Consider the following 57,671-nt stretch of genomic DNA (forward strand, 5'->3'; position numbering starts at 1 on the left):
TGAGATACCGTCTTGGTAGTCAATCAGGTTTTGAGATTATTCGACCAATAAATAATCTCTTTGATAGGCAGTCTGATGTTTTAAAACGCCATAACACAGATGTATAAGCTTGCGCATTGCAGCACCTAAAGCACACATTTTATTTTTACCCTGGCTTAATAATCGTTGATATAAAGCTTCAATGTGTGGATTATATTTAATCGCTGTTAATGCTGACATATACAATACTGAGCGTATTTTACTGTCACCTGCTTTTGATAAGTGACTTTGCTTGTTGACTGAACTGCCAGACAACTGATGTACTGGAACCAAACCTACATATGCAGCAGCTTGACTTGCTTTTTCAAACTTGTGCGAATGAAATAACCCCAACAGTAATAAGCCTGATCGTTCACCGATTGAAGGAATAGTTTGCAGTAATTTCAAATCCTGTTTCAATGTTGGATCTTGATCTATGTGATTATTTATTAACTTATCAATATTTTCAAGTTGCTGATTTAAATACTCAATATTCTCTTCAAGTAATTTAATCACAACAACGGAGGTATGAGTGGACTGCGCCTTTTCAAGTCGATTCTTTTCCTGCAATAGACTACCTAGATAGACATCTCGTCTGCCTAGTAAAGCTTTTAATAATCTGACATTTTCAGGTTCAGGCTGCCATATGATTAACTTTGCGGTGTAACCATAACGTGAAAGAGCTTCACTATCAGCTTTATCCGTTTTATTTAGCATGGACATGCCTTTGGCAAAGGCTCTTACTCGTGAAGGATTAGCCACACAAACCTTTACACCTGCATCATATAGATAATATCCCAAATTCTCATGATAAACCGAAGTCGCTTCCATGATTGCTGTCACTTGATCAGGTTCAATTTTAAGAGTGATGAGCCATTTGAGCAGACTGCCAAAGCCACTTTCTGTATTAGTAAATATTTTATTTTTTCTTTTTCCAGTCAAACCTTGAGGAAAAATGCAACAATCTATTTTGGTTTTACTGACATCAATACCTAGCATAATCATGGTGATATTCCTTGAGTTTAAGCTATGATTTTTATCCCATTAACCATCATCTTACCTTGTGAATACAGCATCAAAGTGCTTAGTTACCGTTCAGAGTTGTATGAGGGATAAGGGCAAATTGTAGGTTTTATCTCAGGTTCAAATTTAAGATTTTAGCAGCACTCCAAACTCTACAATTTGCGTATAGTGGTAGCTAATCACTATATCAATCAAGATACAAGTAGCACTGCTACGCAAGGGAGAGGTTGCTTGAGATAAATAGTCCTAAACCCTGAACGAGGCTTAAGTATTACTTTAAGCTGAAGTGCAAAAAAAAGAGGGCTTAAAAGACTAGGCCAATTCATCATCTTCTGGGCGCGGTGTTTTACCGAGTGGCAATGGCTTTTCACTATGTTTGTCACGGATCACGGATGGATAGGTCCATGAGGCATAGCGCACCACTAATATCGCAAAGGCCAGAATCAGAATCGAACCGGTAATAATCACCAGATCCATGCTGGCTTTATGCGTGTGTTGAATATCTGCAATCAGCAAACGGGTCAGTGCAGTAATGGCAATATAAATCAGGAAACGTACTGGCATATGGTTGGTTTTAAAATAGATGCCGACCATGGCACCCAGTTCCAGATAAATAAACAACAGAAGAATGTCGTCAATGGTGGCGAACTGTTTGACGGTCAGAATGTCGATGACCGTATGGCCAGCGGACCAGATCACCATACAGCCAATAATAAACAGCGCAATATAATGAAAGCTTTCTACAGCAAGATTACCAAGACGGTCGAGGAGCGCTTCAAATTTTTCAATTTTCGGACGTGATTTAGACATATTATCCTCCTGATTTTTCATGTGAAATAAAGATAGTTACAGAATAGCGTGCAAAGATCATGCACAGAATGATTGAATGAAAAATAAAGATTAAATTATTTGAACTTTTGCGCTTATTTTAGACTAAATTGCTATATTGTATGGGTGGTACATTGAATAAATAGGAGAAAAAAGTGTTAGATAAAATTCAAACAAAAATTAGCCAATTAGAAGCCGGAAAAAAATTAATCCTCGGCGTAGGCATTAAGGCTGAAGATATGCAAAAGGTGGTGGAGCTCTGCGAGTCTTTAGAGTCAGAGGGGAATATCAAAATTGTGAATAAACATTCGAATCCGAAAAGCAATAATCAGACGGATACCTTGCTAATTCAAAAAGTTTAATTGTTGCATTTTCATAAAAAACGCCTGCTGATGCAGGCGTTTTTATTGCAGATTTTTAGCTTAAGCTTGAGTCGTGAAATAATCTTCAGAGAAGTTCATGATGACGTCAGAACCTGATTTCACTTTAGTAATGCGTAATGCCAGTTCAGGCAGAATGCGTTGTACAAAGTAACGTGCCAGAGCGATTTTATTTTGATAGAACTCACCGTCTTTATTTTTCGCTGCATTGGTAATGCGCGCGAACATATAAGAGAAGCTCAACAGACCTACAGCGTGCAGATAGTCAACTGCGGTTGCATTCGGGAAGTCATGGCTTTCTCGTGCTGCTTCCAGAATGTACTGAGTCACCGATTCAACTTCAGTTGCTGCATCCAGTGTGGCATCTTTAATAAAGTTTAGATCCGCATCCAGACTATTGGCAAAGTCACGGATTTCAGAGATATATTCAGAGATATATTCGCCGCCACATTTAATGGTTTTGCGGCCGATCAAGTCTTGTGACTGTACACCGTTGGTGCCTTCATAGATCTGGGAAATACGTAGGTCACGGATACATTGCTCCAAGCCCCATTCACGGATATAGCCATGACCACCGAAGACCATTTGTGCATCTAGGGTCGCCTGGAATGCGGTATCCGTTAAATACGCTTTCGCGATTGGTGTTAATAGCGCAACGCGGTCATTGGCTTTTTTCACCGCTTCAGGATCAGTAGAGAATTTGGTGATATCCAGTTGCTGACCTACATAAACTGCAAAGGCACGCGAAGCTTCGTTATTGGCACGTACATTCAGCAGCATACGGCGTACATCACCATGCACCAGAATGCTATCCGCAGGTTTGCTTGGTGACTGAACGCCAGCCGCACTACGACCCTGTAAACGGTCTGTGGCATATTGCGCAGCGTTTTGATAAGCGAATTCAGAAGCACCTAGGCCTTGAATACCCATCGACAGACGTTCGTAGTTCATCATCACGAACATCGCAGCGAGACCTTCGTTTTCTTTACCAACGAGGTAACCTTTGGCACCGTCAAAGTTCATGACACAAGTCGCAGATGCCTTGATTCCCATCTTGTGTTCGATTGAACCTGGGCCGACCGGGTTACGTTCGCCAATAGAACCATCTTCATTGACCAAGAATTTCGGTACGATGAACAGGGAAATACCACGAGAGCCAGCAGGGGCATCTGGGGTTTTCGCTAGAACGAGGTGAATAATATTTTCCGCCAGGTCATGATCACCACCCGTGATGAAAATCTTGGTGCCGCTGATGCTATAAGTGCCGTCTTCGTTACGTTCAGCTTTGGTTTTGATAATACCCAGATCAGTACCGGCATGTGGTTCGGTTAAGCACATGGTGCCTGACCACTCACCCGAATAAATTTTAGGTAAATAGGTTTCTTTTTGTGCTTGTGAAGCATAGCTGTTCAGCGCCATGCCCGCACCAACAGAAAGCAGTGGATACAGCATAAAAGACGGGTTGGTGGCAAACAGCATTTCATCAGAAAGTACCGTTAGCATTTTCGGCATTTCCTGGCCGCCCCATTCCATATCTGCGCCCAGACCAATCCAGCCACCTTCTGCATATTGTTTGAACGCTTCTTTAAAGCCAGCAGGTGTGGTCACATTACCATTTTCAATTTTTGCGCCTTCTTCATCGCCGGTACGGTTCAGAGGAAGCATGACGTTTTGAGAAAATTTTGCCATTTCTTCAAGAATCGCTTCTGCTGTCGCAGCATCCAGATGCGCTAGATTTTCATTGGCCTGCCAGAATTGTTCTGCATTGAAGACATCGTTCAGGATGAATTTCATATCGGCAAGTGGCGCGTTATAAATTGGCATGGTGTGTCACCTGTTTATTGTTTGATTAAATGAGTTTTAATCAGTCTAAAACACTCAAAATCTGAATGTTAGACGACTAAAGGTTAATTCTGTAACTCTTTATAAAGAAAAAGGACTGCCTGTTGATTGACCGTCCTTTTTCTGAAATGTAGCTAGTCTGAGACTAACTTAGAATGCAAAGTGTTCCGCATCCAGGTTCATCAATGGCTCTACACCTGTCGCAATCACTTCAACGTGTGAACGAACGCGTGGCAGGATTTTCTTGAAGTAGAAGCGTGCTGTCGTCACTTTGGCATTGTAGAAATCAACCTCAGTGGTGCCCGCAGCCAGTTGCTCCTGAGCAACCAATGCCATACGTGCCCATAGGTAAGCTAGAGTGACATAACCAGAGAAGTAGAGGTAATCGACTGCAGCCGCACCCACTTCTTCAGGGTTTTGCATCGCGCGCATACCAATCTGCATGGTCAGATCGCCCCATTCTTTGTTCAAGGCAGCCAATGGTTCAACGAATTCTTTCATTGCAGCATTGTCTTTGTGCGCTTCAGCAAATTTATGGATGATCTTGGTGAAGTCTTTCAACATTGCACCTTGCGTACCCAATACTTTACGGCCTAACAAGTCTAGTGCCTGAATTTCAGTGGTACCTTCGTACAGGCAAGCAATACGTGTATCACGTACGATCTGCTCCATACCGTGCTCAGAAATAAAGCCATGACCACCGAATACCTGAACACCGTGTTTCGCAGCTTCAGAACCGGTTTCAGTCAGGAATGCTTTTGCGATTGGTGTTAGCAATGACAGGATGTTGTCTGCAAATTTACGGTCTGCTTCTTCTGCAGCATGTTCAACCACGTCAGCATATTGTGCTAATAGATAAACCAGTGCACGACCGCCTTCTGCATATGCTTTTTGCGTCAACAGCATGTTACGTACAGCAGGATGTACAATGATTGGATCTGCTTCTTTTTCTGGTGCTTTAGGGCCACTTAAAGAGCGCATTGCCAGACGATCTTTTGCGTATGCAAGCGCGCCTTGGAATGAACCTTCAGATGCTGCAAGACCTTGAACTGCTGTACCGATACGTGCTGTGTTCATGAACGTGAACATGCAGTTCAAGCCGCGGTTTTCAGGTCCAATCAGGAAGCCTTTAGCATTGTCAAAGTTGATGACACAAGTCGCGTTACCATGGATACCCATCTTGTGTTCGATCGAACCACAACGTACGCCGTTACGCTCGCCAATAGAACCGTCAGCATTCAGGTTGAATTTTGGCACGATGAATAATGAGATACCTTTGGTACCTTTCGGTGCACCTGGCAGACGAGCAAGTACGATATGGATAATGTTCTCTGCCATGTCGTGTTCACCAGCAGAGATAAAGATCTTCTCGCCAGAGATTGCGTAGCTACCGTCCGCTTGTGGTTCAGCTTTAGTACGGATAATACCCAAGTCAGAACCCGCATGAGATTCAGTTAAGCACATGGTACCCGTCCATTCACCTGAAACCAGTTTAGGCAGGTAAGCGTCTTTTTGTTCAGCTGAACCATGATGTTCTAAAGTACGAACCGCACCGTGAGACAGGCCAGGGTACATGCCCCATGCCCAGTTCGCAGTACCCACCATTTCAGAAATCGCGATACCTAAAGAGTTCGGTAAGCCTTGACCGCCGTATTGTTCTTCAGCAGAAAGAGAAGGGAAGCCAAGCTCGATGTATTTTTGGTACGCTTCTTTAAAGCCAGTCGGAGTCGTAACAACGCCGTCATTCCAGGTACAGCCTTCACGGTCACCGGTCTGGTTGATCGGAGACAATTCGTTTTCACAGAAGTCGGCCGCAGCTTCTAAGTACTGATCTACCAGCTCACGGCTTACGTTTTCTTGGAATGCAGGGAGATTTGCATAGTGTTGTTCAGCATTTAATAATTCATGCAACACAAATTGCATATCACGTATAGGCGCTTTGTATTGTGGCATATCGGTTTCCTCAATACTGGTTGAACCAGCGTTATAATCTTAGATGAACTAAAACCTGTCTTCACTGACACGGTTTGGAATGATCTAATCGTGCAACAACTTCCCCTGCGGTACAAGCTTTTCGGGGTGTTTTCTTGGTGACTGTAAAGTCAAAGATTAATCTGCATGACGCATTAAAGGTCTTGAGTATAAAGACTTTAGCCATATTCTGCAGGAAACGAATAGTCAACTGTATGCATGAAAGAGCACGCAATAAAAAAGCACCCGAAGGTGCTAGTCGTGAAGCCTTGATTCCTATGCATTAATAGGTAGAGGCTGTGGGCTGGAAACGGACATGACATTTGCCATTGATAGTTTGTTCGCTCATCTTGATCTGTGCAGCAGTCCCGTCTTTTTTGCCTTGACAGGCTTGCAGCATGGCTCGTTGATGTGCCTGATGTTGAGCGAGGCGCTGATCAAACTGTTTAGTCAATTCTGCACGTTTGGCATCCGTCAAGACTTCACCGTGCATCATGCCTCTACGCATATCAGCACGCATTGGACGATGCTCAGCTTTCATGTCGCGATGGCTTTTCATCTCTTTACGATCTGCTTTAAAGACCATCTTGCAGGTGCCGTCTATGGTTTTATCGCCAGTCTTGATTTGAACGGCCGAGCCCACAGCTTTATTGTCGCAGGCCTGTTGAAGCTGTTTGGCAAACTGCATGCGTTCTGCACGCTTTGCCTTAAACTGCTCACGCTGTTCGGGAGTTAGATGCTGTTTTTTGCCTTCATGATGTTTCATCATGTGGGGATGATCATTGCTTGGCACATTGCTGGTGGATTGACAGGCAGTCAACGCACCCATTGATAAAACACTTGCACTGATTAAAGCTATTTTTGTCATGGTTTGCATTGTATTTATCCTGTCAAGAAGCTGATTCTATGTTAGATAAAGATTAAACAATAAAGATGAAGAAACAATGAAGAGTTTTTTGCCTCGGTGTTCGCTACAATAATGAATATAGAAGAAAAATTGAGATTTTACTTTTGAACATTCGCCGTATTCCCATTGCATTACGTCTATTTTTGACCGTGCTGTTGACCACGCTGGTCATTACCACGGTGAGCCTAGGTGTATTGCATCTGAATATGCAGCGTAATTTCGCCCGCTATGTCGCTGATGTCGAAATGCAGAAGCTGGATTATGTGATTGAAAATCTGGCAGATGTCTATGCAGTCTATCAGGACTGGGGCAACGCGATTCAGGCACAGATTCTCCAGATGGAAGGTGAAGCCGCACCAGATGATTATGACCGATTATCACGCTGGTGGTTACGCCGCCAGTATGATATTGCCTTGCAGCAGCGTTATTTTCAGGAACAGACCTTGGCTCAAGTGGCACCGAGTATGGTGAATCCAGAGCTGCCACAACGTCAGGTCAATGAAGAAGAATTACGTTTACTAGCATCTAATTTGCCTTCCCAGTTTCAGCCTTTTGAAGGCTTGAAATTCCCGCTCAGTTCTAATCAAAATCTGTTTAGAACTGATCGCAAAAATGGTAAGCAGCCAGCCCAGCAACCGACTGGTAAAAAACAGTTTATTCAGATGCCGGACCGTCTTGGCCTCAGTTCACGTCTCTCACTGTATGATGCCAAGCGTCGTTTCGTAGTGGGTGAGGCTTCAGATGAACAGATTTCTTATCGCCCGATTATGGTGAATAATCAGATTGTCGGCTATTTGGGCTTAAAACCGGTACTAGATCAGGATGATGCGCTCAGTATTAATTTCTTCAGTAACCAAAAGCGTTATTTATTTCTGGTTTATGCTCTCAGTATTTTGGCGAGTCTGATAGCTTCCCTGTTATTGGCGACTTATTTCAAAAAACCGATTCAACGTTTGCTCAATGGTACGCGTGCCTTGACTCAGGGAAATTATCAATATCAGGTTAAAGTGAACCGGAATGATGAATTAGGTGATTTATTCAATGAATTAAATGCATTGGCGGTGATTCTGGATCAGCATGAAACCTCACGCCGTCAGTGGGTGGCAGATACCTCACATGAGTTAAAAACGCCACTAGCAGTCTTACAGGCACAGATTGAAGCGATGCAGGACGGAATCCGTAAACCAACGCCTGAACATTTTGCTTCCATGCTGGCTCAGGTGAACAGTCTGAAAAAACTGACCCAAGATCTGGCCGCATTGGCACAGGTCGATGCCCAGCAATTGCAATTCTATTTCTCGACGGTGAATCCGTGGGAGGTTGTGCAGCAGGAACTCATTAACTTCCAGCCGAACTTTGAACAGGCTGAATTAGTGGTTACTGCAGATGGCGAAGGGACTGATTTAAATCTGGATCTAGATCGTTTTAAACAGATTGTGGCGAACTTGCTGAGTAACAGTATTCGCTATACTGAAGCAGGCGGGCAAGTGCATATTCATACGACACAAGATGATAAAGAATGGACCTTATATATCGATGATAGTCCGTTTGGTCTGACTGATGAACAACTGGCGCGTATTGGTGAGCGTTTCTACCGTGTCGATGATTCTCGTACCCGGGCGACTGGCGGAACCGGACTGGGTTTGGCATTATCATGTAAAATTACGCAGGCGCTGGGCGGCAGCTTAAGCTTTGCACATTCACCACTGGGTGGTTTACGATGCAAGCTGAGCTTTCCTAAACAAATGAAACCATGAAGGGAATAGATTGATGAAACATGTCATGCTGGTTGAAGATGAAATCGAACTTGCACAGTTGGTGCGAGACTATCTGGAAGCTGCTGGTTTTGAGGTCAGTATGTTTCATGATGGGCAGGAAGCATATAACAGTTTTACCCAGCGTAAACCGAGTCTGATGATTCTGGACTTGATGGTGCCGCGTATGGACGGCCTGACCATTTGCCGTAAGGTACGTGAACAGTCAGATTTGCCAATTATCATGGTAACCGCACGTACTGAAGAAATCGACCGTGTACTGGGTCTGAATATGGGTGCAGATGATTATCTCTGTAAACCGTTTAGTCCGAAGGAGCTGGTCGCGCGCGTACAGGCTGTGTTACGTCGTCTGGATCGTAAATCAGAACCGGAAAGCAATGATTTATTCCGCATGGACAAATCACAACAGCGCATCTGGTATCAACAAAAAGCCTTGAATTTAACGCCGACCGAATTCCGTTTACTGGAGTTATTCCTGGAACATGTCGGACAGGTATATTCACGTGCGCAATTGCTGGATCATATTAATCCGGACAGTTTTGATGTGGCTGACCGTGTTATTGACAGTCATATCAAGAATTTGCGCCGTAAGATTTCAGATGCAGCTGAAACCGGTAACCGTCATGAGTGGATTCAGGCGGTGTATGGGGTCGGTTACCGTTTTGAATATCCTGAAGATTGATTAAGTTTTTAATGTTTAAGAGAGGCGAATAGGTGAGAACTTATTCGCTTTTTTTATATCTGAAACTGGCAAGTATAAGAGGGTTAAAAATAATGAATATCATGATTCGAGATGAGCAAATAGATGACATTCAGGCAATTGAAGAGTTAACAACAGCCGCTTTTAAAAACATTGAATATTCAAGTCATGCTGAACATTTTATTATCAATGCATTAAGGAAAAAGCATCAACTGACGTTATCGTTAGTTGCTCTTGAAAATAATATTGTTGTTGGGCATATTGCCGTGTCTCCCGTATCAATGTCTTCGGGTGCAGCAGGGTGGTTTGGATTAGGCCCTATTTCAGTTTTGCCTGATCAAAAAGGTTTAGGCATTGGTTCAAGGCTTGTATATGCAGCACTGGACAGACTGAAAGCATTGGATGCAAAAGGCTGTGTGCTATTAGGCGATCCCAAGTATTATGCTCGTTTTGGCTTTCAACCCATTGCCGATTTAGTTTTGGAAAATGTACCAGCTGAATATTTTCAAGCGATCAGTTTTGATGGGGCTTTTCCGAAAGCCCAGGTATTTTATGATGAAGCATTTAATGCAACTAAATAACTGACGGTATATTGAATATTATTCTAATGATGAATCTTAAATTTTTTATATACATTATTCCTATACAAGGTGGGAACTTATCGTACTGTTTTAAGTAGCTCAATTCGCTGCCGATCGACTTTCTTTAACTTTAATACTACTAACTCATAAGAATTTAGCACCAAATCTCCAACCAAAGACCCATCTAGTTCTTCATCTTCATAAACTGAGATCCAGTGCTGCTTATTCATATGCCAGCCTGTACGGATATAAGGATAAATGTCTCGAAGCATGGCGCCGTGTTCAGGCTCGACTTTTAAATTAATCGCAGCTTTTCCTTGCAAATGAAAAGTCAGCATAAAGACTTTATCCATGACTTTATAAACATCACAGCCCTCAGCAAAAGGCTGAGTCACAGTGACTTCAGGAAGTTTTAAAGCAGTAAATGATGCAATTTGATGTAAAGACATAAGCTATGGATAAATCATCAGAAAACTGTGGATAATGCTTAAATTATCCACAGTTTTTGTTTGGGATGTGAATAAATTAAGACGAACAGCTGACCATGACTTCAGGCACGTCACTCGGCAATGGCGCTAAATCTTCAGGCTGTTCCAAATCGGGCTGTTTCAGGTAAGGCTGACTGAGTAATTTAAACAGACGGTCGACTTCAGAAAAATCATCCCGTTCTGCCAGTTCAATGGCTTTCTGTGCCATATGATTACGCAGAATATAATGCGGATTGGCCAGTTGCATGGCGGCGTCTAATTCTTCAATATCTTGGTGTTCACGGATAGATTCATATTGCGCCAAGAATGCTTCAAACTGACGACGGTCTAAGCAATCATCTTTCATGGCTTCATAGTCTTTATTTTGCAACCGGATAAAACTTTGGGTGTAGTCCAGTTGTTCACTCTGTAAAATGCGCAGAAAGGCCATTGCGCAGTCAAAACTGTCTTTATGGAAACTTGGCAAGCCCATTTTCTGGTTTAAACCATGTTTATAATGCTCTAAAAATGTTGGCTCATAGTGCTCCAGACACGCTGCTAAATCCTGTTTCCATTGTTCTTTGTCATAATCTGTAGGGCAGAGCGGCACCAGATTGTTTAACCATTGCCACAAATTCCAGTGTCCGATACTTGGCTGCTGCTGATAGGTATAACGCCCTTGGTAATCCGAGTGGTTATTGATCCAGTTCGGACGGAAGCGCTCCATAAAGCCATAAGGACCAAAGTCCAAAGTTGAACCGGTAATATTCAGGTTGTCGGTATTCATCACGCCATGTGCAAAACCGACCAGTTGCCATTTGGCAATCATCACCGCAGTGCGCTGAATAACTTTGGTGGCAAAGCTCAGAATCGGCTGTTCGTCTTGCAGACATTCCGAATAATGCCATTCGATACATTTCTGGGTAAATTCAGCCAGCAGATCTGGCTGATACTGATTGATCCATTCGAAATGACCGAAACGGATATGACAATCCGAAGTGCGCAACATCATCGCGCCCGGCTCTAGCTTCTCACGCTGAATACCTTGCATTGATGAAGTAAAACCGACCGCATTACTGGATGCTACACCCAAGGCATTTAAGGCATGACCCGCCAGATACTCACGAATGACTGACCGCAGCACGGCACGACCATCGCCCATGCGTGAATATGGCGTTGCACCAGCACCTTTTAGATGTAGGTCAATGGTCTGCTGGTTCTGATCCAGAATCTGAGCAATCAACAACCCACGACCATCTCCCAACTGTCCTGCCCATTGCCCAAACTGATGGCCTGCATAGACCATAGCCAAAGGTTCAAACTCAGCAAAGACTTTCTGACCACTACAAATCTCGACCCATTGCGCCTTGTCTTCATCCGACCATTGTAGTTGTTCTGCCAAAGCGGCATTGAAGTGCCCGGCTTTTGCACCTTTTAACGGCAGCGGAACTTGATGATGATAGAGGCGAGCAGGTAGTGTTTGATAGCGAGAGTTAAAATACATAGCATCAGTACAGGATTGGAATACATGAACTATAACAAAGATAGCTGTATAAAACTGTTGTATAAGCGAGAGTTCACGTTATCTTTCGGACATAAAAAAAGCCCCAATCGGGGCTTTAGTGTTCAACAGCTTTTATTGAGAAACTGCAGATTTTTTCAGATTACGAACCAGTAGATTCAAGGTTTGACGATGATGGGAAAGACGCTGTTCAACCAGCTGGAATTCAACTTTCAGCTTGTCATCCATCTGATGGATTTTTTCAGCCATCGATGCTTTCTTGACCTGAATTTCCTGTTCTTTCAGCTTCGCCCAGTCATTTAAAGTTTGGGTAAATGCATCATATTCCTGTGCGATCTTGGTTTTTACCGCCGAGATATCTTCAGAAACATCATGGCCATATACCGCAAGATCCTGTTCAGCATATTTAAACTTCATTGCCAATTCCGCTTTTTTGATATTAAAGCTAGGAATGCGGCGCAAGTTTTTAGCTAAACCAAGTTTAGAACAAGTCCAAATCAACCATTTAGTTGGATCGTACTGCCACCATTTCACGCCGTTACGGTAATCGTATTGGAAAATATGGTGATAGTTATGATAACCCTCACCCCAAGTTGCAACCGCGAGTACGAAGTTGTCACGTGCAGTATTTTCGTCGGTATAAGGACGATTTCCCCACATGTGGCACAGTGAGTTAATGAAGAAGGTCACATGATGGCTCAGGATTAAACGCATTAATCCACCCAATAGCAACACGCCCCAGACATCGCCGACTGCCCAGCCGATTGGAAGTAAAATCGCAGCATGAACAGCAATCACTAAAGGAACGTAGTATTTGTCCTGAAACATTACCACTTTGTCTTTTAACAGATCTGGCGCATTTTTATAGTTGGCAGCACCAGATGGATAATCACGTAACATCCAGCCAATGTGTGCATACCAGAAGCCTTTATTGATCGAGTACGGGTCTTGATCAACATCATCGACATGACGGTGATGGGTACGGTGACCAGATGCCCAGAATAAAATACTGTTCTGTACAGCAAATGTACCCATAATCATCAAGATGATTTTTAATGGTAAAGTGGCTTCATAAGCACGATGTGCCCACAGGCGATGGTATCCTGCTGTAATGCCGAGGCTGCTTACGCCCAGTAAAACAAACATACTGATCCAAGCGGCAGCGCTAAAATCATGGTGATACGCATACAACGGAATCGCGATCAGGGCTACGATTGGTAAAAATACCAATGCAAACACAGCAATCCAGTTGATGGGGGCTTTGGGTAAGGGAGCATTCATCTCCAACAGCACTCCTAGAACCTCGGAAGGTATAACAAAAAGCAGAAACTACTGTTGGTTTTAACAGCAGCCTATCTTGTCCATATTAGCATGCGCCCTAAGGCATCACTAGCATTATTGTACGGTTGTATTGTACTTGTCGGTAACAGAATAAGTAGGGCAGAAGTGACCATTTTGCGAGCGTAGACAGGCTCTGATTTCCGACTAAGTAACTGAGGATTATCACTCTTTCAGAAAATGGAAACGGAATGAATCAGATGAAAATCGTTGTTCATAATTTCTACAATATTATCAGGAAATTTGCAGAATATAGAGGTTGGGCAACTTAATTTCACTTTTAAATAAAATCTGATTAAGGAAGGTTCACACTTTCATTATTGCGTCATCGAAATGAACTGGGTCAAGAAATACCTAGATCAATCAAGGCTAAGAGAGATTATTTAGAGTTGTTGTAGCATCAGTTTTGGATAATCGGTAATCAGCCCCTGAATGCCCCAGTCTCGCAGCTGTTTCGCACGGGTGATATCATTGACTGTCCAGACACTGATATTCAACTCGGCAGCCTGCGTGGCTTGAATCAGGTCTTTACTGGCCATTTCGTCCATCCAGCCAATATGACAGCATCCAAGTTCCAGCGCCTGATCAATGGCCTGATGTTTGACATCGGTTTCAATCAATAAACCGCGTTTTAAACGTGAGTTTTGCTGTTTGAAGGCATCCAGAATTTTGGCATCAAAGCTGGTAATAATGGCTGCCTGCTCATAGCCTTGTAACTGCTGTTCGACTTCAAACGCGATTTTTTCAGCTGCTGCTTCAGATGCTACGCTTTTAATTTCGACTTCAATATGCTCGAAATTTCGAATGACATTTAAGGTTTGATCGAGCAATGGGGTCGCTTCGATTTTATTCCATTCTGACCAGGCCACTGCGTGATTATATTGGGTAAGATCTTGACGGTTACACTCGTATAGATGCTTCTGCAAACCGGTGGTACGCACAAAGTCGTCATCATGCATGATGATTAAGGCATTGTCTTTGAGCTGACGGACATCAAACTCAACGGCGCGAATGCCGATCTCCTGAATATATTGAAAACCGCCCAAGGTATTTTCAGGGGCTTCGCCACGTGCACCACGATGACCAATTATGCGCATAAGATGCTCATGAGTGGGAAAGTTAAGTTCATTTTGCGAGGGCTACGTGACAGAAGGATGACACTTTCTATTTTCGTCAGATGCTCTGTAAAATCAAGAGACATCTGATGGGTATTTTCAGATGCTAACTTGAAACATAATTTTACTTTTCGATGCTGTCATTGATATTTTTTTGCCACAGCACTTCGGAACCGCCCTCGCTTCGTTGCAGGGTGCGTGATGCTACAAATAACCAGTCCGATAAACGGTTAAGTAGTTGCAGTGACGCTGCCTGAATATTTTGGTCACGGTGATGAACTGACATTACGCTGCGTTCTGCACGACGGCAAACCGCACGAGCCTGATGGGCAAAACTACATACCAATGTGCCTGCCGGCAGAATAAAATCTTTGAGCATTGGTAAGGCCGCATTCATTCGGTCGATATCATTTTCCAAAAACTCAATCGATACCGGTTGCACCAGATTAAAACCCGGAATGCAGACTTCGCCGCCCAGATCAAATAGCCAGTGCTGAATCAGGCTTAAAGATTTATCCCAAGCGGCTTGATCTTTAATAGTGCTTGCTGAAATTTGTGCGCGTAATACGCCAATCACGGCATTCAGTTCGTCGACATCGCCGAGTGCATCAATACGTAAATCATCTTTGGCAACACGTGAGCCATCACCGAGTCCGGTAGTGCCTGAATCGCCTGTGCGCGTGTAAATTTTACTTAAACGGTGGCCCATATGTGTTCCTTGAATTTTTAATGAAGATAATAAAAAAGGATAATGTCGGTCATAACATTATCCATAAACTGCGCTGTTTTAAAGTTTTTTGCTGTTTAGAGCTTAGTATTTAAAAGTGATTCCAATAGAAGCGAGGCGGTCACTGGCAATGTAATAAGATGTGGCATCATTAAATGCTGTTTTGTAATTGGTATCACCTAGGTTACGAATATTCACAAAGGTTTTTAAGTGAGGATTCACTTGCCAATAGGCATTCATATCAATGACTGCATAGCCTGGAATAAGGCCTTTATCCTCCTTAGATTTACCTTTAGCTACTAAAGACGTGGACGCACCATACTGACCATTATCCCAACCCAAGGTTAGGTTGAAGTTTTGGCGTGGGCGATTTGGCAAATCTTTATCTTTATCATCGTTCTTGGCTTGAATATACGCATATTCAGCATTGGCATAGAAGTCATCTTGTGTCAATTTTAAACCCAATTCAGCACCATTAAAGGTGGCGCTGTCCATATTTTCAAATACCCAGTTGGTATCTCCGTTAGAGACCATAATATTGTCGACTTGGGTTTGAAAAGCAGAACCGTATAATGTCATTGATGGGGTGATTAGATGATCAAAACCAATTTCATAAGATACACTTTCTTCTGGTTGTAGGTCAGGATTACCGCCCCACCAAGCGGGTTCACTAATAATTTGCCCGACAACTGGGGCACGAAATGCTGTTCCGACATTGGCATAAATACTTGATGTAGGGCTTAGGGTATGTCGAACAGCGAGTTGTCCTACACTATGTGTACCAAATTGCTGATTGTCTTCAACTCGAATACCCGCTTGGGTGCTGATGACATCATTTTGATATTGGTGCTGTAAATAATAGCCAGTGCTATCATTTTCATCTTTAAAGGTGTTTAAACTTTCAGCTTCTGTCTTATTGTAATGTACACCCGCAAGAAGTTTATGCTCGGCGTTGATTTGCCATTGAATATTGGAATCTATTTCTTGTTGTTCAGTGATTACAGTCGATGGATAAGCGCTTTGTACAATTACGTATTCATCTTCAAATTGTGATAGGCGAGTTTCCCACACTAAATTTGGATTAAGCTTAAAATAACCTTTAATATTATAAAGGCGATTGGTGAAATCATAAGCTTCTGGTGCACCAGAAGAGAAGTAGTCGCCGTGACCTTCATTTTCTTTAAATTCCGCTGACAATCCAAAGTTGTCTTGATCAACGCCTAATTTCGCTGAATAGCCTTTTTGATCGAAACCTGCTTTTTTAGCTTGATTGCTAATAATTTGGTCACCATCTGTTTCTAGGCGTTGCCCACGAATTTGGGCGTAATAGCCATTTTCAGCAGCATCAACACCGACAAGTGATTTGTAGGTATTTTTTTCACCGACTTCGACCGTTGTAAACGCACTATTTTCTGTCGGTGTTTTGGAAATGAGTTGAATTACACCTCCAATTGCATCAGTACCATATTGTACCGATGCAGGGCCTTTTAGAATTTCAATTTGCTTAATGTCTGTCGTATCAATTAAATGTAAATTTGTACCTGCAACAGTTGCGGTATTTGAGCGCATACCATCTTGTAAAATTAAGGTATGTGCGGCATTGCTGCCACGCAAGAAAATTGAAGCTGGTTGACCATAGCCACCCACTTGTTTGACTGATAGCGCTGCTTCTTTCGTTAATAATGAAGGTAAGTCAGCAATAGGGGATTGTTGAATCGTTTTTTCATCAATCACATTTAGACGCATCGGCACATTTTCAATATTTTGTTCGCTGCGTGATGCCGTGATCACAATGGTATCTAAAGATGCTTTCGCAACTTTTTGCTCGTTAGCAAAAACAGATGAAGTGGTACCCAACGCAAGTGCGATCGCACCTACCAAGGCAGTAGGTTGACAATGAAGTGACATGTTAAAGCTCCATACATTCACTTCCCCGTGAATGATTGAGTTATAGAACACAGCAAGCAGGTTTCCGGACTTAAATGTGCAAAGCAGCGACTTTGCTGTATATCCACCTTCCCACATCAAGATGCAGTGGTGTAAACCAAAGAGTTTAAATTGAGATACGTTTCATTTTTTACCGTTGCGGGGGCAGTGCTGGATTTACACCAGCTTCCCTAAAGCCTGAAGGCTTGGACTTGCTGCAAAGTGAGCGCAGTATAAAGTCAATATGAGTTATACACAATCTGCATAGAGAATAATCCAGATGAACTTTACGCAAGTCAGAAAAATTGCATTACAATGATTTGCCCCAATCTTATAGATTGTTCAATACATTGGTAGATCTAGAGCCAACATAATATGCGAACCCGTGCCAAAATTTGTGGAATCACCCGAGTTGAAGATGTACATGCCGTAGTCAATGCTGGCTGTGACGCGATAGGATTTGTATTTTATCCACCGAGTCCACGACATGTTACTTTAGAGCAGGCTGAAATCCTGATCCGGTCGGTTCCAGCTTATGTACAGGCGGTGGGCTTATTTGTGAATAGTCACGCAGATGAAATTCAGGATATTCTTAAAACCGTTCCACTGGATATTTTACAATTTCATGGCGATGAAACACCTGAACAGTGTCAGGCCATCACCCAGCAGGTCGGACGCCGCTGGTATAAAGCCATTCAGGTAAAACCTGATCTGGATGTGGTTGCAGAAATTCAGCGTTATCAAGATGCAGGCGCAAGTGCAGTACTATTAGACGCATGGCATCCTGACCTGAAAGGCGGCACAGGGCACAGCTTCGATTGGGATACATTTCCCAAACTCAATCTTCCCTTGGTCTTGGCAGGCGGTTTAAATCCTGACAATATCGAACAGGCAATTCTCACCACACAGGCCTATGCCGTGGATGTGAGTGGCGGTGTCGAGTCCGCAAAAGGTATTAAAGACCAACAACTCATAGAACGCTTTATGCAAGGAGTCCATCGTGGATCAGCAAAGTACTAGCCAGAACAGTCAGGCAGTTGACTATACCCAATTCCCGGATGAACGCGGGCATTTCGGTATTCATGGCGGACGTTTTGTGTCAGAAACACTCATGGCGGCTTTAGAAGACTTGGAAAAGCTCTATTTCCGTATGAAAGATGATGCGCAGTTTTTGGCAGAATTTGACCGTGACATGGCGTTTTACGTCGGTCGTCCGAGTCCTTTATATCATGCTGAACGATGGTCGAAAGAGTTGGGTGGCGCACAGATTTACCTGAAACGTGAAGACCTGAACCATACCGGTTCGCACAAAGTAAATAATACAATCGGTCAGGCCTTACTGGCGAAGCTTTCCGGCAAGAAACGTATTATTGCCGAAACAGGGGCAGGCCAGCACGGTGTGGCGACGGCCACCATCGCAGCACGTTTAGGTCTTGAATGCGTAGTATTCATGGGCGCAGACGATGTAAAACGTCAGGCGATGAACGTCTACCGTATGCGTTTATTGGGTGCGACGGTTGTGCCGGTAGAAAGTGGCTCCAAAACATTAAAAGATGCCATGAACGAAGCCATGCGTGATTGGGTGACCAATGTTGATTCAACTTACTACGTCATTGGTACCGTGGCAGGTCCACATCCATATCCGCAACTGGTTCGTGATTTCCAGTCGATCATTGGTCGTGAAGCACGCCGTCAGATTCTGGAACAGGCTGGCCGTTTACCAGATGCCCTAGTGGCATGTGTCGGTGGTGGATCCAATGCCATGGGCTTGTTCTATCCATTCCTGAATGACCAAGATGTGAAAATGTATGGTGTTGAAGCAGCAGGTCATGGGATTGAATCAGGCAAGCACTCTGCGCCGTTGAATGCCGGTCATGTCGGTGTACTGCATGGCAACCGTACTTATTTAATGTCGGATGCACAAGGTCAGATTATCGAAACCCATTCAATTTCTGCAGGTCTGGATTATCCGGGTGTGGGTCCGGAACATAGCTTCCTGAAAGATATGGATCGTGTTAAATACGTACCAATTAATGACCAAGAAGCGCTACAAGGTTTCCGCGACTTGACCAAGATTGAAGGTATTATTCCGGCGTTGGAAAGCGCACACGCCATGGCATACCTGACCAAACTTGCACCGACCATGGACAAGGATCAAATTATTCTTGCGACGGTTTCAGGTCGTGGTGATAAGGACTTGATGACCGTTGCCCGTATTGATGGCGTGGAAATGGTAGAGATGTAAGTTCCTTAAAGTCCTCTCCTTATAGGAGAGGGTTTGGGAGAGGTTATTTCAAATAAAAATCGTGCTAAGTTTTCTTAGCACGATTTTTTATGGAGTCAATTTTAAAAGAACCCGCTGGTCTGGAATTAAGAAAATTCACCTTGCGCGCGTTCTTTGGCCCATTCACGTAAAACAAATTTCTGTAATTTACCGGTCGAGGTTTTTGGAATTTCGGTAATCACCACATCCTTAGGCACTTTAAAGCGGGCCAGATGTTCACGGCAAAATTCCATAATTTCTTCTTCAGTGGCCTTGGTGCCTTCTTTGAGCTCAATAAAGGCACAAGGAACTTCCTGCCAGCGTGGATCAGGCTTGGCGACTACCGCTGCAGTCAGCACCGCCGGATGCTGATACAGTACTTCTTCCACTTCAAGCGATGAAATATTTTCTCCGCCAGAAATAATCACATCTTTGGAACGGTCGGTAATTTTGGCATAGCCATCCGGTTGGCATACCGCCAAATCTCCCGTATGGAACCAGCCACCGGCAAAGGCTTCTGCTGTCGCCTCAGGATTTTTCAGATAACCTTTCATCACGATATTGCCACGGAACATGATTTCACCCATGGTCTGACCATCATGTGGCACTTCCTGCATGGTATCCGGATCAAGCACTTTCATGCCATCTTGCAATGGATACGGGACGCCTTGACGTGAATGTAACTGTGCCTGTTCCTGAATAGACAGATCGCTCCAGCCTGCCTGTGAAGCGCAGAGTGCAGAAGGGCCATAGGTTTCAGTCAAGCCGTAAACATGCGTTACGTTAATACCGATATTGCGCATGCCTTCAATAATTGCTGCTGGAGGTGCGGCACCCGCCACCATCACTTCGACACGGTGATCAATCTTGGTCTTTTTCTCTTCAGGCGCGTTAATCAACATCGACAGAACAATCGGTGCACCACAGAAGTAATCGACCTTATGTTCAGCGATCAGCTTAAAGATCCGTTCAGCATCAACTTTACGCAAGCAAACGTTGGTTCCACCGTTGGCCGCCATGGTCCAGGCAAAGCACCAGCCATTACAGTGGAATAGCGGCAGTGTCCATAAATAGGTGGCACGTGGTGTCATGCCACAGGCAATAATATTACTGGCTGCGTTAATGTAGGCACCACGATGATGATAGACCACGCCTTTCGGGTTGCCGGTGGTCCCAGAAGTGTAACTTAAGCTGATGGCATCCCATTCATCTTGAGGTAAATGCCATTCAAAGTTTGCATCGCCTTGCGCAATCCAGTCTTCATATTCGATTTGGCCAATACGCTGGTCTTCACCTTCAAACTCTGCATCAGCCACATCAATGACATAAATGTCTTGTGAAACTAGAGCGAGTGCTTCAGTCGCAAGTGCAGTAAATTCAGGATCAACCAATAATACTTTGCTCTCAGCATGTTCCAGCATGAAAGCAAGGGTCTTGGCATCCAGACGGGTATTTAAGGTATTCAGGACGGCACCTGCCATTGGTACAGCAAAATGCGCTTCGATCATGGCAGGGACGTTAGGCAGCAGGACAGACACGGTATCATTTTTACCGATGCCTAATTTTTGGAGTTGGTTGGCAAACTGACGACAACGGTTGTATTTCTCACGCCAGGTAATACGACGCTTACCGTGAATAATCGCGTTCTGGTTTGGATAGATATAAGCTGCACGATCAAGATAGCGTAAAGGTGATAAGGCTACAAAATTCGCGGGGGTACGCGGTAATTCATCATATGCGCTAACCATTGTAAAACTCCGTTCTATATTTATTTTCATATCCTGTTGAAAAGATATGTATTTCTCAGAAATCTTGCATTTATGCTTTAGTCGAGTACGATTTTACAAATTTTAAGTATTTGAATATTAATAAAAATATTTAACCCTACTTAAATGTTTTGAACGCATGGGTTCCCAAGTTTGATTTTTTAGGTATTTTACTCTAGTTCAGCCATTAAAATAATATGAGCCCAGGAAGAATAATGAAAATACAACAGGCGAATGACGTCTGGCGAAACTGGTCGGGGAGCCAGTTCAGTGCCGCTCGGATTGTTCAGCCCAGCCAGATCAGTGAATTACAAAGTTTAGTGAAGACCCATGCACACATTCGTGCAGTGGGTGCAGGACATTCATTTAGCCCATTGGCCAAAACAGATGAGGTGTTGCTTAATCTCGATTTGTTAAAAGGTATCGTTGCCTTTGATCAAGAGAAAACCCAATGCACCGTGCGGGCCGGGACGCGTTTATATGATTTGGGGAAAGATCTGGTACCGATCAATCAGGCCTTAATCAATCAGGGCGATATAGACCAGCAAAGTCTGGCCGGAGCGATTTCTACCGGAACGCATGGCACGGGCATCGATTTACCTTGCATCTCTGCTTTTGTGGAAGGCTTTGAATTGCTGACCGCGGATGGAGAGCTGTTGCAATGTCATCGTGAGCAGAATGCTGAGATATTTCAGGCTGGACGGGTGGCATTGGGCAGCTTAGGCATATTGACCCAAATAACCCTGCAAAATCGACCACGATATAAACTAAAAGAACAGATCCAGCTCTGTTCATTAAAAGACATATTTACCCATATTGGTCAATGGAAACATCAGCACCGACATATTGAGTTTTGGGCTTTTCTGCATGCCGATCAGGTGATACTGAAAACCCTGGATGACACGGAGGATGACATTCAGCCGAGACAGGAAAGCTGGCCTTCGGAAGATACTTTATTAACCGTATGTTCGGAATTGACGCGACTTTTCCCAAAGACAAATCCCTATCTGCAAAAACTGCTGAGTGTGTTTGTTAAATCGACTTGCTATGTAGATTGGTCATCCCGGATTTTTCCGACCTCGCGCAATACCAGATTTAATGAAATGGAATATCAGATTCCGGTTGAGCAAGGTTTGCAATGTCTGGAAGAGGTTTTAGCGACTTTAAGGAAGCATAAGGTGCCGATGTTTTTCCCGATCGAGTTCCGTTATGTCAAAGGCGATGAGATCTGGCTGAGTCCTTTTTATCAGCGCGATTCAGTTTCCATTTCCATTCATCAGTTCTATAAACAGGATTATCATGCGATTTTTGATCTGGTCGAGCCGATTTTACAGAAATATCAGGGACGACCGCATTGGGGCAAGTTACATAGTATGAGCGCAGCATCACTGCGCGAACTCTACCCGAAATGGGATAATTTCATGGTGCTACGTCAGCAATTGGATCCACAGCAAAAATGGCTGAATCCATATTTAAAAGAATTGTTTTTATCTGGGAAATGAGGAGAGGGCGATGCAATCAAATTATTTTCAGCAACTGACACAAGACTTAAAACGGCAGGGCACTGGCACACCGCAACTGATTTTAGATTTAAAAACCTATCAACGTAATTTGGACTATGTACAGTCAAAATTGCCTGCGCAGTTACAACCGCGCCTGGTGGTGAAATCCTTAGCCAGCATTCAGCTACTCAAACTGGCCAGTGAAAAACTAAATACCCAGCGCTTTATGGTCTTTCATCTGCCGCATCTTTCCTGCATAAGTGCGTCATTTCCACAGGCCGATATCTTGCTGGGTAAACCGATGCCGATTCAGGCGGTAAAACGTTTTTATCAAACTTCACCTGAGCAAAATAAAGCCAATGATCAAGAAAATATTCAATGGCTGATTGATGATGTGGAACGATTAAAACAATATCTGCAACTCGCGCAAAGCTTGAATATCTGCCTGAATGTCAATATTGAAATTGATGTAGGACTGCATCGTGGCGGCGTACAAACGCAGCAGCAATTTATAGCTTTAATGAAGCTGATTCAGCACAACGCGGCTTATCTCAAACTTTCGGGTCTAATGGGCTATGATGCACATGTCGCCAAACTGCCAAAAATTTTGAAAAGTCCCGACAAAAGTTATCAGCAATCACAGCAGATGTATCAACAATACAAAACGATGATTCAGCAGCAATTCCCCGATTTATGGCATGAGGGGCTGTGTTTTAATGGTGGTGGTAGTCCGACCTTTATGCAGCATTGCCAGCAAAGTGTTTGTAATGATCTAGCCTTTGGCTCGATGCTGCTTAAGCCCAGTGATTTTGATCTGGCGAATCTGGCTGAACTGCAATGTGCACTCTGGATTGCCGCACCCATTTTAAAAGTGTTGCCTTGTAGTCAGATTCCCGGTCTGGAGCTGCTGAATCATTTTCCAAAAAAATATAAAGCCGTATTTATTTACGGGGGTTATTGGCGAGCAGATTATATCTACCCTGAAAAAAGCCGGCCGCATGTATTGTATGGCCGAAGCAGTAATCAGGAAATGCTTCAGGTGCCCATGCAGTGCGATATTCATGTCGATGATTATGTGTTTTTAAGACCGACACAAAGTGAAGCTATCATCCCGCAATTCGCTCAGCTTTATGTTTATACAGAGGGAGAGTTTATCCAGTGGCAGACTTTGCGGGAGTAACTACATTCTGAAGGCAAAAATGAGCTTAAGCCTTTAAAGATCAGGCACAGATTTGGCGGTAAATCTTATTTTTATTGGGAAAAGGTTTAATCATGCGGCTAAGCCGTGTAAAATTCGAATCGATTTTATTTATCCACCGTTTTTATCTTTTGAGGCTGTGCCTCGATCATAATCTCGCGGTGATATGCTCCATGGTACGGGGCATCACTCCTTAAGGATTTCTTATGCCAATTATCACTTTGCCAAATGGCGATCAAAAACAGTTTGATCACGCCGTATCTGTGATGGACGTTGCACTTAGCATTGGTCCTGGTCTTGCAAAAAATACAGTTGCTGGTCGTGTCAACGATCGTTTGGTTGATGCGTCTGATCTCATCACTGAAGATGCAACACTACAAATTATCACGCCTAAAGACGAAGCCGGTGTTGAGATCATTCGCCATTCTTGCGCGCATTTGGTCGGTCATGCGGTTAAGCAACTGTTCCCAGAAGCAAAGATGGTCATTGGTCCGGTCATTGAAGAAGGTTTCTACTATGACATCTGGATGCCACGTCCGTTTACCTTAGACGACATGGCAGCGATTGAAGAGCGTATGAAAAAGCTCATCGATCAAGACTATGATGTTGTGAAAAAAATGACACCACGTGATGAAGTGATTGCTGAATTCACTGCGCGTGGCGAAGAATACAAATTGCGTTTGATTGCAGACATGCCTGAAGAAACCCAAATGGGCTTGTACTACCATCAAGACTATTTGGATATGTGCCGTGGTCCGCACGTACCAAATACCAAATTCTTAAAATCATTCAAGCTGACTAAAATCTCTGGTGCTTACTGGCGCGGTGATGCGAAAAACGAACAGCTACAACGTATTTACGGTACAGCGTGGGCAGACAAAAAACAGCTTGCTGCTTATGTAAAACGTATTGAAGAAGCAGAAAAACGCGACCACCGTAAAATCGGTAAAGCGCTTGATTTGTTCCACATGCAAGAAGAAGCACCGGGTATGGTGTTCTGGCATCCGAATGGCTGGACCATTTATCAAGTGCTTGAACAATATATGCGTAAGGTACAACAAGACAACGGCTACGAAGAAATTCGTACACCACAGGTTGTTGATTTCACGCTTTGGGAAAAATCAGGACATGCTGCCAACTATGCAGACAACATGTTCACCACGCATTCTGAAAATCGCAACTATGCGGTGAAGCCAATGAACTGTCCTTGTCACGTACAAGTGTTCAATCAAGGCTTGAAGTCGTATCGTGATCTTCCGGTACGTCTGGCAGAGTTTGGTTCATGTCACCGTAACGAACCATCTGGTTCTTTGCATGGCATTATGCGTGTACGCGGCTTTACTCAAGATGATGCGCACATTTTCTGTACCAAAGAACAGATTGGTCCTGAAGTTGCAGACTTTATCAAATTGACACTGGATGTATACAAAGATTTTGGCTTCGAAGAAGTACAAATGAAGTTGTCGACGCGTCCTGAAAAACGTGTGGGTGATGACAAGCTTTGGGATATGGCAGAAAAATCTTTGGCAGATGCTTTAGATGCTGCGGGTCTTGAGTGGGAGCTTCAACCGGGTGAGGGCGCATTCTATGGTCCGAAGATTGAATTCTCTCTGAAAGACTGCTTAGGTCGTGTCTGGCAGTGTGGTACCATTCAGTGTGACTTTAACTTGCCAGAACGTCTAGATGCGTCTTATGTCACTGAAGATAATGACCGCGATCAGCCAGTAATGTTACATCGTGCAATTCTTGGCAGTTTCGAGCGTTTTATTGGTATACTGATCGAACACTACGCAGGCTTCATGCCACCTTGGTTGGCACCAATGCAAGCATGTGTGATGAACATTACCGATTCTCAAGCTGAGGCATGTGAGTCAGTCGTCGCAAAACTTAAAGAAAACGGTATCCGTGCAATTTCTGACTTGAGAAATGAGAAAATCGGCTTTAAGATTCGTGAACGTACATTAGAGCGTATTCCTTACTTACTGGTACTTGGGGGCCGTGAAGTAGAGGAAGGTACCGTAAACGTGCGTACCCGCTCAGGAACAAATTTGGGTACTATGTCAATCGATGCTTTCGTTGACTTAGTAAAAGCAGCCGTAGCCGAACGCGGCCGGTACATTGTGGAGTAACAGCGATTAAACAGCCTGACCGTAATCAACAGGGCGGTAACAAATCAAACCGTCCTGCCTTGAATGATGAAATTCGTGCGAAAGAAGTCCGTCTTGTAGACGAAAATGGTGAGCAAAAAGGGATTGTAAGCTTAGCTGACGCCCTACGCGCAGCAGAAAGTGTTGAGCTTGATCTTGTTGAGATCGTAGCAAACGCTGAGCCACCAGTATGTAAGATCATGGACTTCAACAAGCATTTGTTTGATCTTAAGCAAAAGCAGAAAGAAGCGAAGAAAAAACAACATCAAGTCCAGGTGAAAGAAATCAAGCTACGCCCGGGTACTGATGTTGGTGATTACAACGTAAAACTACGTGCAATCATCAAGTTCCTTGAAGAAGGTAACAAGGTGAAAATCACGCTTCGTTTCCGTGGTCGTGAAATGGCGCACCAACAGTTGGGTCTAGCTCAATTGCAAAAAATTGAAGCTGACGTGGCTGAATTCGGTACTGTTGAGCAGATGCCGAAAATGGAAGGCCGTCAAATGGGTATGCTACTTGGTCCTAAAAAGAAAAAGTAAGCACTCATTAAGCGAAAAAAGCCCTGCATATGCAGGGCTTTTTTTATGCTCTAAAGTTCCAGGCACTTTGTATGGCCTGCATAATCTGTTGAGCTTGCGGGCGGGAAAACATCGACAGCTGAATCCGGAAAAATCCAAGACAAATTTGATTTATTAGACCGGATTGATGCAATTTAAAATCCAAAGTGCCATCACGTTGACTAATCACATGCGCTGGCATGTTATAGAGCCAGCTTTTGAGATGTGCTTTGAGAGAAGCATAGCGTGGATTCAGAAAGCTATACTGTACCGAATGTCGTTTTAAGCACAGGCTGATGCGGAAACCGGCCAAAGTATAATAAATAGAGTATGAGGTTATTTTGAGTTTGGTTCCCAGCATAAGCAGCGAAAGACCAAGAAAGCCGCCAATATAAACATAAAAGCTAGGAGACTCCTGCCATAAAAATAATAGTCCTTGGAAAAAACTGGAATTGCTACGCACACTGCTGAAATAAAAAATGCTGAATATTCCGATCGGATAACAAAACAGCAAATATCCCGTAGTGCGCATGATCGGGCTAGCTTGATGAAACAGGATGTTTTCTGGCGCATTCATGGTTTATTTTTATGATCAGAAAGCGTATTGCCTCCATGAGCTTAGGTAATCTCTAGCCAAAAAGAAAGGCCCTTTCGGACCTTCCTTTGCGTACTTAATCAAGCTTATTCCACTGATTTTTCATCGTTTGCAATGAGCAGTTTATTGCCAATCGGGATTTGACGTGGCAATTTTTCTTCTGGAATAATGCGCTGCAAGTCGATGATCAATAAACCATTTTCATAGTCTGCCTGTTGTACCTCAATATATTCATCCAGACGTAAAGACAATTTAAATGCACGTCGCGCAATGCCTTTGTACAGGAATTCAATACTGTCATTGCTCTGGTTTTCAGGCTTGCCTAGGATGGTCAGCAACTTATTTTCCAGACGAATGTCGAGTTCTTCCTGACGAAAACCCGCAGTTGCCACCACGATGCGGTAATTATTCTCACCACGCTTTTCGATATTATACGGTGGGTAATTCGGTGCATCGCTTTGCATGGCATAGTCAATAAAGTCATTCAAGCGATCAAAGCCAATACTACGACGAAATAATGGATGAAGATTTAAGTTACTCATGATTAGAACCTTCTCACTAAAGCAAAGTTATAAAAACAAGAAAATAAGATCTGTCATGTCAGACATCAACAGCGCATAAGATTGACGCAATCCTTATGCAGAAATAAATATGTGTTTGGAGCTGAAATTTTCAAGATCAAAAAGAAAAAAATATATAAATTTTTAATAAGATTTTGATATTTATTGAAAAATAATTTTAAAATGCAGACTTGTTGTTTCTTTCTAAATCCTCTATGTTGAGTACATCGTCGCATAGTAAAAGTGCAGGGAGTATTAGAAGAAAATGATCGATTTATATTATTGGGGCACCCCCAACGGCCATAAAATTAGTATTGCTCTAGAAGAAATGGGGCTGGAATATCAAATTATTCCCATCAATATTCTGGAAAATGACCAGTTCCAGTCCGATTTTCTGGCTATTTCTCCCAATAATAAAATCCCGGCAATTGTTGATCAGGATGGGCCACATGGCCGCGCCATTTCAATTTTTGAGTCAGGTGCGATCTTGCAATATCTGGGTCGCAAAACAAGTCTGTTTTATCCAGCCGATGAAGTGAAGCGTATTCAGGTCGAACAGTGGCTGATGTGGCAAATGGGCGGTTTGGGGCCGATGCTCGGGCAAAATCATCACTTTAGCCGTTTTGCACCTGAGCGGATTGCTTATGCCACAGAGCGTTATGTCAATGAAAGCAAGCGTTTATATGGGGTGTTGAATAAACAGCTGGTCGGGCAGGAGTATGTGGCTGGCGAATACTCGATTGCAGATATGGCCATTTTCCCTTGGTTATTACGGCATGACTGGCAGCAGATCACTCTGGAAGACTATCCTGAAGTTTCCAAATATATCGATCGTTTGAATGCTCGTCCTGCGGTTCAGAAAGCGTTGGCAATACAGGTCAGTTAAGCGTCTGCCTTTATGTTAAAATAGCCTTAAGCAAATAAAGCCACCCTTACGGTGGTTTTTTATTGGATGGATATATGAACGATTTTCTTCTGAACTTTACCAAGATTGTTGAAAGTAATACCCGAATTTACTGGAGCATTCTTTTCGGCATTGCTGCATGTTTAGTGCTGTATGTTGCTGAAATTGTGCATATCGATCAGATGATTGCTGCCCTAAATACCAAAGATCAGCAGATTCTCCGTACTGCAATTGCACCGCTCAATGAGCAGTATAAGTGGGCGCGGATCATGGCGATGGTGACGGCAGTCGTTTGGTCCAGTTGGGAATACAGTAAAGCCAAGAAAAAAATGGGCTTGAGCCATTAATGCTGTAATGAGCCTATTTTTACTGTTTCTGTCGGCCTTTGGTGCAGCGACCTTACTACCTTTACAGTCTGAAGCGGTTTTGCTGGGGCTTTTAGTGCAGAACAAGCAGCATGCAGTGCTGTTAATTGCCGTGGCCAGTCTGGGCAATATTCTGGGGTCTTGTGTGAACTGGTATCTGGGTCTCAAGATTGAGCATTATAAAAATAAAAAGTGGTTTCCGGTTTCAGAAGACAAGATGCTTAAAGCGCAAGCGACCTATCAGAAATATGGTTACTGGTCTTTATTGCTGAGCTGGGTGCCTATCATTGGTGATCCGATTACTTTGATTGCGGGACTATTAAAAGAAAATTTTGCCCGTTTTTTGCTGATGGTCAGTATTGCCAAAGTTGGCCGTTATCTATTTGTCTATGCGGCCTTTGCCATGTTCTAAACTTGAAAATAGTTTTCCTGATTCAGTCTTGGATATTTTTTCAGACTTAAATCCTAAAATCATTCTTTAAATTCGCTTATTGAATGAAGATGCTTTTGTTTTAAACAAAGATGCTTTAGAATACTCGCTCCCTTACCTGCAGGTCGTTTTGTAATGGTGCAAACGAGCCGAACAGGTGTTCAAAAGAGGTTGTTATGCCTAAGATGAAAACTCGCCGTGGTGCAGCTAAACGCTTTAAAGCGACTGCTAACGGTTTTAAGCGTAAACAAGCGTTCAAACGCCACATTTTGACCAAAAAATCTGCTAAGCGTATTCGTCAATTGCGCGGCTGTGTAATGGTTCACGTAAGTGACGTTGCTTCAGTTCGTCGTATGTGCCCGTACATCTAAGGAGATTATAAATGGCTCGTGTAAAACGTGGTGTACAGGCTCATCGCCGTCACAAAAAAATTCTTGCTCGCGCTAAAGGTTACTATGGTGCTCGTTCACGCGTTTACCGCGTAGCGTTCCAAGCGGTAATCAAAGCTGGTCAATATGCTTACCGTGACCGTCGTCAGAAGAAACGTCAATTCCGCGCTTTGTGGATTGCACGTATCAATGCTGGTGCTCGTCAAAATGGTTTGTCGTACAGCCGTATGATCGCTGGCTTGAAAAAAGCTCAAGTGATTATCGACCGTCGCGTACTTGCTGACATCGCTATGCATGACGCAGTTGCGTTTGCTGCTTTAGCTTCTAAAGCTAAAGATGCATTGGCTGCATAAGTCTTTATGACTTGAAAAAGACCGCTTTTAGCGGTCTTTTTTTTAGATAATTTTAAGTTTCCTTTCCTGAGTATGAAATTTCATATTGGTAAGCTTTTCGAGCATAGAAATAGAAATATTTAACTCATTGGAAATTTCTTCAGCAGAAATACCATCATCTAATATAATATTTAAAGCTTCTTGAAGAAGAGTAGGAGTTTCGATAGGCATACTAATATCCTCCGATTCCTGTCTTGCCTCGCCATTGACTCTTAGGTGGATAGCACCAGTTTTATATTGATTGTCATCAATTAGATTAAGTTGCTTTGCTCTATATAGAATAGCTGCTTTACTAATTCCCCAAATTCTTTTGAATTCACTCATTTTATTCCAATCAAACCTTCCACCTTTAAATAAGATTGGAAAATTTGTTCTTAGCATGGATTGAGGTAATAGTAGTGCACTAGAAAATCTATGCGCTTGAGACTCAGTTAGGTTGTCGCCAGTAGTAACTCCATTATGAAGTACCATATGACCTATCTCATGTGCAATATCAAATCTTTGTCTGCAGGCACTTTTTTTACTAGTGTTTCGAACAATAATAGGTCTTTGACAAATCAATGATAAAGCATCAACTTCACTTGAAATAGAGTCAAAATCAGTTATAACAATGCCAATATCTTCACAGAACTCCGTTAAATTTTCGATGGGAGCTAAATTTAAATCAAATTGTTTTCTAAATTCCTCTGCAATTTTCTCAATTTGCTCACCTGTTAATTGATTATGATCAATTTCAATAGAATTAATTAAATATTCGGGCAAATCCACATGATGTTCAATATATCTAATTAACCGATTTAATTGTTCTGCTCTAGAAATAACGACTTGTTTTGCAAACTGTCGTGATGATTTAAGACTACGAAAATGGATTTGGTCTTCTTGTAAAGGAGAATGTACTTGATAGAAAAAATCTTTCTTTACATTAAAAATATCACATAACTCATTTAACAGTTCCTCAGTAGGATAACTAAGACCTGTTTCGAGTTTATGTATATATTGTTTTGACTTTTGAACTTTAGCTGCTACGTCTTCAAGTGATAACTCATTAAATAAACGCAGCAGTTTTAGTTCTAATCCATTAAAGGAATTAAACATTGTGGAACCTAATAATTGATTCAATTCTCTTGTGATTTGTTAGCTTTATTACGTTTACTAGATAGATTTCTAGTGCGTTTTTTGCCATTACTATCAGGGGTAAACAAATCATTTGTTTGAATTGAAGGAGCAAAGCTAGATGAATTATATTCCCAGAAAGCGACTATATTTTCGTTAATGTCATAGCTGACAAAACGGACAGTGGCTAATGGGAATCCATCTTCATCAATTGAATACATGAGTAAGAAATTGGAATAGCAAGGTAAGCCAACTTCATTGAAAAGGCTTAATTGTTCTGTTAAGACAAATGCACCTTTCTTGGTTGGATAAAAATAATTCTTTTCCTCAAAAAAACGACAAGGTGTTTGTCCTACTTTGAAAATAAATTTATTCGTTTTATCAACTATTTCAAATTTGTAAGGACAAGAATCATTGAGGAATTCTCTTTTCAAACAATTATGAGTTCTCTTAAAGAAAACAGTACCAAAGGTATAATTGTCATCATCAATATCACGGGTGTCTCGAAAACTTTTATCGAAACACTGAAGCATTAATTTTGCAATATAAGTTAACTTGTCATCTGTTAACTCTTTATCAAATGTTGAAGGGTGGGGGTATTTGACCATAAATAACGTATCCTTTACTTAATGTAATGTGGAAATCCTAAGTAGCGAATTTTTAATTTATTTCATTTTTATAAAAACGTCAACCAAATTATTTCTGATTATAGAAAAAGTCAACCAATTTTGACTTTGTCCATTAATTTTTTAAAATTTCTTGTGTTTAAAAAAGCTGCTAAAAAAATAGCTTCTTAAAATTCTTTTAAAGCCCGAAATAGTAACCAATCAGACAGATAATCACGGTAATCACAATTAAGGTCACTACATTTGCAGAAGAACTGGCTTTACCTGGATCTTGAGGTTTTTCTGCTTTAGAAATTTTTGGTGAACGATCTTCAGTACTCATACCGACAAATGGGTCAGGTGCAACTTTAGGTGTTAGCTGTGCAGTTTTATAGTGGTTGGCGACTTTGCTGATGAATTTAGCACTTAAATCATCAATTTTTTGCGAAAAATGTCGCAGATTGAGTTGCTGCTCCGGGCTGAGTACTTCGCCATCTGCACGATAGGGATGCTGGATTTTAGTTTGAATAAAGTCGTTTAAGGCGTCTAGGCGGTACAAAGTCTGGTGAGCATAATCCGCTGAATAGTCAGTGGGAATTAAGGCCAAATGACTTTCGCTATCGGCCTGAATGGCAGGCATGGTACCGTAATAAGGCAAATTGGTATACGCCGGCTCGATAAAATCTTGGGCAAGGCTACTTTCAAACAGTTCATGATCGGTATAGGTCTGGATATCATCCCAGTTTGGCGCTTCTAGATCCACATCAATGCGCTTGGCCAGTTTGGGATTTAACTCATAACACCAGAATGTTTCATGGCGTAAAGGGGATTGTTGTGATTTAGGCGCTTCGTAGTCATTGTCCGCGCTGTACCATTCAGGCAGTTCTTTACCAATGATCCAGGCAGTTTTGGTTTTGGCATCATGACTGACAATAAAATGCGCTAGTGGTAATAGCTCGACATTGGCATTCGGATTTTTTTCATCAACCAGTAAATCAGAGCGATGCAAACTCAGTCGGCGTACACCTTGTTTTTTCAGACCTTCCAGCCAGATCTGGAAATGCTGGGCCAGCAGATGTTGTGACATCAGATCCCGAAAGGCAAACTGATGCTGATTAAAAATGGAATGTTGAATCCAACGATTGAAACTCAGGTCCTGAGTCAAATACTCATTGCCGTAAGTGACGAGGGTCAGTTGCTGTTTCCAAATTTGATCGAGTGCCATAGTGATTTGATCTGATTGATATTGTGTTTATCTTATACTTTTTATATTTAATCACGCCAATCTAATTTTCCTTAAAACGCATCTTCATCAAAGTGTCTAAAAACTGTTAGAATGTGGGGTTTTTAAAATATTTTTTAACCTGTTGCTTTGAGAGTTACTATGTCACTGGAAGCCCTGACCACTGAAGCGCTCGCTGCGATTGCAGCAGCTCAAGACCTTGCTGCACTTGATCAAGTACGAGTGCAATTTACGGGGAAAAAAAGCCAGCTCGCGGAACAATCTAAGTCGCTTGGTAAAATGGATCCTGAAGAACGTAAAGTCTTCGGCGCACAAATCCATGCTGTACGTGAAACCATTACCGCTGCATTGACATCACGTCAGGCAGAACTGCATAAAGCTGCCTTAGAACAAAAACTGGCAAGCGAAACCATTGATATTACTTTACCAGGTCGTGGCCAGCAGGTGGGCAGTATCCATCCAGTGACCCAGGTGCAAGAGCGTATTTGCCAGTTCTTTACCAAGGCAGGTTTTACGGTTGCAACAGGTCCTGAAGTTGAAGATGACTATCACAACTTTGAAGCACTGAACATTCCGGGGCATCACCCGGCGCGTGCCATGCACGATACTTTCTATTTCGATGTGAACCATTTGTTGCGTACGCATACGTCTGGTGTGCAGATTCGTACCATGGAAACACAGCAGCCACCAATCCAGATCGTGTGTCCGGGCCGTGTTTACCGTTGTGATTCGGATCAAACTCACTCGCCGATGTTCCATCAGATCGAAGGTTTATACGTGGCTGAAAATACCAGCTTTGCGGAACTGAAAGGTTTGCTGATTAACCTGCTGAACGAATTCTTCGAAAAAGATTTGAAAGTACGTTTCCGTCCATCTTATTTCCCGTTCACCGAGCCGAGTGCGGAAGTGGATATTATGGATGAACGCGGTCGCTGGTTGGAAGTATTGGGCTGCGGTATGGTACATCCAAATGTGCTGCAAGCTGCAGGCATTGATCCTGAAAAATACAAAGGCTTTGCTTTTGGTCTGGGTGTTGAACGTTTTGCAATGCTTCGTTATGGCGTGAATGACTTACGTATGTTCTTCCAAAACGATGTGCGTTTCTTACGCCAGTTTGCTTAAAACTTTTTAATAATCCTCTCCTAACCTCTCCTTTTAAAAAGGAGAGGGACTCCGCGAAATAGATGGAGTTCTTCCCCTTTGGAAAATGGGGGGCAGAGGGGGATTCTAGAGATTTGAATTACAGGTTTTATATCAATGAAAATTAGCGAAAATTGGCTACGCACATGGGTCAACCCAGCCATCGATAGCGATAAACTTTCTGATCAATTGACCATGTTAGGTCTTGAAGTTGATGACTTATCTCCTGCAGCGAAACCCTTTACTGGTGTAGTAGTGGGGGAAGTCCTGACAGTAGAACAACATCCTGATGCAGATCGCTTGCGTGTGACCACTGTCAATATCGGTTCTGGTGAACCATTGCAAATTGTATGTGGTGCGCCAAACGTACGTGCCGGCATGAAAGCGCCAGTTGCGACTATCGGTGCAGTACTTCCGGGTGATTTCAAAATCAAGAAAGGCAAGCTTCGTGGTATCGAGTCACAAGGCATGCTGTGCGGCGCTTCAGAAATCGATTTGGAAGATAAAATCGATGGTCTGTTAGAGCTGCCTGCAGATGCACCAGTAGGTATGAACATCCGTGAATATCTGGATCTTGATGATAACGTGATTGACATCAGCATCACACCAAACCGTGGTGACTGTTTCAGTATTCGCGGGATCGCACGTGAAATTGGTGTGATTAACCAGCTTCCGGTGACTGCGCCTGAAATTAAAGAAGTTACTGCAACTATTAGCGACGAAAAGAAAGTCGTTGTGTCAACTGAAGGCTGCCCACGTTACTTAGGTCGTGTGATCAAGAATGTGAATACCAAAGCACCAACGCCTGAATGGATGGAGCGTGCATTGGCACGTTCAGGTATCCGTCAGCACAGCATTCTGGTCGATATTACCAACTATGTATTAATCGAGCTTGGTCAACCGCTACACGCATTTGATGGTGGTAAAGTGCAAGGCGCGGTACACGTACGTCAAGCGACGGAAGCTGAAAAGTTAGTTTTGCTCAATGAACAAGAAGTTGAACTCAACGAAAAAGTGATGGTGATTGCAGATGATGAAAAAGCATTGGCCATTGCCGGTATTATGGGTGGCTTGTCTTCAGCAGTCAGCGATGCAACCACTGAAATTTTCCTGGAATCAGCATTCTTCGCACCACTGCATATTGCCGGTCGTGCACGTAGCTTTGGCCTGCATACTGATGCTTCTCAGCGTTATGAACGTGGCGTCGATTTTGAATTGCCATTGATCGCTATGCACCGCGCATCACAATTGATTGCGGAACTTGCTGGCGGTGAGTTCGGACCAATTACAGTTGCCGAAAATGCAGCCCTATTGCCAACACGCGACGCAATTGAGTTGAATCAAGCACAAGTCGATCAACTGCTAGGTTATAGTGTTGATTCAGCGTTCATTACTGATGCTTTAACCCGTTTAGGTTGTGATGTAACTGTTAAAACAGAAGGCGAGTGGTTAGTGGTTCCACCGTCACATCGTTATGATATGGTGATTTACCAGGACTTGATCGAAGAAGTGGCGCGTATTCACGGTTATGACAATATTCAAATCAGCCTGCCTGTGATTGATGTGAAATTGGCGAAATACCAAGATCAATTTGAATTGGGTCAACTCCGTCAAACTGCCGTAACTTTAGGTTACCAAGAAGCGATCAGCTTTAGCTTCGCAGACCTAAAACTTGAAAAGCAACTTAATTCCAGTGTGAATCCATTAGCATTAGCCAATCCAATTTCAAGTGATTTGGCGGTGATGCGTTCAACCTTGCTGTCTAGCCTGATTCCTTGTGTGCAGTACAATGTTAACCGTCAGCAAAGTCGTGTACGCTTCTTTGAACTGGGTCTGCGTTTTGACTATCAAGAAGCTCGCAGCATCCATGATTTAAAACAGATTCCAACCTTTGCCCTGATTGCAACAGGTTCACGTACCCCTGAGTCTTGGCATGGCAAGGCACAGCCAATGGACTTCTTTGACTTTAAGGGTGATGTAGAAGAAATTCTGGCTGCTGGTCGTGTCAACGTAGAATATGTGCGTTCAGAGCGTAGCTGGTTGCACCCAGGGCAATCCGCAGAAATTCTCGTGAATGGTCAATCAATTGGTTACTTGGGGCGTTTACATCCCTCACTTGAAGACGAACTTGATCTGGCAACCACATGGGTAGCAGAATTGGATCAAGCGGCTGTTTTGCAAACTTATGTATCTAATTTTACAGAATTATCACGTTTTCCATCGGTTCGACGTGATATTGCGCTTTTAATTAGTGATAAGATTAATGTTAGCGAAATTCAGGGACTTATCGAAAAAACAGGCGGAGAGCTTTTAGACTCAACTTGGTTGTTCGATGTGTACACTGGACAAGGAGTAGAAGAAGGGAAACGCTCACTGGCATTTGCACTTCTCTGGCAGCATCCAAGCCGTACACTGGAAGATGCTGAAATTAAATCAGGTATGGATAATATCCTTCAAGTGTTAGAAAACACTTACCAAGCGACATTGAGGGCTTCATGACAGCACTAACTAAAGCAGAAATGGCTGATCATTTAAGTGAGCTCACGAGTTTAAACCGTCGTGAAGCAAAACAAATGGTTGAGTTGTTCTTCGATGAGATTAGCCAGGCGCTCATCTCAGGCGAGCAAGTAAAACTTTCGGGTTTTGGTAATTTCGAGTTGCGTGACAAGCGTCAACGTCCAGGCCGTAACCCGAAAACGGGTGAAGAGATTCCGATTTCTGCACGCCGCGTGGTCACCTTTCGTGCCGGACAGAAGTTCCGTCAACGTGTGGGAAATGAGCAGGTCAACTGATCTGCTTTTTTAAAAACTGGAATCTAATATTTTTAATTTTCAGTTTTTAAAATAAAAAAGAGAGCCAAAGGCTCTCTTTTTTTGTACTGAATAATCTAGAAGATTATTGAGCAGCAGCTTCAGAAGCAGCAGTAGCGTCAGCAGCAGCGTCAACAGCAACTGCAGCAGCAGCGTCAGCTTCAGCAACAGCAGCAGCATCAGAAGCAGCAACTTCAGAAGTAGCTTCTACAGCAGCAGCATCAGCAGCAGCTTCAGCTTCAGAAGCAGCTTCTACAGCTTCAGATGCAGCTTGGTTAGCGTCAGCAGCAGCGTCGTCAGCTTTTTTAGCACAACCAACGAAAGCTAGAGTAGTAGCAACTGCAGCAGCAATAGCGATTTTTTTGAATAACATGGCATCACTCTCTAAAAATTGAGATTAAAAAAAACCAAAGTTAGTCTGTTAAGTGCTTTTATTGTTCCTAATTGTGTTAGGGACTAACAACGCAGGAGCAGTCTAACTGGTCTGCAAATATGCTATCACTGCGCATTTTTAATTGCTACTGGCAATGATCAAAAAAGTACGGAAAAACGATAAAAAATAAGAAGTTTTTAACAGAAAATAACAATGGAATGAAAGATTTAGATTGGAGAAAGGCTTATTAAATACTTAAAAGTTATACAATTTTTAATCTGAATATTTTATTAATCAAAAACTTAAAAATAAGTTTACATAAATCAGGCTTCATTGTTTCATTCTGTAATTTATGTCAACCTAAAAAAGGCCACCGTTTAGATGACCTTTCATTTAAAATTTTAATTTGAAGCTTTGCGTTTCATCTGATCAAAGAAATCATCATTGGTCTTGGTTTCTTTCATACGATCCAGTAAGAATTCCATTGCCGCCAATTCGTCTTGAGTATGCAGCAGCTTACGCAGAATCCAGACTTTACGCAGATTGTCTTCTGACATCAGGCGTTCTTCACGACGAGTACCAGATTTCTTGATGTTCATTGCAGGGAACACGCGTTTTTCAGCAATACGACGATCAAGGGTAATTTCCTGGTTACCTGTACCTTTGAATTCTTCGTAAATCACTTCATCCATTTTACTACCGGTTTCAATCAGGGCAGTAGAAATGATGGTCAGTGAACCGCCTTCTTCGATATTACGTGCAGCACCGAAGAAACGTTTAGGGCGTTCTAAGGCATGTGCATCCACACCACCAGTCAGTACTTTGCCTGATGAAGGAATCACAGTGTTATAAGCACGTGCCAGACGGGTAATCGAGTCAAGCAAAATCACCACATCTTTCTTATGTTCAACCAGACGTTTTGCTTTTTCAATCACCATTTCAGCGACTTGAACGTGACGTGCAGGAGATTCATCAAAGGTAGAAGCCACGACTTCACCACGAACCGTACGCTCCATCTCAGTCACTTCTTCTGGACGCTCATCAATTAGGAGAACGATCAGAATAACTTCAGGATTATTGCGAACGATGGACTGTGCAATGCTTTGCAGCAGCATGGTTTTACCCGCTTTCGGCGGAGCCACAATAATTGAACGCTGGCCTTTACCAATCGGTGCAACTAAGTCGATCACACGGGTGGTTAAATCTTCAGTGGTGCCATTGCCCAACTCCATCACCAACTGTTCAGTCGGGAATAATGGCGTCAAGTTTTCAAACAGAATCTTGTTACGTGAATTTTCAGGTGTGTCGTAGTTAATTTGATTGACTTTAAGTAAAGCAAAATAACGTTCGCCTTCTTTCGGCGGGCGAATGGTGCCAGTAATGGTGTCGCCAGTACGGAGGTTAAAACGACGAATTTGAGAAGGGCTGACATAAATATCGTCAGGACCTGCTAAATAAGAACCTGCGGCTGAGCGTAAAAAGCCAAAACCATCTGACAAAATTTCTAGAACGCCATCACCAAAAATCTCTTCGCCATTCATTGCATGACGTTTTAAGATGGCAAAAATAATGTCTTGCTTACGGTTACGAGCCATACCTTCGAGGCCCATAAACTCGGCAATCTTGATGAGTTCGCCAATCGGTTTTTTCTTGAGTTCGGTTAAATTCATAGGTGGTCAGATAGAATCAAAGTTCTGAGGTACAGGTTAGAAAGGGAGTAACATTCGGCCGCATACCAGCATTCAAACGAAAGCAATTGAATTTGCAAAAGAACAATTCAGAGATCTGTTTGAGTGTTTCAAAGAAAAATGTGGAAAACAATTTCTATTGCCGAGCGGCATCTTATGTAATGTGTCTTGTAAGAAATTGACAGGATTTAGGATCCTTTATCTCTTGAGTAGCGAATATAAGAGAAAATGCCAGGTTTGTCAATTTATAGCCGAAAAAAATACGCGAGCATGAGTCGCGTATTTTTTACTAAAAATGCTGTGCTTAGATATTGTCATCAATAAATGCAGTCAGTTTAGATTTTGGTGCAGCACCGACTTGAGTCGCAACAACTTCACCATTTTTGAACATCAACAAAGCCGGGATGTTACGGATGTTGAAATTCACAGCAGTTTGTTCGCAAGAAGTTACGTCAACTTTCACGATTTTAACTTTGCCTTGGTATTCATCAGCAAGCACTTCAAGTACAGGTGCGATTGCTTTACATGGTGCACACCAGCCTGCCCAAAAGTCCACCAGTACAGGAACGTCTGATTGAAGAACGTCTGCTTCGAAGTTTGCGTCAGTAGTGTTTACGATGTTGCCAGACATGGAATGTGCTCCAGATTAATATTTTAAAGATAACTAATTATTAGTATTACATAGCCATCTTTAACAATGTAGGGGAATCTGTAAATTTTCAATGCTTAATGTTATTTTGTCTAATGGATGATCACGATAGTGATGATCGTGTCTCACTATTATTCCCGATAAAAAAAAGAATAAGGCATTAAATTGTCGCTACAAATGGCTTTTAAATTGCATGCATGTGAATTACTCTAAGCACAATTCGTTAAAGGTTTATTTCTGGAATGTCTGACTTTTTGATTGATGAAGAATTACTTGCCGCCATCGATATGGGATCAAACAGCTTTCATTTGGCCATCGCCCGTGTAGATCATGGTGAAGTGAAGAAAGTGGCATCAATGTCAGAAAAAGTTCAGCTTGCCGCAGGACTAGACGAAAATAAGAATTTAACCGAAGCCGCCCAGCAACGCGGTTTGGCCTGTCTGGCCCGTTTTGTAGGGCGTTTAGGTGCCGTTCAGCCGAACCGATTACGGATCGTGGCGACGAATGCTTTACGTCAAGCCAAAAATGGTCATGAATTTATCCAGAAAGCCGCAGAAATTTTACCGAAACCGATCGAAATTATTGCCGGCCGTGAAGAAGCCCGTCTGATTTATCTGGGTGTATCGCATACCATGGCCAACAGTGGTCGTCGTCTGGTGGTTGACATCGGTGGCGGTTCAACTGAGCTGATTATCGGTGAAGAATTCGAGCCGATTCATACCGAATCGGTACAAATGGGCTGTGTGGCATTTACCAAAGCTTATTTTCAGGATGGTGAAATCAGCGCCAAAGCTTTTGATAAAGCAGTTACTGCGGCACGTAAAGAAATTTCCGGAATTGCCAATACTTATAAAGAAGCCGGTTGGGATGCTGTCGTCGGCTCGAGTGGTACGATTAAAGCCTGCCGCCAGATTTGCGTTAATATGGGCTGGAGCAATGATCGCGAACAGTTGACGCGTGAAGGCCTGGAAAAGCTCAAAGATAAACTGCTTAAATATAAATATGTCTCGGACATGGAATTCGAAGGTCTGAAAGATGATCGTCGTGCCGTTTTACCCGCCGGCATTGCCATTCTCTATGCAGTCTTTGATGTATTGGGGATTGATCATTTGGTCTATTCGGATGGTGCGCTACGTGAAGGCGTGATGTATGACTTGCTTGGCCGTTTCAAGCATGAGGATATCCGTGATCGTTCCGTACATGCCTTGATTGGTCGATACAATGCCGATGCCAAGCAGGCTGAGCGTGTGGTTCAGACGGCACAGAAACTGTTTAATGACGTGGCCAGTGAACTCGGTTTGAGTGTTGAAGATAGTGACCTGTTGCGTCGTGCTGCCTATCTGCATGAGATTGGTTTGGCCATTAGTCACAGTGGCTATCATCGTCATGGCGCGTATTTATTACAACACTCGGATATTGCCGGTTTCTCGCAAGTTGATCAAAATCATTTGTCACATTTGGTCGCGCACCATCGGCGTAAATTGCGCGCTGATGCCAAGATTGATGTGATGAAAGTCGGTGGATCTAAACTTTTATGGTTATGTTTGCTGCTTCGTCTGTCGGTTTTGGTCAATCACAGTCGTAGCGATGAGATGCTTCCTGCCATTGAACTCAAGGTTGAAAATGCGCAACAATGGCAACTCAGCGTGTCTGGTGATGCCAAGCAATGGCCATTGCTGGTAGCTGAACTGCACGATGAACAGCAGCAATTTAAAAATTGGGAGATTGAACTCTCGATTCAATCCGAACAGTTTGTTAATTAATACCTTTATAGGGATGAAAACGGTTAACCTATGAAAAATAAAGCAACTCCATCAAAAGCATGGGCGACAGTGCAGATTGCACGTCATCCAGAACGTCCACAATTCCTGGACTATGTGGGTGAAATATTCACTGAATTTGATGCTTTACATGGTGACCGCCTATATGGTGATGATGGCGCGATGATCGGTGGTCTGGCTCGTTTCGATGGTCAACCGGTGATGATCGTTGGTCAGCATCGTGGTCGTAGCACCCGTGAAAAATTACAGCATAATTTTGGCATGAGTAACCCGGAAGGTTATCGTAAGGCACAGCGTCTGCTAGACATGGCAGAGCGTTTTAACCTGCCAGTCTTTACTTTTATTGACACTATGGGCGCTTATCCGGGTGTCGGTGCAGAAGAACGTGGTCAGGCTGAAGCGATTGCCACCAGTCTGGCTCAGCTTTCTAATTTGAAAGTACCTGTGATTGCAACTGTACTGGGTGAAGGCGGTTCAGGTGGTGCGCTGGGTATTGGGGTAGCAGATCGTGTGGTGATGCTCTCTCACAGTATTTATTCGGTGATTTCACCGGAAGGCTGTGCCTCAATTCTTTGGAAAACCGCTGAAAAAGCTGAACAGGCTAGTGAAGCCTTGGCTCTGACTGCAGAAAAATTGCAGAAAATGGGTATTGTAGAATATGTGGTGGATGAAGGTGAGGGTGCTCACTTAAATCCGGATCAGGTCATGAACAGCTTGAAAGCAGTGCTGAAAGACGCTTTGAATGAACTGCAACCAATGGAAGCGCAAGCACGATGCGAAGCACGTTACCAACGTTTGATGAAGTTTGGCAGCGACAATTTAGGTCTGGTTTCTTAAAACAACTGCAGGACTTTCCTGCAGAGACAAAATTTCTCATCGGATGCAGTGGTGGCGTAGATTCTATGCTGTTGCTGCATCTGATGTTTTTTTTATGCCCGGAAAAAGTTCGGGCGATTTATGTCGATCACCAGTTGCAAGCAGTCAGTGCGGATTGGGGTGAGTTCGTTGCGGATCAATGTCAGCAACTGAATATTTCCTGCATCATCCAGCCGGTCAATGTCGCCAGTGGTAATCTGGAACAGCAAGCGCGCAATTCACGTTATCAGGCCTATCGACAACATTTGCAAGCGGATGAAATGTTGGTGCTAGCACATCATCAGCAGGATCAGGCGGAAACCTTGATGCTGCGTCTATTATCGGGTGCTGGTATAGATGGTTTAGCAGCCATGAAACAAATCGATGTACGTGAAAATCTCACGATTTGGCGACCATTGCTGGATATTTCCCGTGAGCAAATTTGCCAATGGGCATCAGAGCTGAATGTTCAGAATATTGAAGATCCAACCAATGATGATACTCATTATGACCGGGCCTGGGCACGCCAGACCCTGTGGCCGGTATTAAGCGAACGTTATCCTAAAATGCAAACTGCCTTGGTGCGAACCAGTGAGTTAATGCAGGATGCTCAAAACATTTTAAAAGAAGTGCTGCAACAGGATTTAGCATCTTGTGGGACTGAAATGCAGCTCGATCTTGGTAAATTTCTACAGCTTTCAAAATCACGACAACGTCAATTACTCTCTGCCTGGATGAAAGGTAAACAACAGTATCGTCCATCCTTAGATATGGTAAAGCGTTTGCAATGCGAAGTGATTTATGCCAAGCAAGATGCTCAGGCAGCATTGCATTGGCAAGGCTTTTATTATGTACGCTATCAGCAGCAATTATATCGTTTGACCGCAGAGACCTATTTAGCCGAGCAGCAACAGGTTCAAACTAGTCCGGAAAGTATAAAATTCGCTTTAAAAGACTGTGTGCAGGTTTTGTCAGGGAAATTTATCATCGCGCCTGCACAGTTCGGTTTATCTCCTGCATTATTGCAGCAAGCTTTGCATTTACAGCAGAGGCAGGGTGGCGAAAAAATTCATTTATATGGCCGTGTCGGTACCTGGCCGCTGAAAAAAGCTATTCAGGAAGCGCAAATATTTCCCTGGGCTCGGCATACTATTCAAATATTAAGCACAGATAATGTTATGCTAGGCGTGTTTACCCCTAAAGGATTTTGGTTGGCCCAATCTGCATATTGTGAAGCAGGTGGATGGCTGCCGATGTCGGTTTCTTCAACTTTAGAACTCAACGATGAGCATTGAACATGAGTGCAGCTTTAAATTGTAATATCTGTTTTATTGGTGGCGGTAATATGGCCCAAGCCTTAATTGGCGGTCTGATTTCACGTGGTTTGCCAGCAACACGTATTACAGTTTCTGATCCGGTCGAAAAAGTCCGTGCTTTATTGGCGGAAAAAGAAATTAATGTGACCGGGGATAATAGCGCTGCAATTCAGGATGCAGATATCGTCGTATTGGCGGTAAAACCTCAGGTTTTGGCTCAAGTGCTGCAACCCTTAAAAGGTCTGGTTAATAATAAGCTGATTATTTCCATTGTTGCCGGTGCAGAAATTGCCACATTGTCAGCATTGTTGGGGACAGAGCGTATTGTCCGGGTCATGCCGAACACGCCAGCATTGGTACAGACCGGGGCTCATGGTTTATATGCCAATGCATTTGTGGAAACGAGTGACCGTGAGCTAGCCAGTCAGGTTCTGGCGTCGACCGGACTGACCATTTGGGTCGACTCAGAAGCACAAATTGATGCAGTCACTGCAGTCTCGGGTTCGGGTCCGGCTTACTTTTTCTATATGATGGAAAGTATGATTCGTGCGGGTAAAAATTTAGGTCTGGATGAAAAAGTTGCAACTGCACTCACCTTGCAGACGGCTTTAGGGGCGGCGCAAATGGCGATTACCAGTTCGAATACGCCCGCTGAGTTACGTAAAAATGTGACTTCTCCAAATGGGACTACACAGGCCGCACTTGAAGTCTTTGATCGCGCCCAGATTTCTCAAAATATTCAGGCGGCACTTGCCGCTGCACAAAAACGCAGTCAAGAACTGGCACAAGAGCTCAGTGAAAGCAGCAAATCTTCAGTTTAATTTTTAGGAACGTTCAAGTATGGGTGCAAATTCTGCGCTAATTTTTGGCATTATCATTAACGTCGCGATTTTGCTCGTATTCTTCCGATTTTTAATGCAACTGGCAGCGGTCAGTCCTTACAATCCTGTGGTTCTTTCTACTGTGAAAGCCACTAAAATTGTAGATGTATTTGGTCGAATTTTCCCAACTTTGGCCAAAGGTCGAGTCAGTACTGCTGCTTTGGCATTACTGGTCGTGCTCTATCTGCTTAAAATTTTTGGCATGATGTATCTGTCAGGGGGGATGCCGAATGGGCCTGTCCATCTGATTATTCTGACTTTTGTTACCATGATGCAGGATCTTATCCGTTTCTGTCGTTATTTGATTTTCGCTACGATTATCTTAAGTTGGGTGGTGATGTTTACTCAGTCTCGTTCGCCTTATATTGAAGTCGTGCAAGAGCTGGCTGAGCCTTTACTGGCGCCATTCCGTCGTATCATGCCAAATATGGGGATGATTGACCTTTCTCCAATCTTCGCTATTTTAACTTTGATTATTATCGAAATGATTATGAACCAGGTGGCGATTGTATTGCTTACCGGTCTTTAATCGGATCCAAATAAAAAGGACGCTGAGGCGTCCTTTTTTATTTGCTCCTCCCTTTAGAAAAGGGAAGTTGGGAAGGATTTGTTAAACTTCCCAAACGGTGAACAAGTTTTAATCGCAGTACAAGAAGATGGGATATTAACCTCTCCCTAACCCTAACCCTCTCCTGAGAGGAGAGGGGATACCTTTAAAATAATATTGGTTTTCACTCTCTCTCCCAGAGGGGGGAGGGCTGGGGTGAGGAAACCCTTTAATGCGCCTCATCCCAGTTTTTGCCTTTACCCACTTCTACCACCAATGGTACAGAAATCTGCAATACCGATTGCATCACTTCAGCCAGTTTAGGTGCCAGTTCATCGGCAATGTCTTCATCGACTTCAAACACCAGTTCATCGTGAACTTGCAGCAGCATTTTGGCCTGATTTTTCGGCAACATCTTGTCGACTTCAATCATCGCCATTTTAATGATATCCGCAGCTGAACCTTGTAGCGGGGCATTAATCGCAGCACGTTCTGCCGCTTTACGCACCATCATATTACGGGCATCGATATCTGGAGTATATAAACGGCGTCCGAGCAGGGTTTCAACAAAACCCTGTTCTAATGCGACCTGACGGGTACGTTGCATATAGTCATAAATGCCCGGATAACGATGGAAATACTGCTTGATATAATCCTGTGATTCCTGACGGGTAAAGCCCAACTGACGGATCAAACCAAATTCGGACATACCGTAAAGTAGCCCGAAGTTGACGGCCTTGGCTTGACGACGCTGGTCATTGGTCACTTCTTCCAAAGGAATGCCTAGAACTTCAGCTGCGGTACGGCGGTGTACATCCTGACCGTGAATGAATGCATCCAGCAGAGCTTCATCCTGAGATAAATGTGCCATGAGACGCAATTCGATTTGTGAGTAATCGGCTGCCAGCAAAACACGACCTTTCGGTGCCACAAATGCCTTGCGGATTTGACGGCCAATTTCGGCACGAATCGGAATGTTCTGCAGGTTTGGATCAGTCGATGATAAACGGCCAGTTGCAGTCAGTGCCTGATGGTAACTGGTATGCACACGGTGGGTATCAGGATTGGCCTGTTTGCATAAGCCATCGGTATAGGTACTTTTCAGCTTGGACAAACCACGATATTCCAGAATCAGCTGGGCAATCGGATGTTCAATTTTTTCCAGTACACTTTCACTGGTACTGTATTGTCCGGTGGTGGTTTTTTTACCGCCTTTTAGCCCCAACTTTTCAAATAACACTTCACCGACCTGTTTAGGTGAGCTGACATTAAAGCTTTCATCGGCAATTTCCATGATCTGGTTTTCCAGATTGTGCATGGTATTGGAAAATTCGCCCCCAAGCTGATCTAGAAAAGCCAGATCCAGTTCGATGCCGTTTTCTTCCATTTGCGTCAGTACACGTGCGACCGGAACTTCAATATTATGCAGAATATTCACCAGTTCAGGATGTGCCTGTAATTTGCTGCTCAAGACTTCATAAAGACGATAGGTAACATGTGCATCTTCTGCAGCATAATGCGCTGCAGTTTCAAGTGGAATCTGGTTGAAGGTCTTCTGTTTGGCGCCTTTACCGGCCACCTGTTCATAAGTCGTGGTCAGATGACTCAAATACAGACGGGCCACATCATCCATGCCATGACGGGTCGCGACGGAATTCAGGACATAGGAAGCCAGCATGGTGTCGAAATACCAGCCTGCCAGATGAATACCATGATTTTCCAGTACATGTGCATCATATTTCAGATGATGACCAATTTTCTTTACAGACTCATCTTCCAGAATTGGTTTGATCTGCGCCAGAATTACTTCACGATTCAGCTGTTCCGGTGCGCCTTCATAATCATGTGCCAAGGGAACATAGTAGGCATCTTGCGCATCGAAGGCGACCGAGAAACCGACAATCTGTGCAATACGATAATCCAGACTGGTGGTTTCGGTATCAAAGGCAAAACGTTTTTCGGTACTTAAGCGTTCAAACAGTGTGTCCCAATCTTGTTGGTTTAATACCGTGTGATAGGTGGCTTGTCCTAACTGGTCATCACTGCTGGTCACAGACGCATGGTCTTCCAGAGGTTCTGGTGCTGTAACCGCTTTGGCGTTAATAGATTTTGCTGCTTGCTGATAATTTGAATTATTCGGGTTGTTCGGGTGATCTAAGGACTGCAGCTGGTTACGGAATTCCAGCTCGGTGTACAAATGACGTAAGGTCTCGACATTCGGCTCACACAGTTTTAAATCGTCATAACCAAAGTTAAGATCCAGATCGATCACAATACTGGCCAGCTGATGGTCCAGTGCAATGCCATCGACATGTTCTTTAATATTTTGACCGACTTTGCCTTTGATCTTGTCGACATTTTCTAAAATGCCGCCAATCGAGCCATATTCAGTGAGCAGTTTTGCTGCAGTTTTGGCACCTACACCTGGCACGCCCATGATGCCATCTGATGCATCGCCCATCAGGGTCAGATAGTCAATAATCTGATTCGGCCAGACGCCAAACTTTTCAAACACGCCGTCGACATCCAGCGGTTTTTCTTTAAAGCTGTCTTCCAGGGTAACTTTTTCGGTCACCAGTTGCGCCATATCTTTATCGCCCGTAGAGATCAGCACCTGATGTCCCATCGCCTCGGCACGTTTGGCCAGTGTCCCGATAATGTCATCGGCTTCGGCACCCGGCAAGGTATGCAGCGGAATGCCCAAGGCGCGGATCAAGGCATGCAGATAAGGAATCTGTTCGGATAATTCCGTTGGCATGCTGGGACGGTCACCTTTATAAATCGGTGACAGCTCATGCCGGAAGGTCGGTTCGGGGGTATCAAAAATTACCGCCATATGGGTCGGTTGGGTCCGGCGCATCAGTTTTTGAATAGCAGAAATCGCACCACGAATTGCATTGGTATGTAAACCGGTTGACGTGGTTAATGGTGGCAGTGCGTGAAAGGCACGAAATAAAAAGTAAGAGCCATCGACCAAGACAAATGGTGGCATGTAATCAATTCCTTATTCAAAATACAGCGCTATTGTACGTGATTTTTACCGCGCTCGCTGAGACGAGTCTGAGTTTACAGCTTAGCGAATATCGGCCGAAGATGAAATAAGCAGCACAAGCTGTTGTATGATGGAACAATTCAGGAAAGAGAAATATAAGAATGGCTGCAGGACGGAATGAGTTGCGCATGATCTGGCTGATTACCCTGCTGATTGCCGGGATCAGCGCCTGGTATCTGGGTTATCAGATTGTGACTTATCTGTGTGGTTTGGGGTTTATCTTTAGCGTGATGCAATATGTCACTGCGGTAGAAGCACAGCTGAATCAATTGGCCGGACAGCAGCAGATGTCCTTGGAGCAAAACTCTAAAGTTCCTTTATATATTTCTTCAATTACTGCCATTGTTGGTGGACTGGCTGAACTGGATTGGTTGATGGGGATCGGGATTACGGCCTGGGTATTCTTTTTGCTCAGGTGGCTGCAACGTCTGGAAGGGCGCTTGATACAGCTGCAATCACAATCTCTTTCTGCCGATCCCTTACAGCGATCACCGGATCGATCCGATTCTGTTCCATTGGTGAAAACCGAGTCTGCCCAAGAGGTAAACGATTCTCCTCATCTGGTAGATCAACTGCAGCGCTGGCTTTTTCAGGGGAATCCTGTCCTCAAGGTCGCAATCAGTATTTTGGTGATTGGGATTATTTTACTGCTGCGCTTTGCCACCGAGCACTGGCAACTCAGTCTGGCTGCAAAATTGGGCCTGGTTGCACTGGCAAGTGGCTGTGTAACAGGTCTGGGTTATCGCCTGATGCAAAAAAATCGGAGTTTTGCTCTGGCACTAGAAGGACTGGGTTTGGGCAGTCTGTTCCTGACCTTATTTTTTGCCTATTACAATCTGGTGATTCCCACGCTGCCGTTGGCGACTTTGCTATTCCTCATCATTCTGGCCATCACTCTATATTTAAGTCTGAAACAGGAAAGCATCGAACTGGCCTTGATGGCTTTGCTGATTGCTTATCTGGCGCCGTTTACCTTGCCGACCCGCGATGCTTCGGCTGTTGAGCTGATCAGCTATTATCTGCTGATCAATATCGGGGTAGCAGTGCTGAGCAGTTTCCGGCCATGGAAGATTCTCAATCAGATTGCTTTTTTAGTCACTGGGGTCGTTGGCGGGATATATAGCCTGATTCATGGTTATACATATGAGCGTTATGCCATGACTGCGCTGATTCTGGCACATAGTGCACTGTTTATCTGGCTAGGTTTCCGCTTTAGCCAGTTGCTGGCACGACAGGATCTCTCACGTTTTCAGTTAAAACCGGTATTGGACTTAGCGCTGATTTTTGCTGCCCCTATTACCGCTTATATTTTTCTGTATCTGATTCATTTTAATCAGCCCAATCAAAAACTCTGGCAAGCTGGGTTAAGCCTGTTCTTTGCACTGGTCTTTGCCGCTTGCTGGACACTGCTGCACCGTAAGCAAACTATCCAGCTCATTTCGCAGAGCTATCTGAGCCTGATGCTGATTTTTCTCGCCTTGGTGCCACCGATCTTATTGACAGAGCAATGGAGTGTGGTCGGCTGGGCCGTTGAAGGTGTTCTGATTTATTTGTGGGCCTTGGAAAAAAATGTCCGGGTAGCACACTATCTGAGCATGGGCTTATTGCTGATGGCCGGATTCAGCAGCCTGTATTATCTGGTCGAGATTAATCCAACACCGCGAATCATTTTCTGGATTTTGAGTCTGTGCTATGTGGCAGTCGTAGTCATCAGCCAGCTTAAAAAGCAGTACCAGCAGCAGATGGATAGTCTGAGTGTCAGCTTTTTAAGCAGTTTAAGTGTTGCGGCCAGCCTGATGTTATTTGCCTTGCTGGAAGATGAATTTCCGAGTCAGCATGCCTATGTGCTGAGTTTATTTATCATCATACTGGGATATGTACTGTTCAATGAAATGATCCTGCGCAAAAATCAGGAGTGGTCCTGGTTACTGCCGAAGTGGAGCGGCATCTCGCCCTTGCTGGTCATTGCGGCGATTCTGACCCTGGATCGTAGTCAAAATGCGGTGATTGTCTGGAATAGTAGTTTTGAACGTGGAGTTTTTGCCCTTTCTACGATGCTACTAGCCATTTTGTGGCTTAGACCGTTGGCTGGCTTGCAGCTCTCCAAGGAATGGATGAGTTTTGGTGTTTTTAGCAGTCTGGCTCTGGCAAGTTTATGTCTGATCCCGAACATGCCTTATCTGAGCATGGTGATTTTACCTTTATTATTCTGCCTGTGGTGTTATCGACAGGATCCGCAGTCAGGCTGGCAGCAGCTTTGGCAAACCAAGAGCTGTTTATTGCTGATGGCAACTTGGCTGGTTTGTTCACAGTTATTTAGTCAGCAAGCCTTTCAGTATTACTGGCTGCCAATTCTGAATCCTTTTGATCTGATCAGTATCGCCATGTTTGCCAGCTTTATCTGGATGCTGTTACAGCAAATTAAAGTGGGACGTGATAAAGGCATGATCGCAGTTTTAATGGTACTAAGCCTGTTATGGCTTTCCAGTTATATTGTTTTAAGAGCTTTACATGTGTACCTGCAGACGCCGTTTAATGAGCTGGCATTATGGAGCAATGCGACAGTTCAGCTTAGTCTGACCATACTCTGGGTATTGCTGGCCTGGATTACCATGTGGACAGCAACACTCAAAAAACTGAAACCAATGTGGATTTTAGGCGGCAGTATTCTGGTGATTGTGACCTTGAAGCTCGTACTATTTGACCTGTCACATATTGGCACCCTGACACGGGTGATTTCCTTCCTGCTGGCGGGCGGGGTGATGCTGCTGATTGCTTATATTGCGCCGATGCCGGAGAAAACTGATTAATTGAATCCTCTCCCTAACCCTCTCCTTTAAGAAAGGAGAGGCAACATTCTTCACTGATGCAGGTTTTGGTTTCGATGTTACTCTCACCTAAAGTTAATTTATTTTAAATCTGGCTCTCTTTTCATTGCCTTGTCATTGGCGTATTGATCGATCTCTTCATTCTCCAAAGGACGGGAAAGTGGGTGATCGACAAAGCCCATTTTCGGCACCGGAATTTCAATCTGGTTATCGACAAAGCCGTTGCGAATCCGTTCCTGCATTTCATCACGAACTTTCAGGTAGTTTTCCTGTTGGCACCACACAGCAAACAGCAGTTCAATCGAAGATTCACGGAACGCAGTAACGGTGACTGCCGGTTTTGGGTCGGCCAGAACCAGTGGATACTTGTTGGCAACATCCAACAGAACTTCGCGCACCTTGATAATATCTTCATGGAAATTGATCGCCAACGTAATCGGAATCCGCCGTATCGGAAATTTCGACAAGTTCTGCACCGGTGCCCGAATTAGCTGTTCATTCGGTAAACGCACATAGATATTATCTTGGGTCAAAAGTTTAACCGAGAGCAGATCAATCGAAATCACTTCGCCTTCAATGGTATGTCCACGAATCAAGGTAATCTGGATGGTATCACCGACTTCAAAAGAACCTTCACCAATCAGGAACAGGCCACTGATCAGGTTGGATGCTGAGGTTTGCGAAGCAAAACCCAGTGCGACCGTTAAAATTCCGGCAGCGCCAAGGAAGACACTGAGTTTAAAACCAGCCTCTTTCAGACTGGCCATCACAAATAGCAGGAAGATAAAATAGAAAATCCCGCGGCGCCAGACCAGTTTTTGATGGGCATTAAAACGGACACCAATGGTGCGAATAAAGGTATTGGAAATAAAGCGCGCAATCAGGAAACCAATAAAGCACAACACCACCGCCACCAAAACTTCGGTCAAACGATCGGTATTGATATTGGTAAATACTCCCTTCAGGCTATTGGTGACTTCGGTCGGAATATTTGAACTTGGCATCAGACGCCCTTAGAAAAATGAATCAAACATATTAAATAAAGCGCCTGCCGGATCGCGCGGTGGATGCAGATAGGCGACTTCGCCGGCATTCGGCGGCGTGCGGTTTTCCACCCGGATCCGCGGTGGACGATCCGAACTCTCATGCAAGACCCGGATTTGCGAGGTCCATAAGCGGCCGGTACTTTCACTGTAAAAAAGCGGCAGGGCAGGCACTGGCACATTCATTCGGTCAAAGCGCAATTGCTGGTTACTTGTATTGTGAAACTCAATCGGCGTGACTGCACGAAAGGCTCGCGGATGTAACTGTTTCAGTTCGGTTCTGCCATCGACTGCGGTGGCATAGCAGATTTCCCCCGAGCGATGATTGGGTCCAAACCAGGTGTCTTTTGGCAAGATTACCGGCAAATCGAAAATCGGTTCGCGCTGCCCCTCGACAAAACCGGCAATCCATAAGGGCGTGCTGATATAAAGCGTACCGCGCTGTCCGGCAGGAATATAAATCGGATCGACCGGCTTGATCACCACAGAACGATCGGCAAGGCGAGGCATCAGCTGCAGTTTATTTTGTGTGGATTTGAACATATAGCGTTCAATTTTCACGGGCGGTGGAAATGCAAAATTCGGATCATCAATCTGACGCCATTGCTGCTCATAATCGTATTGCACAGAAGGGCGGAAATATTCCAGTCGCCATTCCTGAATCCCTCGGGTTAGCCGAAACAGCAAGGAGCCAAACTGCCAGGCTTTAGACTGATTTATTTCAAAATTCTGTTCTCCCCACCAGCGCATTTTCGCTGTATTCGGGATTAATTCATCTTTATCTTGCGGCAATCTTGGCACCCTTTCTTGCTAAATCTTTGAAAACATACTTCACGCTGTCATATGCTTAGAGTACACTCAATTTAAATTTTTTCATCATTATTATAATCCGCGATGCAAGTACTTAAACAATTACAAATCCCATATAGCTTCGCCAAGCGCCATGGTGTGCTGTTGCGTTATGAGGGAGATCAGGCCTTTATTCTGCGTCGTGACAATACCTCGATGCTTGCATTGCAGGAAGCTCGCCGTCTGCTCGGTTATCCGGCTCATTTTCAACTCTGTAGCGAACAGGAATTTAACCAGTTACTCAGTTCCAGTTTTGCCGGCGATAGCGGCGAATCGCAGCAGGTGGCTGCCGGTCTGGAAGATCATCCTGATTTACTCAGTCTGGCTGATTCGGTTCCGGAAGCTGAAGACCTGATGGACCAGGAAGATGATGCGCCGATTGTCCGTCTGATCAATGCACTTTTGTCCGAGGCAATTCGTGTCGGGGCTTCCGATATTCATATTGAATCTTTTGAGAAAAAACTGTCGGTGCGTTTACGGGTCGATGGCCAGTTACGCGAAATTGTCCAGCCACGCCGTGAACTGGCCCCGCTTCTGGTTTCACGTATTAAAGTCATGGCCAAACTGGATATTGCCGAAAAACGTATCCCACAAGATGGCCGTATTTCCTTGCGCCTGGCGGGGCGTGAAGTTGATGTCCGTGTATCAACTTTGCCCTCTTCTTATGGTGAACGTGTGGTGATGCGTCTGCTGGACAAGCAGGCTGGCCGTTTGAATATGACACACTTGGGTCTGATGAATAATGACTATGATCGACTCAAGACCTTAGTGCATCGCCCGCACGGGATTATTCTGGTGACTGGCCCGACCGGTTCGGGTAAAACCACCACTTTATATGCGGCGCTTTCAGACCTGAATGATGGTTCCAAGAATATCCTCACGGCTGAAGATCCGATTGAATATCAGCTGGAAGGTATTGGACAAACGCAGGTCAATACCAAAGTGGATATGACCTTTGCCCGTGCATTAAAAGCCATGTTACGTCAGGACCCGGATGTGGTCATGGTCGGTGAGATTCGTGATCTGGAAACCGCAGAAATTGCGGTACAGGCATCCCTAACTGGACATCTGGTGTTATCCACCTTGCACACCAATACCGCGATTGGTGCGGTTACACGTCTGAAAGATATGGGGATCGAGCCATTTTTGCTGTCCAGCTCTTTAATCGGGGTAATTGCCCAACGTCTGGTGCGTACCTTGTGTCCACATTGCGCGACCTGGCATGAAGCAGATGCTTTCGAAAAGAATCTATTTGGCAATATTGAGCATCCCCAAGATTTAAGATTACCGCAACCTCAAGGCTGTGAACGCTGTGGCAATACGGGCTTTAGTGGTCGTACCGCGATTTATGAAATTGTGTCAGTCGATGATCATATGCGCCGTTTGATTCATGGCAATGCGGCTGAATATGAAATCGAAAGCTATGCACGTCAGCAGTCAGGTTCCATTCGTGATGATGGTCTGCGTAAAGTACTGGCCGGAAAAACCATGATTGAAGAAGTATTGCGAGTGACCAACGAAGCGGCGGAGTAATCTTTTAATCTATTACTTTTATTATAAGGATCGTCAGGACTTTTGGATATTTACCAGAGACTGGCGATTTTTTTCATGAGTTGTGCACGAAAAGGTGCAGTCGGATTGCCCGGATTGCGCAAAGTTTCATTTTCATAAAATGTCTGCCAGGCTTGTACCATCGCTAAACTCAATCCTGCCTGTTTCATTGTTTTAACATCTGCTCGATTGATATTAAGAAAACGAGCTTCGGCATCTTTAAGGCCAGCGCCCCAACCAATAATCCCTTTACCAAATTCAGGCAGAATCATATTTTTAGGTGTTGCAGGAATGGGCAGGCGTTCAATTTCGGTATTAACCAGAGATTTTATATGCGGACGGGTTTTTTCTGAGAGATAGAGATCTGCAAAAGAGACAGTAGCAACAGTGAGTAAGAGACAACTTAACAGAACAGGCTTTAACATTAATAATATAAATCAGATCATTGTAAATAAGAATCATTATATATATGTTCTTGGATTTTTGCTGTTGTTTTGAAAAGGAAGCTGGCTGTTTAGGGAAAGTGAGGCGACTAAAAGTTGAAATTTATAATTGAAGTCTAGGGCCTGTCATCAATTAGCTTGAGAAAATCTGATCTGTCCTCATTATTTTTTCATGACTAAACGCTATGCATTAAGAGATGATCAGTGGGAACAGATTAAGGATCTGTTGCCCGGACGAGCGAGTACTGTTGGAGTAACTGCGAAAGACAACAGGCTATTTGTTGAAGCAGTATTGTATCGGTATCGTTCAGGTATTCCGTGGCGAGACTTACCAGAACGCTTTGGGGATTTTAGAGTTGTGCACACTCGCTTTAGCCGTTGGGCTAAAACAGGCGTGTGGCAGAGAATTTTTGAAGTGCTGTCACATGACTGTGACAATGAATATGTCATGCTAGACTCAACCATTGTGCGTGCTCATCAACACAGTGCCGGGAAAAAAAGAACAGGCGATCGGACGCAGTAAAGGTGGCTTAAGTACCAAAATTCATGCCCGTACTGATGCTTTAGGCAATCCAACAGGATTTTATCTCACTGCCGGGCAGGCTCATGACTTAAATGGTGCGGATATGCTGCTGGACTTATCGTTAAGTCAGACTTGGCTCATGGATAAAGCCTACAATTCCAGGGATCGGGTGATTGATCCAATTCATAAGATCAATGGTCAGATCGTGATGCCATCCAAAAGTAACACAATTGATCAGCGTGATTATGACCAACACCTTTATAAGGCAAGGCATCTGATCGAGAACTTCTTCGCTAAGCTCAAGCAGTATCGAGGTATTGCCACACGCTATGATAAATTGGCTCAAAATTTCCTGTCAGCGATCTATCTTGCCTCAACAATAATCTGGCTTAATTGATGACACGCCCTAGCTATCCTGAAGCTATTTTTTTCAGGATAGCAGTTAAATCAAAATCTTAAGTAATCACATTTAAGTTCACATCAATATTATTGCGGGTCGCATTCGAGTATGGGCAGACGATATGCGCAGCATCGACCAGTTTTTGCGCTTCTTCCTGATCCATGCCTTCAAGATGGATGTTTAATGTCACTTCGATCCCGAACCCGGTAGGAATCGGACCAATCCCAACATCACCTTCAATATAGGCATCTTTACTGATATTGAGCTTGTCACGATTGGCAACAAATTTCATTGCACCCAAGAAACAGGCGGAATAACCTGCGGCAAAGAGCTGTTCAGGATTGGTTCCACCGCCTGGTCCCCCCATTTCTTTAGGTACGGCCAATTGGACGTCCAGAATCTGATCGTCAGAAATGGCGCGGCCATCACGGCCCCCTGTGGCTTTGGCATGTGCGGTATAGACGGCTTTTTCTAATGACATGAGTTAAATCCCTGTTTATTTTTCGTAGAGCTTCTATGCTCGGTGATTTCACCTGAAGAATAAGCAGGGATTTTGTTATTTTATGCAAGCAAATGAAACGATTCAGGAAAGTTGAAGAAGTCTACGGTGTTGCATTAAAGGCATGGATTCACGCACTTTTTGCTGTTCATTTAAATCAAAGTCGACGGAAATGAGTTGAGCACCCTCTGCATGGATCATATTGAGAAGTTGTCCACGGCTATTGGTGGCGGCTGCGTGTCCCCAAGTCTGACGTTTTTCACCATGCCAGCCTTGTTGAGCTGCACCAAGCACCGAGCATTGGCTATCTAGAGCACGTGTTTGCAAAAGGAGCTGCCAGTGCATTTCACCTGTGGTATAGGTAAAAGCAGAAGGAGCGGTCAAGAGGTTTGCACCTTTAGCCCGTAGATTTAACGCCAGTTCCGGAAAGCGCAGGTCATAACAGACCATCAAACCAATATTACCAAAAGGGGTTTTGGCTACGATAACATCTGTGCCGGGCTCAAAGAACTTGGATTCCTGATAACCGCCTACAGCATCACCGACTTGCACATCAAACAAGTGAATTTTGTCATAACGCGCTTCAGTGCGTTCCGGGCTGATACACAGGCTAACGGTACGCACCCGGCCATCTTCAATGATTGAACCATCCGGACGATAAGGGCAGGGTAATGTACCAGCGACGATCCAGGTGTCATATTGATGGGCAAGTTGTTCCAGACGCTGCTGAATCACTTCAAATTGTGCAGCAGTTTCACGCTGTTTTCCTGCGGCAAAACAGACAAAGTTTTCCGGGAAAACAATCAGTTCAGCTCCATTGGCCTTACTTTGTTGAATTAAAGATTCAATCTCCACGAAATTGGCATCAATTTCATTTTGAGAATTCATTTGTACAACAGAAAGTAAAGTCATAGGGTCCTCTTATAAGATGGTTATACCTTTTGCTCGGAAATTTTATCTAAATTGTCTTGCTCTTTCTGTAGCTGTTTGACTAAAGGTTCAAACATGTTCTGATTGCTTTGATTCAGTTTCATCAAGGTTTTATGCGCATCCAGAACCGTATTCAGCATATTTTGATGCGTGACATGTTCTTCCATCAGCGCACGTGTGCAGACATTTGGATCACCACAATAATTCAGAATCACAAACACTTGGCTCAATCCCATACTGTTGGCCAAAGTGGTAATGTCAGAATTGGTAGAAAGCATGACAGCCTGAATATTGTGTACTTGCTTGAGTTTGAGTCCTAGTTTCGCTAAAACACCCAGTACGGTACTGTCAATGAAACTGGTTT

52 protein-coding genes, 1 pseudogene and 1 riboswitch (1 of these 54 running past the window's edge) are annotated in these 57,671 nt (G+C 43.7%); of the genes and pseudogenes, 26 read left to right on the forward strand and 27 right to left on the reverse strand.

All coding sequences use genetic code 11. From position 1 onward, the window contains the following. Positions 1 to 36: 36 nt before the first annotated feature. Both ACNPNW_RS00215 and ACNPNW_RS00220 read right to left on the reverse strand, forming a co-directional pair. A complete protein-coding gene (locus tag ACNPNW_RS00215; protein WP_005251678.1) occupies positions 37 to 1,023 on the reverse strand; it encodes an IS110 family RNA-guided transposase in 987 nt (328 codons plus the stop codon). Between the two features lie 330 nt (positions 1,024 to 1,353). Beyond that, positions 1,354 to 1,851, reverse strand: coding sequence for a phosphate-starvation-inducible protein PsiE (locus ACNPNW_RS00220; protein ID WP_004647497.1), 498 nt, complete (start codon positions 1,849 to 1,851; stop codon positions 1,354 to 1,356). A 173-nt stretch (positions 1,852 to 2,024) separates the two neighbouring features. Between ACNPNW_RS00220 and ACNPNW_RS00225 the strand changes: the two genes are divergently transcribed. After that, positions 2,025 to 2,231, forward strand: coding sequence for a hypothetical protein (locus ACNPNW_RS00225; RefSeq protein WP_005261855.1), 207 nt, complete (start codon positions 2,025 to 2,027; stop codon positions 2,229 to 2,231). 60 nt (positions 2,232 to 2,291) lie between these two features. Here the strand turns inward: ACNPNW_RS00225 and ACNPNW_RS00230 are convergent, their stop codons facing one another. From ACNPNW_RS00230 to ACNPNW_RS00240, 3 genes are all read right to left on the reverse strand, one after another. Further along, on the reverse strand, positions 2,292 to 4,073 hold the full coding sequence (locus tag ACNPNW_RS00230) for an acyl-CoA dehydrogenase C-terminal domain-containing protein (protein ID WP_005103290.1): 1,782 nt from the start codon (positions 4,071 to 4,073) through the stop codon (positions 2,292 to 2,294). Between the two features lie 168 nt (positions 4,074 to 4,241). Continuing rightward, a complete protein-coding gene (locus ACNPNW_RS00235; protein ID WP_191112206.1) occupies positions 4,242 to 6,044 on the reverse strand; it encodes an acyl-CoA dehydrogenase C-terminal domain-containing protein in 1,803 nt (600 codons plus the stop codon). 301 nt (positions 6,045 to 6,345) lie between these two features. Then, complete coding sequence (locus ACNPNW_RS00240; RefSeq protein ID WP_138743080.1) at positions 6,346 to 6,939, reverse strand: hypothetical protein; 594 nt, start codon at positions 6,937 to 6,939, stop codon at positions 6,346 to 6,348. Between the two features lie 134 nt (positions 6,940 to 7,073). Between ACNPNW_RS00240 and baeS the strand changes: the two genes are divergently transcribed. The 3 genes from baeS to ACNPNW_RS00255 all read left to right on the forward strand — a co-directional run bounded on the left by baeS (position 7,074) and on the right by ACNPNW_RS00255 (position 10,025). Next, complete coding sequence (baeS, locus tag ACNPNW_RS00245) at positions 7,074 to 8,726, forward strand: sensor histidine kinase efflux regulator BaeS (protein ID WP_191112207.1); 1,653 nt, start codon at positions 7,074 to 7,076, stop codon at positions 8,724 to 8,726. A gap of 13 nt (positions 8,727 to 8,739) precedes the next feature. Further along, on the forward strand, positions 8,740 to 9,426 hold the full coding sequence (locus ACNPNW_RS00250) for a response regulator (protein WP_004278304.1): 687 nt from the start codon (positions 8,740 to 8,742) through the stop codon (positions 9,424 to 9,426). Between the two features lie 92 nt (positions 9,427 to 9,518). Continuing rightward, entirely contained in the window at positions 9,519 to 10,025 is a 507-nt protein-coding gene (locus ACNPNW_RS00255) for a GNAT family N-acetyltransferase (RefSeq protein WP_129716412.1), read from the forward strand. 77 nt (positions 10,026 to 10,102) lie between these two features. On the opposite strand, the gene ACNPNW_RS00260 is transcribed toward ACNPNW_RS00255, so the two are convergent. The 6 genes from ACNPNW_RS00260 to ACNPNW_RS00285 all read right to left on the reverse strand — a co-directional run bounded on the left by ACNPNW_RS00260 (position 10,103) and on the right by ACNPNW_RS00285 (position 17,102). Next, positions 10,103 to 10,474, reverse strand: coding sequence for an MmcQ/YjbR family DNA-binding protein (locus ACNPNW_RS00260; protein ID WP_129716414.1), 372 nt, complete (start codon positions 10,472 to 10,474; stop codon positions 10,103 to 10,105). A 76-nt stretch (positions 10,475 to 10,550) separates the two neighbouring features. Then, positions 10,551 to 11,996 carry a protein adenylyltransferase SelO gene (locus ACNPNW_RS00265; protein WP_191112208.1) on the reverse strand — a complete coding sequence of 482 codons (1,446 nt, stop codon included), beginning with the start codon at positions 11,994 to 11,996 and terminating at the stop codon, positions 10,551 to 10,553. 132 nt (positions 11,997 to 12,128) lie between these two features. Beyond that, on the reverse strand, positions 12,129 to 13,295 hold the full coding sequence (locus ACNPNW_RS00270) for an acyl-CoA desaturase (protein ID WP_004647507.1): 1,167 nt from the start codon (positions 13,293 to 13,295) through the stop codon (positions 12,129 to 12,131). 440 nt (positions 13,296 to 13,735) lie between these two features. Continuing rightward, complete coding sequence (locus ACNPNW_RS00275; RefSeq protein WP_191112209.1) at positions 13,736 to 14,449, reverse strand: glycerophosphodiester phosphodiesterase; 714 nt, start codon at positions 14,447 to 14,449, stop codon at positions 13,736 to 13,738. A 142-nt stretch (positions 14,450 to 14,591) separates the two neighbouring features. Continuing rightward, entirely contained in the window at positions 14,592 to 15,176 is a 585-nt protein-coding gene (locus tag ACNPNW_RS00280) for a cob(I)yrinic acid a,c-diamide adenosyltransferase (RefSeq protein WP_191112210.1), read from the reverse strand. Between the two features lie 102 nt (positions 15,177 to 15,278). Then, on the reverse strand, positions 15,279 to 17,102 hold the full coding sequence (locus tag ACNPNW_RS00285) for a TonB-dependent receptor plug domain-containing protein (protein ID WP_191112211.1): 1,824 nt from the start codon (positions 17,100 to 17,102) through the stop codon (positions 15,279 to 15,281). Positions 17,103 to 17,140: 38 nt separating this feature from the next. Further along, positions 17,141 to 17,351, reverse strand: a riboswitch (cobalamin riboswitch). Positions 17,352 to 17,495: 144 nt separating this feature from the next. On the opposite strand from ACNPNW_RS00285, the gene ACNPNW_RS00290 reads away from it, so the two are divergent. Both ACNPNW_RS00290 and trpB read left to right on the forward strand, forming a co-directional pair. After that, positions 17,496 to 18,140 (forward strand): phosphoribosylanthranilate isomerase, encoded by a 645-nt coding sequence (locus tag ACNPNW_RS00290; RefSeq protein WP_191112212.1) that lies wholly within the window; start codon positions 17,496 to 17,498, stop codon positions 18,138 to 18,140. Beyond that, positions 18,121 to 19,365, forward strand: coding sequence for a tryptophan synthase subunit beta (trpB, locus tag ACNPNW_RS00295; RefSeq protein WP_191112213.1), 1,245 nt, complete (start codon positions 18,121 to 18,123; stop codon positions 19,363 to 19,365). Before ACNPNW_RS00290 ends, trpB begins: the two co-directional genes overlap by 20 nt. Positions 19,366 to 19,490: 125 nt before the next feature. On the opposite strand, the gene ACNPNW_RS00300 is transcribed toward trpB, so the two are convergent. After that, positions 19,491 to 21,131, reverse strand: a complete 1,641-nt coding sequence (locus tag ACNPNW_RS00300) for an acyl-CoA synthetase (protein WP_191112214.1) — start codon at positions 21,129 to 21,131, stop codon at positions 19,491 to 19,493. A gap of 233 nt (positions 21,132 to 21,364) precedes the next feature. On the opposite strand from ACNPNW_RS00300, the gene ACNPNW_RS00305 reads away from it, so the two are divergent. The 4 genes from ACNPNW_RS00305 to infC all read left to right on the forward strand — a co-directional run bounded on the left by ACNPNW_RS00305 (position 21,365) and on the right by infC (position 26,535). Then, entirely contained in the window at positions 21,365 to 22,651 is a 1,287-nt protein-coding gene (locus tag ACNPNW_RS00305) for an FAD-linked oxidoreductase, L-gulonolactone oxidase family (protein WP_191112215.1), read from the forward strand. A 10-nt stretch (positions 22,652 to 22,661) separates the two neighbouring features. Then, complete coding sequence (locus tag ACNPNW_RS00310) at positions 22,662 to 23,831, forward strand: alanine racemase (RefSeq protein WP_191112216.1); 1,170 nt, start codon at positions 22,662 to 22,664, stop codon at positions 23,829 to 23,831. A gap of 224 nt (positions 23,832 to 24,055) precedes the next feature. Next, positions 24,056 to 25,978, forward strand: a complete 1,923-nt coding sequence (thrS, locus tag ACNPNW_RS00315; protein ID WP_448766378.1) for a threonine--tRNA ligase — start codon at positions 24,056 to 24,058, stop codon at positions 25,976 to 25,978. 5 nt (positions 25,979 to 25,983) lie between these two features. After that, positions 25,984 to 26,535: a translation initiation factor IF-3 gene (infC, locus tag ACNPNW_RS00320; RefSeq protein WP_071850398.1), complete on the forward strand. Its 552-nt coding sequence runs from the start codon at positions 25,984 to 25,986 to the stop codon at positions 26,533 to 26,535. A 43-nt stretch (positions 26,536 to 26,578) separates the two neighbouring features. On the opposite strand, the gene ACNPNW_RS00325 is transcribed toward infC, so the two are convergent. Further along, the gene (locus ACNPNW_RS00325) at positions 26,579 to 27,130 is read right to left on the reverse strand and encodes a hypothetical protein (protein WP_191112217.1); all 552 of its coding nucleotides are present in this window, start codon (positions 27,128 to 27,130) and stop codon (positions 26,579 to 26,581) included. 104 nt (positions 27,131 to 27,234) lie between these two features. Next, positions 27,235 to 27,690 (reverse strand): Hsp20 family protein, encoded by a 456-nt coding sequence (locus ACNPNW_RS00330; protein WP_004732955.1) that lies wholly within the window; start codon positions 27,688 to 27,690, stop codon positions 27,235 to 27,237. A 283-nt stretch (positions 27,691 to 27,973) separates the two neighbouring features. On the opposite strand from ACNPNW_RS00330, the gene ACNPNW_RS00335 reads away from it, so the two are divergent. From ACNPNW_RS00335 to rplT, 5 genes are all read left to right on the forward strand, one after another. Further along, entirely contained in the window at positions 27,974 to 28,594 is a 621-nt protein-coding gene (locus ACNPNW_RS00335; RefSeq protein WP_004732952.1) for a glutathione S-transferase family protein, read from the forward strand. Positions 28,595 to 28,668: 74 nt separating this feature from the next. Further along, positions 28,669 to 28,959 carry a hypothetical protein gene (locus ACNPNW_RS00340; protein WP_191112218.1) on the forward strand — a complete coding sequence of 97 codons (291 nt, stop codon included), beginning with the start codon at positions 28,669 to 28,671 and terminating at the stop codon, positions 28,957 to 28,959. A 7-nt stretch (positions 28,960 to 28,966) separates the two neighbouring features. Further along, positions 28,967 to 29,389 carry a YqaA family protein gene (locus ACNPNW_RS00345; protein WP_191112219.1) on the forward strand — a complete coding sequence of 141 codons (423 nt, stop codon included), beginning with the start codon at positions 28,967 to 28,969 and terminating at the stop codon, positions 29,387 to 29,389. Between the two features lie 194 nt (positions 29,390 to 29,583). Further along, positions 29,584 to 29,778 carry a 50S ribosomal protein L35 gene (rpmI, locus tag ACNPNW_RS00350; protein WP_004278281.1) on the forward strand — a complete coding sequence of 65 codons (195 nt, stop codon included), beginning with the start codon at positions 29,584 to 29,586 and terminating at the stop codon, positions 29,776 to 29,778. Positions 29,779 to 29,789: 11 nt separating this feature from the next. Beyond that, complete coding sequence (rplT, locus tag ACNPNW_RS00355; RefSeq protein WP_004647525.1) at positions 29,790 to 30,149, forward strand: 50S ribosomal protein L20; 360 nt, start codon at positions 29,790 to 29,792, stop codon at positions 30,147 to 30,149. A 42-nt stretch (positions 30,150 to 30,191) separates the two neighbouring features. Here rplT and ACNPNW_RS00360 read toward each other — a convergent pair whose 3' ends face one another. The 3 genes from ACNPNW_RS00360 to ACNPNW_RS00370 form a co-directional block, all read right to left on the reverse strand. Further along, positions 30,192 to 31,283, reverse strand: a complete 1,092-nt coding sequence (locus ACNPNW_RS00360) for a helix-turn-helix domain-containing protein (RefSeq protein ID WP_191112220.1) — start codon at positions 31,281 to 31,283, stop codon at positions 30,192 to 30,194. Positions 31,284 to 31,303: 20 nt separating this feature from the next. Further along, positions 31,304 to 31,909: a hypothetical protein gene (locus tag ACNPNW_RS00365; RefSeq protein WP_005246034.1), complete on the reverse strand. Its 606-nt coding sequence runs from the start codon at positions 31,907 to 31,909 to the stop codon at positions 31,304 to 31,306. A gap of 196 nt (positions 31,910 to 32,105) precedes the next feature. Beyond that, complete coding sequence (locus tag ACNPNW_RS00370) at positions 32,106 to 33,131, reverse strand: hypothetical protein (protein WP_191112221.1); 1,026 nt, start codon at positions 33,129 to 33,131, stop codon at positions 32,106 to 32,108. A 159-nt stretch (positions 33,132 to 33,290) separates the two neighbouring features. Here ACNPNW_RS00370 and pheS point away from each other — a divergent pair, with 159 nt between their 5' ends. The 3 genes from pheS (at position 33,291) to ACNPNW_RS00385 (ending at position 37,081) form a co-directional block, all read left to right on the forward strand. Next, a complete protein-coding gene (pheS, locus tag ACNPNW_RS00375; protein WP_004278272.1) occupies positions 33,291 to 34,271 on the forward strand; it encodes a phenylalanine--tRNA ligase subunit alpha in 981 nt (326 codons plus the stop codon). 135 nt (positions 34,272 to 34,406) lie between these two features. Further along, a complete protein-coding gene (pheT, locus tag ACNPNW_RS00380; RefSeq protein WP_191112222.1) occupies positions 34,407 to 36,788 on the forward strand; it encodes a phenylalanine--tRNA ligase subunit beta in 2,382 nt (793 codons plus the stop codon). After that, positions 36,785 to 37,081 carry an integration host factor subunit alpha gene (locus ACNPNW_RS00385; RefSeq protein ID WP_004278269.1) on the forward strand — a complete coding sequence of 99 codons (297 nt, stop codon included), beginning with the start codon at positions 36,785 to 36,787 and terminating at the stop codon, positions 37,079 to 37,081. The genes pheT and ACNPNW_RS00385 overlap by 4 nt, the downstream gene beginning before the upstream one ends. A gap of 103 nt (positions 37,082 to 37,184) precedes the next feature. Here ACNPNW_RS00385 and ACNPNW_RS00390 read toward each other — a convergent pair whose 3' ends face one another. The 3 genes from ACNPNW_RS00390 to trxA form a co-directional block, all read right to left on the reverse strand. Continuing rightward, positions 37,185 to 37,472 carry a hypothetical protein gene (locus ACNPNW_RS00390; RefSeq protein WP_153566424.1) on the reverse strand — a complete coding sequence of 96 codons (288 nt, stop codon included), beginning with the start codon at positions 37,470 to 37,472 and terminating at the stop codon, positions 37,185 to 37,187. A gap of 401 nt (positions 37,473 to 37,873) precedes the next feature. Next, positions 37,874 to 39,142, reverse strand: a complete 1,269-nt coding sequence (gene rho / locus ACNPNW_RS00395) for a transcription termination factor Rho (RefSeq protein ID WP_004278267.1) — start codon at positions 39,140 to 39,142, stop codon at positions 37,874 to 37,876. 322 nt (positions 39,143 to 39,464) lie between these two features. After that, entirely contained in the window at positions 39,465 to 39,791 is a 327-nt protein-coding gene (trxA, locus tag ACNPNW_RS00400; protein ID WP_004278266.1) for a thioredoxin, read from the reverse strand. Between the two features lie 260 nt (positions 39,792 to 40,051). Here trxA and ppx point away from each other — a divergent pair, with 260 nt between their 5' ends. The 5 genes from ppx to ACNPNW_RS00425 are packed head-to-tail and all read left to right on the forward strand — an operon-like array spanning position 40,052 to position 45,171. Beyond that, entirely contained in the window at positions 40,052 to 41,572 is a 1,521-nt protein-coding gene (gene ppx / locus ACNPNW_RS00405; protein ID WP_004278264.1) for an exopolyphosphatase, read from the forward strand. A 30-nt stretch (positions 41,573 to 41,602) separates the two neighbouring features. Continuing rightward, entirely contained in the window at positions 41,603 to 42,427 is an 825-nt protein-coding gene (locus ACNPNW_RS00410) for an acetyl-CoA carboxylase carboxyltransferase subunit alpha (RefSeq protein ID WP_191112223.1), read from the forward strand. Then, positions 42,364 to 43,740 carry a tRNA lysidine(34) synthetase TilS gene (gene tilS, locus ACNPNW_RS00415; RefSeq protein WP_191112224.1) on the forward strand — a complete coding sequence of 459 codons (1,377 nt, stop codon included), beginning with the start codon at positions 42,364 to 42,366 and terminating at the stop codon, positions 43,738 to 43,740. The genes ACNPNW_RS00410 and tilS overlap by 64 nt, the downstream gene beginning before the upstream one ends. 2 nt (positions 43,741 to 43,742) lie before the next feature. Beyond that, a complete protein-coding gene (gene proC / locus ACNPNW_RS00420) occupies positions 43,743 to 44,582 on the forward strand; it encodes a pyrroline-5-carboxylate reductase (RefSeq protein WP_004647533.1) in 840 nt (279 codons plus the stop codon). 19 nt (positions 44,583 to 44,601) lie between these two features. Continuing rightward, complete coding sequence (locus ACNPNW_RS00425) at positions 44,602 to 45,171, forward strand: YggT family protein (protein ID WP_004278259.1); 570 nt, start codon at positions 44,602 to 44,604, stop codon at positions 45,169 to 45,171. 247 nt (positions 45,172 to 45,418) lie between these two features. Here the strand turns inward: ACNPNW_RS00425 and polA are convergent, their stop codons facing one another. Then, a complete protein-coding gene (gene polA, locus ACNPNW_RS00430; RefSeq protein ID WP_191112225.1) occupies positions 45,419 to 48,181 on the reverse strand; it encodes a DNA polymerase I in 2,763 nt (920 codons plus the stop codon). A 161-nt stretch (positions 48,182 to 48,342) separates the two neighbouring features. Here polA and ACNPNW_RS00435 point away from each other — a divergent pair, with 161 nt between their 5' ends. Beyond that, positions 48,343 to 51,051 carry a DUF2339 domain-containing protein gene (locus ACNPNW_RS00435; RefSeq protein WP_191112226.1) on the forward strand — a complete coding sequence of 903 codons (2,709 nt, stop codon included), beginning with the start codon at positions 48,343 to 48,345 and terminating at the stop codon, positions 51,049 to 51,051. A 98-nt stretch (positions 51,052 to 51,149) separates the two neighbouring features. Here ACNPNW_RS00435 and ACNPNW_RS00440 read toward each other — a convergent pair whose 3' ends face one another. Together ACNPNW_RS00440 and ACNPNW_RS00445 are read right to left on the reverse strand one after the other, a co-directional pair. Next, a complete protein-coding gene (locus ACNPNW_RS00440) occupies positions 51,150 to 52,073 on the reverse strand; it encodes a mechanosensitive ion channel family protein (RefSeq protein ID WP_184412616.1) in 924 nt (307 codons plus the stop codon). Positions 52,074 to 52,082: 9 nt separating this feature from the next. Then, the gene (locus tag ACNPNW_RS00445) at positions 52,083 to 52,862 is read right to left on the reverse strand and encodes a DUF432 domain-containing protein (protein ID WP_191112231.1); all 780 of its coding nucleotides are present in this window, start codon (positions 52,860 to 52,862) and stop codon (positions 52,083 to 52,085) included. Between the two features lie 144 nt (positions 52,863 to 53,006). Between ACNPNW_RS00445 and gspE the strand changes: the two genes are divergently transcribed. Next, positions 53,007 to 54,494: a type II secretion system ATPase GspE gene (gspE, locus tag ACNPNW_RS00450; RefSeq protein WP_191112227.1), complete on the forward strand. Its 1,488-nt coding sequence runs from the start codon at positions 53,007 to 53,009 to the stop codon at positions 54,492 to 54,494. Positions 54,495 to 54,544: 50 nt separating this feature from the next. On the opposite strand, the gene ACNPNW_RS00455 is transcribed toward gspE, so the two are convergent. Further along, positions 54,545 to 54,937 (reverse strand): DUF4951 domain-containing protein, encoded by a 393-nt coding sequence (locus ACNPNW_RS00455; protein ID WP_420937544.1) that lies wholly within the window; start codon positions 54,935 to 54,937, stop codon positions 54,545 to 54,547. A gap of 190 nt (positions 54,938 to 55,127) precedes the next feature. On the opposite strand from ACNPNW_RS00455, the pseudogene ACNPNW_RS00460 reads away from it, so the two are divergent. Further along, positions 55,128 to 55,875, forward strand: a pseudogene (locus tag ACNPNW_RS00460) (IS5 family transposase). A 58-nt stretch (positions 55,876 to 55,933) separates the two neighbouring features. On the opposite strand, the gene ACNPNW_RS00465 reads toward ACNPNW_RS00460, so the two are convergent. The 3 genes from ACNPNW_RS00465 to gigB form a co-directional block, all read right to left on the reverse strand. Next, positions 55,934 to 56,359, reverse strand: a complete 426-nt coding sequence (locus tag ACNPNW_RS00465) for an organic hydroperoxide resistance protein (RefSeq protein ID WP_005246047.1) — start codon at positions 56,357 to 56,359, stop codon at positions 55,934 to 55,936. Positions 56,360 to 56,461: 102 nt separating this feature from the next. Further along, positions 56,462 to 57,289 carry a carbon-nitrogen hydrolase family protein gene (locus ACNPNW_RS00470; RefSeq protein WP_448766379.1) on the reverse strand — a complete coding sequence of 276 codons (828 nt, stop codon included), beginning with the start codon at positions 57,287 to 57,289 and terminating at the stop codon, positions 56,462 to 56,464. Between the two features lie 20 nt (positions 57,290 to 57,309). Further along, positions 57,310 to 57,671, reverse strand: the 3' portion of a protein-coding gene (gene gigB, locus ACNPNW_RS00475; protein ID WP_004647542.1) for an anti-anti-sigma factor GigB. It continues 157 nt past the right edge of the window; only the last 362 of its 519 coding nucleotides appear in the window; its start codon lies beyond the right edge, outside the window; its stop codon occupies positions 57,310 to 57,312.

It is taken from the genome of Acinetobacter endophylla (genome assembly GCF_053543775.1).

Bases quoted from the DNA above. Each gene is read 5' to 3' on its own strand.
- ACNPNW_RS00215 (WP_005251678.1), bottom strand. From the start codon at position 1,023: ATGATTATGCTAGGTATTGATGTCAGTAAAACCAAAATAGATTGTTGC.
- ACNPNW_RS00220 (WP_004647497.1), bottom strand. From the start codon at position 1,851: ATGTCTAAATCACGTCCGAAAATTGAAAAATTTGAAGCGCTCCTCGAC.
- ACNPNW_RS00230 (WP_005103290.1), bottom strand. From the start codon at position 4,073: ATGCCAATTTATAACGCGCCACTTGCCGATATGAAATTCATCCTGAAC.
- ACNPNW_RS00235 (WP_191112206.1), bottom strand. From the start codon at position 6,044: ATGCCACAATACAAAGCGCCTATACGTGATATGCAATTTGTGTTGCAT.
- ACNPNW_RS00240 (WP_138743080.1), bottom strand. From the start codon at position 6,939: ATGCAAACCATGACAAAAATAGCTTTAATCAGTGCAAGTGTTTTATCA.
- ACNPNW_RS00250 (WP_004278304.1), top strand. From the start codon at position 8,740: ATGAAACATGTCATGCTGGTTGAAGATGAAATCGAACTTGCACAGTTG.
- ACNPNW_RS00255 (WP_129716412.1), top strand. From the start codon at position 9,519: ATGAATATCATGATTCGAGATGAGCAAATAGATGACATTCAGGCAATT.
- ACNPNW_RS00260 (WP_129716414.1), bottom strand. From the start codon at position 10,474: ATGTCTTTACATCAAATTGCATCATTTACTGCTTTAAAACTTCCTGAA.
- ACNPNW_RS00265 (WP_191112208.1), bottom strand. From the start codon at position 11,996: ATGTATTTTAACTCTCGCTATCAAACACTACCTGCTCGCCTCTATCAT.
- ACNPNW_RS00270 (WP_004647507.1), bottom strand. From the start codon at position 13,295: ATGAATGCTCCCTTACCCAAAGCCCCCATCAACTGGATTGCTGTGTTT.
- ACNPNW_RS00275 (WP_191112209.1), bottom strand. From the start codon at position 14,449: ATGCGCATAATTGGTCATCGTGGTGCACGTGGCGAAGCCCCTGAAAAT.
- ACNPNW_RS00280 (WP_191112210.1), bottom strand. From the start codon at position 15,176: ATGGGCCACCGTTTAAGTAAAATTTACACGCGCACAGGCGATTCAGGC.
- ACNPNW_RS00285 (WP_191112211.1), bottom strand. From the start codon at position 17,102: ATGTCACTTCATTGTCAACCTACTGCCTTGGTAGGTGCGATCGCACTT.
- ACNPNW_RS00290 (WP_191112212.1), top strand. From the start codon at position 17,496: ATGCGAACCCGTGCCAAAATTTGTGGAATCACCCGAGTTGAAGATGTA.
- ACNPNW_RS00300 (WP_191112214.1), bottom strand. From the start codon at position 21,131: ATGGTTAGCGCATATGATGAATTACCGCGTACCCCCGCGAATTTTGTA.
- ACNPNW_RS00305 (WP_191112215.1), top strand. From the start codon at position 21,365: ATGAAAATACAACAGGCGAATGACGTCTGGCGAAACTGGTCGGGGAGC.
- ACNPNW_RS00310 (WP_191112216.1), top strand. From the start codon at position 22,662: ATGCAATCAAATTATTTTCAGCAACTGACACAAGACTTAAAACGGCAG.
- thrS (WP_448766378.1), top strand. From the start codon at position 24,056: ATGCCAATTATCACTTTGCCAAATGGCGATCAAAAACAGTTTGATCAC.
- ACNPNW_RS00325 (WP_191112217.1), bottom strand. From the start codon at position 27,130: ATGAATGCGCCAGAAAACATCCTGTTTCATCAAGCTAGCCCGATCATG.
- ACNPNW_RS00330 (WP_004732955.1), bottom strand. From the start codon at position 27,690: ATGAGTAACTTAAATCTTCATCCATTATTTCGTCGTAGTATTGGCTTT.
- ACNPNW_RS00335 (WP_004732952.1), top strand. From the start codon at position 27,974: ATGATCGATTTATATTATTGGGGCACCCCCAACGGCCATAAAATTAGT.
- ACNPNW_RS00340 (WP_191112218.1), top strand. From the start codon at position 28,669: ATGAACGATTTTCTTCTGAACTTTACCAAGATTGTTGAAAGTAATACC.
- ACNPNW_RS00345 (WP_191112219.1), top strand. From the start codon at position 28,967: ATGAGCCTATTTTTACTGTTTCTGTCGGCCTTTGGTGCAGCGACCTTA.
- rpmI (WP_004278281.1), top strand. From the start codon at position 29,584: ATGCCTAAGATGAAAACTCGCCGTGGTGCAGCTAAACGCTTTAAAGCG.
- rplT (WP_004647525.1), top strand. From the start codon at position 29,790: ATGGCTCGTGTAAAACGTGGTGTACAGGCTCATCGCCGTCACAAAAAA.
- ACNPNW_RS00360 (WP_191112220.1), bottom strand. From the start codon at position 31,283: ATGTTTAATTCCTTTAATGGATTAGAACTAAAACTGCTGCGTTTATTT.
- ACNPNW_RS00365 (WP_005246034.1), bottom strand. From the start codon at position 31,909: ATGGTCAAATACCCCCACCCTTCAACATTTGATAAAGAGTTAACAGAT.
- ACNPNW_RS00370 (WP_191112221.1), bottom strand. From the start codon at position 33,131: ATGGCACTCGATCAAATTTGGAAACAGCAACTGACCCTCGTCACTTAC.
- pheS (WP_004278272.1), top strand. From the start codon at position 33,291: ATGTCACTGGAAGCCCTGACCACTGAAGCGCTCGCTGCGATTGCAGCA.
- pheT (WP_191112222.1), top strand. From the start codon at position 34,407: ATGAAAATTAGCGAAAATTGGCTACGCACATGGGTCAACCCAGCCATC.
- ACNPNW_RS00385 (WP_004278269.1), top strand. From the start codon at position 36,785: ATGACAGCACTAACTAAAGCAGAAATGGCTGATCATTTAAGTGAGCTC.
- ACNPNW_RS00390 (WP_153566424.1), bottom strand. From the start codon at position 37,472: ATGTTATTCAAAAAAATCGCTATTGCTGCTGCAGTTGCTACTACTCTA.
- rho (WP_004278267.1), bottom strand. From the start codon at position 39,142: ATGAATTTAACCGAACTCAAGAAAAAACCGATTGGCGAACTCATCAAG.
- trxA (WP_004278266.1), bottom strand. From the start codon at position 39,791: ATGTCTGGCAACATCGTAAACACTACTGACGCAAACTTCGAAGCAGAC.
- ppx (WP_004278264.1), top strand. From the start codon at position 40,052: ATGTCTGACTTTTTGATTGATGAAGAATTACTTGCCGCCATCGATATG.
- ACNPNW_RS00410 (WP_191112223.1), top strand. From the start codon at position 41,603: ATGAAAAATAAAGCAACTCCATCAAAAGCATGGGCGACAGTGCAGATT.
- tilS (WP_191112224.1), top strand. From the start codon at position 42,364: ATGCGAAGCACGTTACCAACGTTTGATGAAGTTTGGCAGCGACAATTT.
- proC (WP_004647533.1), top strand. From the start codon at position 43,743: ATGAGTGCAGCTTTAAATTGTAATATCTGTTTTATTGGTGGCGGTAAT.
- ACNPNW_RS00425 (WP_004278259.1), top strand. From the start codon at position 44,602: ATGGGTGCAAATTCTGCGCTAATTTTTGGCATTATCATTAACGTCGCG.
- polA (WP_191112225.1), bottom strand. From the start codon at position 48,181: ATGCCACCATTTGTCTTGGTCGATGGCTCTTACTTTTTATTTCGTGCC.
- ACNPNW_RS00435 (WP_191112226.1), top strand. From the start codon at position 48,343: ATGGCTGCAGGACGGAATGAGTTGCGCATGATCTGGCTGATTACCCTG.
- ACNPNW_RS00440 (WP_184412616.1), bottom strand. From the start codon at position 52,073: ATGCCAAGTTCAAATATTCCGACCGAAGTCACCAATAGCCTGAAGGGA.
- ACNPNW_RS00445 (WP_191112231.1), bottom strand. From the start codon at position 52,862: ATGCGCTGGTGGGGAGAACAGAATTTTGAAATAAATCAGTCTAAAGCC.
- gspE (WP_191112227.1), top strand. From the start codon at position 53,007: ATGCAAGTACTTAAACAATTACAAATCCCATATAGCTTCGCCAAGCGC.
- ACNPNW_RS00455 (WP_420937544.1), bottom strand. From the start codon at position 54,937: ATGTTAAAGCCTGTTCTGTTAAGTTGTCTCTTACTCACTGTTGCTACT.
- ACNPNW_RS00465 (WP_005246047.1), bottom strand. From the start codon at position 56,359: ATGTCATTAGAAAAAGCCGTCTATACCGCACATGCCAAAGCCACAGGG.
- ACNPNW_RS00470 (WP_448766379.1), bottom strand. From the start codon at position 57,289: ATGACTTTACTTTCTGTTGTACAAATGAATTCTCAAAATGAAATTGAT.